The organism is Pediococcus sp. M21F004, assembly GCF_051122535.1.
Lineage (GTDB): Bacteria > Bacillota > Bacilli > Lactobacillales > Lactobacillaceae > Pediococcus > Pediococcus inopinatus.
Window position 1 is genome coordinate 1,149,773 of record NZ_CP177314.1, and the last position, 57,671, is coordinate 1,207,443.

Consider the following 57,671-nt stretch of genomic DNA (forward strand, 5'->3'; position numbering starts at 1 on the left):
CCTCTGTAAAACTAAATAAATCTTTCGTACTAGCAACTTTTAAGGTAAGAATATCATAAGGTGCAATCTTGCCTTCAAATTCTATTTCCTCGTCTAAGGAGTTCACCGCAACACTATTCAGTGGCGCTTTAAATTCTACAGATGATCCAGTAGGATTTGATAACCGTACAATAATTGCGCTATCGTCAAAATAATCAGGATAGCATGCACTAACAATCAAATTCTTAGGCGCATCTAATAAACTCAGTGTCATATCCAAGTTTCCATCTGGAGCCAGTCCGTCCTGTAATTTATTGTCCAAACGGTTCTTAAACAAATTTAAGCTTTGAACTTGATAGCTAATCGCTGGACTGGCTATTTCGTCAGACTGTTTAGCAACTGCAAGCTCGTTAAAACTATCATTCACACAAACATCAAATTTAAATTGAAATTTTTGAAACAACTCAGCATCAGGAGTTGCAATCAACGGATGTCCCACTTTTGTTGTATCTCCTGAGGCTCTGCCAGGGCGATTAACTAAATTAGGTTTTCCGAGTTGGCTTGTTGTGGCAAGTAGTGTAAATAACAATTTATCGTCATTTTGCCGATACTCTTTTACATCATTTGAAAAAACCGACATACTATATGATAAATGACTATAAACTGACACATTATCATCAAAAGTCCAATAATTTATTGGCCGTTCTGCAAACTTGTCCTCCCAATTCTTAATTTCTGTTGACTGTCGCGTTAGATATCCAAATGGCACTGAGGCTCGTGCAGGTTCCTCAATTCCTGTTTTAATTCCTAAGGTTAATTGATGATCAGCAACGTTATTATCAAAATCAATTTGAATCTTTATTCTATCGGTTGAGCTCAGTGTCACTTTAACCGTATAACTAAATTTAATGTTAAATTTTTTTGCTTTTCGATCTTCTAATGAGTATGGTAATTCAGTACTTCCGTCTAGAATAAGTTGTTGGATATCGCCAACCGTTTGCACAGAAGCAGAAGAAAATGCCAATTTTATTTTATGATCCTTTAAAAGCGGTGAAAAATCGTAAGTGTCACCAGCATTCCCTCTGTCTTCTAGGAATAGAAAGTCTTTGACGTTTGTTCCATTTGACAAAGCCAAGTTCAAACTTTGTCCGTCAAACGCAACTTCCATACTTTTGTTTCTAATGCTTGTTCCTAATTTATTCTTCAGGTTTAGCACATTTTTATTTTCTTTGTGGAAATTCAAGATTTTATACCCCAAAGCTGGCAACGTCACTTTTACAAGATAATCAGTAATGTAATACCCAGGTTCCGTAATATATTGCTCACCACCCGATACTTCTTCCAAAACATTTTCCCGCTTTTCTACAAATTCTTGATGCATTTGATAAACAGATTTCACATTCTCGAAAGTAATATTCTTATCTGCAGATATTACCTGAACTTTCTGAAATTCAGAGACTTGTGTTGGTAACGGATTAATCATCAAAATTTGGTGTTCTGATAAATCCAAATTTTTACTTATTAATCGTTGAATAGTATTAATAATACTATCTGCAATCTCTTCGCCTTCTTTGAGTCTCTGTAAGATATCGATAGCCACGGAATCAACCACACTTCCAGCAAGACTGTCATGCGCTTGGCTCTTCAAAAGCTTTTTCCAGGCTGCCACCAATACTCCATTACTAAGATTAATCCCACAATGTTTGCCAATGACCATTAAGGGCTCAACCTCATGGATCAGTTTTTTTTCTAAATGACTAGCAGCTAACTTGATATTCATTCGACTGGAACCACAGCTCCGATGAATCCGAGCAAACACTGGATCAATAAATTCACCAACATAATCAGGTCGTTCAATGGTTTTAATTTTATTAATAAAATCAGAATACGTACTTATTTGATAATTATATTTTCCCAGTTGATTTATCTGAGCGACCTTTTTCTCAAAGTCATGAATAATATCCATTTGATCATTTCCTGTTGGAATTAAAACATCAGGTGTTTCTGCCGGTGAATTTTTCTCAATAAATTCTACAGCGGGATCCAATCGATCATCCACATATTTATGAGATGACTCTAATAGCATGCCTGTTCCATAACCCTGTGGCATATCAATGGCAATCACAGATTTAGATTTACTTAGACTCTGCCAATTGAAATAAAAGCCACCAGTTTTTTGGGGGTTAATTCCTCGCCAAAAAACAAAGTTATCTAAGCCGAGATCGTTAAGAATTACAGGTAGTTGACTATTAAACCCAAAAGTATCTGGCAAGTAACCCACTTTCATCGTGGGACCAATCTTATTTGCTTCTAGACGACCAACTATGCCATTTCTTAATAAAGATTCACCCTTAACATGTAACGCATCTGGTTGCGTATACCATGGCCCTATTTTTAATTGACCAGTAGTAACCAGCTGCTTAACTCTTCCTGTCATTTCAGGTCGAATATTGAGATAATCCTCAAAAATCGATAGTTGTCCATCTAATGTAAATGACATTTTAGGATGCTTTTCTAACTCTTGGATAGCATTTGTAAATAACACATCACTGAGAACTAATGAATCTTGCCCTGAAAAATACCATTCTCTATCCCAATGAGTGTGATTAACAAGATAAACTGTTGTTTTTTTCTTAGAAGTCATAACTAATTCTCCCATTGGTCCTCTGAAAAGTATGCATCATCACTACTACTTTGTGTTTCTTCTACTTGTTCTGGTTCCTCTTTAATATCTTTACGGAATAACAAAGTTAAACCAGTAACAATCAGCGTCCCTACTACGATAGCAATAATATAAACCCACCATTTTTCAACAGCGAACCAACCATAAAATCCTGAGATTGGAGCACGGTTTACAGCGCCAAAACCAACTGCAATGGCACTTCCGACAGCGGATCCAATAACGTTTGCTGGAATAACCTTCAAAGGAGACTCAACGGCAAACGGAATTGCTCCTTCACTAACACCAATTAATCCCATTACTAATGACGCATTCCCAGCCTCTCGCAACTCACTATTAAATTTGCGTTTTCCAAGAACTGTTGCTAAACCTAATCCTAGAGGTGGAATAATAATAGCCACCTGAGCCGCAGTATTTGGATCGTAAACACCACTTGTTATAAGTGCCATTGCAGTAGTAACTGCGGCTTTATTAACTGGACCGCCTAAATCAAATCCAACCATTCCACCTACAATTGCTGCTAATAATACTCTGTTTGTTCCTGTCATACCTTTTAACCAGGCAGCCAAACCAGTATTAATGCTGGCAAACGGAATCCCAATTACATACTGAATTAGAAACAGCGTTACAAAAGCCCCAACTACCGGAACAATAAATACTGGCAAGACTGACTTAGCAGCCTCTGGAAGATGAATATGATCAATTAAGAACTTAACCGTATACCCAGCAATAAGTCCAGAAGCCAACGCACCTAAGAATCCAGCGTTCATATTAGCTACCAATAATCCACCAATAATACCAGGTGCAATACCACCTTTATCTGCAATAGAATATGCAATATAGGCAGAAATAATAGGGAACATTAGCCCCAATGCAATACCACCCCAGCCATCATCGACATTCAAAAACCTAATAATCATATTGGCACTTTTAGCCCATTTTGGATCCCAAATATCCGAAATTCCAAAAAATGACGCACCAACACGACTAATTGCCATTAACACAGCTCCAGAAATTACAACTGGAATCATATAAGATATACCAGTCATAATATGTTGTTCTAAAGTTTTACCAAATTTTTTCCAACTCATTCTAATCAGCTCCTTATTTTTGATCGGCTAATTTCAAAGCATCATTAATCACTTTTTCTGCATTCTTGATGGGATCGCTTACATTGATTTGCATAATTTTTTTGCCTTCAAATCGATCGGAATCTCTTACTTTAGTATCTGTTGCAAAAATTACAGCTTCGCCTATTTGAACATCTTTATCTGTTAACTTGTTTCCAATTCCCGTTGCTCCTTGAGTTTCAACCTTAATTAAGACTCCCATCTTTTTAGCTGTTTTAATTAATGCTTTTTCTGCCATATACGTATGTGCCACACCTGTTGCACAAGCTGTAACTGCTAATAATTTTCTTGCCATAATTAATTTCCTCTTTCCATAAATATTTTTTCTAAATCTTCTTTTGAACTTGCTGATTCTAACTTTTCGCGAACATCATCGTCCATCAGAGTACTTGCCAGTTCTGACAATAATTTTAAATGTTCATTATCACCATCATCGGGAATTGCAAGTAAAAATACATAGCTAACTGGTTTATCATCTAATGCATTCCACTCAACGGGATGCGCCAACTTTGCAATAGCAACAGCTGATTTTGTTACTGTTTCTGCCTTACCATGAGGAATTGCAATTCCTCCACCAATCCCAGTGGTCCCTTCGACTTCGCGTTCATTTACAGCTTCAATATACTTTTGTTTGTCTGAAATTACACCATTTTCTAAATATACATCTGCCAGTTGGTCAATAACCGCATCTCGGCTATTCGCCACCAAATTAAATTTAACTAATTTAGGTTGCACAATTTTTGAAACTGCCATTTTTTCATCTCTCCTTGTCATTCAATTTGTTGAGTAATTCATCATCTGAGGAACTATCAATTAACCGTTCCAACGAACGCTTATTGCTCACCAGCTCATAAAACTCATCAAATATATTATCAATCTGTTCCTGGCCCAAACTTTTGGTCATTGCAATAAAAAACACAATTGAAATTTTCTCTTTTCCCCAACTAACCGGCTTTTTTAATGTACAAACGGCTATTGCTGGTTTTTGTACTAAATCTGGATTTGCATGTGGAACTGCATAACTTCCAAAGCTTGTGTATGAAAGATCTTCTCGCTGAATTGCACTTTCAATAACACCTGAAGTTGCATACCCATTTGAAATTAAATGATTACCAATAAATCTAACAGCATCCTGCCAGTTCTCAAAAGACTTATTTGCAAAAACTAATTTCTGAGTAATCATTTTTTTAAATTCAGACTTTAAATTCTTTTGTGAGGCTTTAGATTTATTTACAATATTTTCAATCGATTTTAGTTCTCCATCTTCTAGTAACGGGGAAACCATAACAGTAGGTATATTCGCTATTTTTATTTGAATTGTGCTGATAATCAAATCAATATTATCCAAAGAATTATGTTGTAGATCTTGAACTGACCAAACACCATTTATTTTTAAGTTTGGAAATTCTTTCCGAACCTTTGCTGCTAACAATTGTGCAGAACCTAATCCTGTGCTGCAAACTATGGCTACTCTTAATCGATTGACATCTGTCCGTTGTCTTTCAAGAAACGCCTCTAAATAAATGGCTAAGTAAGCTACTTCATCATCATTCATTTTGATTTTTTCATGCTGCTCATAGCTCTTTGATATTTTTAAAGCTTCGTCAAACGCCTGAGTGTAGTTCTGTTTAATTGTTCCAGTATAAGGATTACTAATTGTCGCACCAACTTGTAGCCTCTTCAACGCTGATTCAAGATGAAGAGCTAGTCCAGTCAATAATTCTTCATCCATGCCAAAATCTCTTAACAAAATTTTTAATCTTTCTTTCACTGGAGATTTTGTACTACGTAATGCTAAATTTATCCCACCTGATGTTGCCGCAATCAAATGTAATTGAATATAACTAATTTCTTTGTCTGGCAAGGAAACTTTCAATCTTTCTTGGATTAACTTTGCTAATATAATTGCATTATTTCTTTGCAGATCACCTAATTTTTCAAAACCTTGTAGACTTTTTGAAATGGCATTTCCGTCTTGTACTCTTTGTACAGCAATGGCTAAGTGAATAACTAATGATTGAAAGGCGTAATCTGAAATTTTAATTTCCTGTTCTTCTGCAAATTTACTTACAATTTCAATTAATTGCCCTGCAAGCTTGCTTGATATAAGTGAACTATCTGTAATCTGTTGATAGCTCATTACTTGTCCTGACTTACCATGCTTGATAACCCACCGATCACCCCAAAACGAATTTAGGATCTGAAATAAAATTTTTCGTTTTTGTGTTTCACTAGCTATTAGGCGAATTCCTCTTTTAGGATGTCGATCTAATGTCACTCCGTAGTCTGCAACCTGTAACTCTAACTGGTGTAAATTACGCTCAATAGTTTTTGAACTAATAAATAATTCCTGTGCTAAATGCTCAACCGTAATATAATTATTCAATTTTAGTAATCGAGTCAGAATGTAAGTTACTCTGTCTTGATCGCTATCTGGCAAAGCATGTTCTTTTGAAATTTCGTTAATGACAGATTGAGGATCCTCTGATCTTCCTTTAACAGTTATTCCAATTCTTGGTTGTTTTTCAATAGTGACACCGTATCTTTGTAGTACTGATTTGATAACCTGCAAATCACTATATATTGTTTTTTCAGAGACACCTACCTTTTTTGCCAATTCTCCTGCTGTGGAACGACGAATATTCAACAAAAATTTAACAAGTTCAAATTGGCGAGCGTTTAAGTTATCCATGATTTCACCTCCTCATCCCTACAATATCAGTATATATTATTATTAAGCGCTTACAATGTCTGTGACTACCAGATTAATGTTGAAGTATTGATTACTACGAGTGTTTAAATAATTATGTGTAAATGATTCATTGAAAAAGGGAAGCCTCTCCCTTATGATAGTTAGCGTCTAAACAAACATCACAGGAGACTTCCCCATGAATCAGTTTACCAAAGAAATCGTCACAGCACTAGCGCAGCGTCAGGATCTAGATATTATTTTCAAAGATCAACTAGAAACGGCCGTTAATGAGCTATTACAAAATGAACTTTCTGCATTTTTAGGTTATGAGCCCTATGATAGGAATGGCTTCAATTCAGGAAATTCTCGTAATGGCCACTACACGAGAACCTTTAATACAAAATATGGCGAATTGAATCTTATGATTCCCCGTGATCGAAACGGAGAATTTGTTAACCACACATTACCAGCCTATCAACGACGAACAGACCAGTTAGAACAAACCATCATTCAGCTTTATCAAAAGGGAATTACCACTCATGAGATCGCCGATCTGATGGAAAAAATGTATGGTTCCTATTACACGCCACAGACAGTTTCCAATCTAACTAAGGTAGTTAACGAACAAGTTGAAGCTTTCAAGAATCGAACGTTATCAGAACGGTACGCTGTCGTTTATTTAGATGCCACATATCTTCCCTTGCGACGTGACACAGTTGCCAAAGAAGCAGTTCATATTGCAATTGGCATTCAACCTAATGGTCATAAGGAAGTGCTGTCTTACAAGATAGCTCCGACAGAATCTAGTTCTGTGTGGTCTGAAGTATTAGCTGATTTGAAGGATCGTGGCGTACAACAAACCTTACTTTTTGTGGCCGATGGATTGGTTGGCCTCGAAACTGCCGTTGGTAAATATTATCCCAACGCCGTTATTCAGCAATGCCTAGTTCATGTAAGTCGTAATATTTCGCATCATGTACGGGTTCATGACCGTAAAGCTGTGTTAAATGATTTTAAGTTAATTCATCAAGCAACCAATAAACGAATGGCTGAGCACAGCTTAGCCAACTTTGTTGACCATTGGCGCAAAAGATATCCCAAAGTTACGCAAGCTTTATTAAAGAACCAGAAATTACTGGTATTTTTTAATTTTCCACCGGCTATCCGGTCTAGTATTTATAGTACCAATCTTATCGAATCATTTAACAAAAAATTTAAGCGACAAACAAAGAAACGTGAACAATTTCACAACGAAGAATCTTTGGAAAGAACCTTAATGACTGTAATTCTTGATTACAATGACAAATTTGGGCGACGAACACATAAAGGGTTCAACCTAGTTCAAGACACTTTAGAATCAATGTTTTAGTTCAAAAGTGAGAGGCTTTTTCATTTACACATAAAATTTGACACTCTCATTACTACGGACATGTCCTTCAGAAGGTGCATTCAATTATCTCTATTAAAAAATGAGTATATAAAAAAGATATCTAATTTTCAGATATCTTCTTCATAGATTCTAAATCATAAGTTTTCAATTTGCTTACATAATAAGTTGTTACAATTTTCATATCACTACAGAAACTGTACTATAACAATTCGCTAAGTTGAATAATAAAATTATTATAACTTGAAGTATTAACGAGAGTTGAAACATTTTTAGCATCAACTGCAATTTGCGAAACATCATCAAATATATTTCGATAAGAACTTTTATTTGCTTCGCTAATGGCTAGCAAAAACACCAAATTTACTGTACTTCCGTTATTATCCCATTTAATTCCTTTAGGACTCAATAAAATATATCCTTGTGTCTTTAATGCGCTCATGTGTAACGAATGCGGAATGGCAACCTTTCCAAAGGCTGTGCTAGACATTTCTTCTCTTTCTTTCAATTGCTTCAGGAAATCTTTTTCTACAACATGCTTTTTTTCTAATTCACTACATACTTTTTTAAATATGCCATCTCTTGTTGCGTCATTTTTGATAATCTTAAAATTTTCCGGTGGAAAAAAGTTTCTTAAATTAGCTGCAAAGTTATTTTTCTCTTGTTCATGCTTTAATTCTTCTATAATTCCGCTAATTCTGCGATAATCAAGCTGTGTTAGAAATTGAGAAATGTTAGTATGTCTTATTGTCTGTAGCAAATAATCTGAATTTACTTGCACAACAAAGTCGACGGTTCGTACATATTTACTATCCTCCAATTGCTCAGGCGTATGAACAATTCCTCCTATCACTATATCTTGACTAAATAATCTTTCTAACCGATTTATAAAGTTACTGTCATCACTTTGATAGTCCGGAATCAACACTATTACATATAATTTATGAAGGTCATTTATATATTCTGAAACAGCATTTCCGATATGCATTGCTATATATGCAATCTCATCATCATCAATTGAAATCTTCTTAATCTCCTCTAATCGATTCGATATCAACACTGCACATTCATAAATTATAGGAGATGATTCTCGAATTCTTAATGGCATAGGATTTCGCTCTACATAACCATGTGAGGAACGTTCTAATAATCGTTGAATATGAATAGCAAATTGCTCTCTAAAATTGAGACTTCTCAGATCAATGTTTAACATTGAATTTACATATTTAATTAAATCATCAACTAAGACAGCAGTACTATGATTAACGTTATCCTCCAAGTCGCTGTGCTTTCTAGTAATGGAAAATTGAATAACTAACACCAAACTATGACGTTCTTCATTAGAGAAAACTATCCTTTCTGATTTTTCTATTTGTTCAATTAATTCACTACCAAATTCAAAATCTAGATCATTTTGTCGCCCTTCATTAGCACTTGGACGTTGAGTTTCATTCTGAGAATAATTTATCTGTGGCAGATAACCATTTTTCAATCTATGCGTCGCAATTACCACGTGAAGTAAAATATTATTGAAATCAAATACATTCAAATAAATATCCTTTAATCTGGCTAGTCTTTTTATAATATCGGCAAAATGCTTAACATTTATATCAGCAAAGTTATCTTGGATTGAATCGGAACCAATAAACGTTCTTCCAGATTCTTTGTATAAGATGTCACTAATCACTCTACGCTTATCTATTTCCTTCCCGTGCAAAACCCACTCGTCTCCCGAATGAGTTAATTTTAAATTAAAGGCTTTAACATAACTTTGTACTTCATGCATTAGCTTTAATAACGTTGATTCACTAAGGTAAAATTGTTCCGTAAGGTCATAAATATTTAATGATTTCTCTTGAGTAAGTTCATTGACAAGCACACGCTCAATACTGTCATAACTTAAACTTGCTGTCGAACCGTTTACCGTAGTAATTTGTTTTTCCTGATTAATCTTATATCCGTTATTACTGACAAAAATAGCCGAGGAATCGACTAAGTCTTTTGCGTAGCGCTTTATGCTACGTGTAGATACGCCAATTACCACGGCTAATTCATTAGAGGTATGCCAACCAGGATTATTTTGTAAATACTCCAATAATTCTGTTCTATGGTTTTTATGCAAATAGTTTGCCTCCTGTATACACTATATCTGTGCACCATTTGAAGAAATAACACTCTTATACCAATAATAACTATCTTTTGGTAGCCGTTTACCACTGCCTTTGCCTTCATCGTCTTTGTCGACATACACAAATCCGTAACGCTTAGACATTTGTTGAGATGAACAACTAACGATATCAATTGGCCCCCAAGCACAGTATGCGATCACTTCAGCACCATCATGAATCGCTCTTCCCACTTGTTCTATGTGTTCTGACAAGTATTCCGATCTATACTGATCATGAATCTTATTTTCTTCAACTTTATCATACATTCCAATACCATTTTCCGCGATTATAATTGGCTTTTGGTAGCGATCCCAATATTGGCTCAACGTATTATAAAGTCCTTGTGGATCCACAGCCCATCCCCATGGGCTCTCCTTTAAATAAGGGTTTTTACTAGTGTCCGAAGGTAAGTACTTATTCTTAGAGGCATCTACCATCTTCGAGTAATAATAGGAAATTGCTAAAAAGTCCATTGGATTATCCTTTAGAAGTTCTAAATCCTTACTCCTAACATCCAGTTTATCGCCTCTCTGAGCAAAATAATTTTTTGCATATTTTGGATAATATCCACGAAATTGAACATCAGTAAAAAAGTATTGGAGTCGATTTTGTCGCATTGCTAATATCACATCATCTGGCTTACAGCTTGCTGGATAGGCCGTGCCATCAGCAACCATTGTTCCAATATGAATATCAGAATTGTGTAAGGATTTAGCATACTGCTTAATCCATGCTGCTGATACCATTTGATTGTGAACAGCCTGATAAAATGCTTCCTCCTCGTTTGTATACTGGTCAGCACAAACACCTACAGAAAGAAAAGGTTCAATTTGCACCATGTTGATTTGATTAACAACAATCCAATATTTAACTTTCCCCCCAAACCAATCTAGCAGAACTTTACCAAATTTTTCAAACATTGGAATAACCTCTCGATTCGGCCACCCACCATACTTTAATGTAATATTAATTGGAGTTTCATAGTGATTCATGGTAATGATGGGTTCAATTCCTAATTCAAGCATGCAATCAAGCATTTTATCATAGTGTTCTAAAGCACTTCTATTAGGTACTTCATCATCTCCATTAGGAAAGATTCTGGACCAATCAAGCGAAGTCCTAAGCGTTTTGAAGCCCATACCTGCCAATAATTTAAGATCTTCCGGATAAGTATTATAAAAATCAATACCAAAACGTTTCGGAAAATATTTGCTGGTGTCCTTTGCATTACTCTTTACTTGGTCTAACTTCATTCCTTGTGTTTCTAACTCCTGAATCTCCGTATTCGATAATCCTTTTAGATATGGTTGAACATCAGATGAATTTAGCCCTTTACCATCTTCTTGATAGGCGCCGTCTGCCTGACTAGCAGCTTGTGCACCACCCCAAAGGAAATCTTTTGGAAAGAATGGATATTTATTTTGTTTCATAACTTACACCACCTTTATTTTTTCTGATCGCGTTTTTCAAAAACATTAATTAAGTGCTTAGTAAGATTATATTCAGTCATAATTGTCATTAACGTATCCTGTGCATGTGTAAATAATACTGAATACTCAATTGCCTTTCCTTCTGCTTCTTCCTGCATTTTTTTTGTTTGAAGACGATGTGCAATAACTAGCTTTGCGTCTGCCTTTTCAATATTTTTCTTTGCAGATTCATAGTCAAAATCTCCAACATTATCCAATGCATCTGCAATAAATGCACGTGCATCGCCGGCATTAATAATAATATCCATAGTATTTTTTACTGAACCGTCTTCAATATTCTCCGTCATAGTTATGCTCCTCTTTTTATTAAATATTTTTTATGCCTTAACAGTTTCTTCCTTCACTACTTGTTGATCATAAACTTTAAAGAATGGTAACCAAATAATCCAAGCTACTGCAAAAACAACAATTAATAATAATATTGCTCCAACAGAAGGACTTACCAACCATGTTGAAATTGGATATGGAATATACCACATCTGCATTAAAGCTTTGGGAATGGCTGCCAATCCTGCCTTTAGTCCAACCCAAGTAATAATCGGTAAAACAAGACCATTAATCCATAGCGGAATCATCAAATATGGATTCCACACTATAGTACCAAAAACTACTGGTTCATTAATATTGAAAAGTGAGGGCACAATGCAGGCTTTACCCATTGCTTTTAATCGATTTGATTTAGCCATAAATAGCATCATCAACACTAAAGGCATGGTACATCCAACCCCACCTATCCAAGCCCAACCACTGTATATAACCTCACTAGTAAACACATGGGTAGCAGGATTTCCTGCAGCAACTGCGGCAACGTTTGCGGCAATTCCACCTAGCATCAAAGGCTGTGTAATTGGCGCAAGTACCCAACCAGAAATTCCCATTGAATAGATAAAACAATCAAGAAATAGAATAAATATAAATCCATATATTGTATCCGCACCATTAGCTAGCGGTGCAAAAACAGATTCGATAATGTTGTAAACATTAAAATGAGCAACATCGACCAAAAGCCAACCAATCGAAACAATAATACCGATTGGCAACATAGAATCAAACCACGAAGTCACAAAATCTGGAATGACAGTATCTTCACTAAAGAAAGAAAATCGTCCGAAAGCTTCCATAATCAGACTAACCCCAATGGCCACAATAATTGCTACAAACATCCCCCCGGCACCAAACTCATTAAACTGAAACGATGCTAATGAACCGTCACTACTGAATTTCGGATTAGTTAACATTAAGAATAGAGCAATTGAGGTTAATCCGGCGATGATACGTTGTTTGTTCAATTTCTTGTATTCCATAAAATTGAACGGTACTAAAAATGCAACGAATATAGAAAGTAGTCCAAAAGAAAAATTACTTATTGGCGTAAAATCAGGCCACCAATTCCAAAAACTACCCGGAATGTTTAGTAAACTTATAACTGAGCCAACTAAAATAAATGGTAAAACCTCCAACACTGAGTTTTTTAAAGTTACAATCCACTCATTATTTCCAACAATTTGCGCTTTAGGAGCAAATTTATTATTCAAAAAATCCATAAATTTATTCAATATTTATACACCCCTTAACTACGATTTAGTAAATGCACTTTAATCATTAAGTTCTTGTTCTAAATGTTCTATTGCCCCTTTCCCATCTAAAAGTGAATAATAATCTGCTTTCATCAAAATCACTTTCACCGTATCAGGAACTCGTTCTTGAATGCCCTTAAATTCTGCTTTCAAATGAGGTCCAACCATTAAAGCATCAATATCGTTTGCATAATCACCTAATTCAGATTCACTACGCGCCTTAATTTTGTAATCCAGACCTAATTTTTTCACTGCCTTTCGCATGTTAGCAGCCATAAATCCAGATGAAGCACCAGAACCACAAATCAACAAAATATTTTTACTCATAAAATTACCTCCTAGTAATTTAAAATCAATTTGGAATTTAATAATTCCTATTTGTCTTTACACCTGTATACTACAAATTATTTGTATACGTTTACATTTCGTTTTGTCACCTAGGATGTGACATAGCGCAAATGTAAAAGATGGAATATCCCTAATTCCTTATAAATTTCAAGCAGAAATATGATCTAGTCTTATATAAAATAAAAAACGTCAAGACTTATAATTAGCCTTAGCGCTCTTAATAGCTCTTATTTGTTTTTTTAATATCTGTTTGTTTGATTTCCGTTACAACCAACTATCTATAGTATCCTTTGAAATGATCCTTTATAACAAAACCTCCATATAATTCCCAATAACCTTTGAAACACGCATTATCTCGGCATATTTCATAAGCTTCGTAATATTTTTACTACTTGTTCGCACATATTCGTTCATCGCCTGTGAAATGAGTTCAGCATCTTTGCGATTTTTTCCTCGGACTAAATCGCAAAGTATTTTTTTATTTATTTGCATTTTTATCCTCTTTTTAACAATTTTGTTTCATTCTACCATTTACGAAACATATTCGTTAAATAAGCGAATTTCCTACTAAAATTGTTCTTTCTATTTTTAAATTTCTATTCAGAAAGACAAAAAAAGTCGTACTCTCAAACAGTCCGACGTTTCAAATCAACTTTACACACGTTAGAAAAATAAATAATAAATCCCACTAAGCCCAATAAACCGGTAAACCCACTTTCTAAACGTTTGATCATCAAGTTTGTTCGCAATTCTGGCCGCAATGATGGTTCCAATCCCGGCAGCGACCATCCCCACTAATATGTATGGCACATCATGCGGGACCAAGATGCCATTGGCAACTCGCACGCTATTAATGTAGAAAGCATCAATCAGAAAGAATCCTTGGATGTTAGCCGTATATTCCGGAATCGATTTGGACAATGACAGGAAGTAAAGTGCCATCAGCGGGCCACCAATGCCAAGTAAGCCATTGAAAAATCCGGAAATAATCATAAAGCCAATTGCAACGTACCAAGGAAATTGACGTGAATCCGAATTTTTCACCAGCGTAAAGTACAAATATAGCGCTATCAATAAGCCGCCTAACATCATCCGCATTACATTCGTGTCCAACACACTACTAAGATGCACTGACCAGGTAGCCACTGCCGCGTAGATAATGAATGGCGGAATAACCCGTTTAAACTTAAATTCGTGCCGATATCTGTAAGTCAGCCCAACCATGCTTGCCAACATACTTAACCCAGCGATCCCAGCCGCTGGTGCAATTGGCAAAATAGCCGGAAAGAAAGTCATCATGACAATCACGGCCCCGAAACCCGTCAATCCTTGAACCACCCCAGCTAACAGAGCCGGGAAGAAAATTAATAACCAAGTTGCCATGATAAATCTCCTTTAAACGCGTTATTGCACTCAGTATGAATGAACAGTATGGCATGGTCAATAGTCGTTAGTTAAAGCGTATCAATTACCTTCCAGTCATCATATTCAGTCACGTTATGATGATTCATCTGCTGATTAGATAATTCAAACGTTTTACTAACCAAATTTTAATTTAAACTTGACATACACATCGTTACGTATAATAATATGCTGTATTACGTTAATAAATAAGCAAACAAATGGATGAGTAAATTATTATTTCTTCACAGAGAACTGCCATTTTGGTGCAAGGCAGTAAGAACTAATAATTGAAGGTGGTCTATTAATGTTTTTGTTTCCTGCCACTAAGCTAATCAGTTAGGTGACAGCGGACGCGCCCGATAGCACGCTAGAGTATTTAAAGTTATGTAGTACTCGAAAAGGAATAACTTGTGAAAGTTATTTAAAATAAGGTGGTAACGCGAAAAGCAGTCTCGTCCTTAATCTATTAAAAGATTAAGGACGAGACTGCTTTTTTATTTTTAAATTAGAGAAAAGAGGAAAAAATATGAGTAAATTAGCTATTATTACAGGCGCCGGTCAAGGTATCGGCGAGGGTATCGCTCATCGCTTAGCTAAAGCCGGTTATGCGATCGCTGTTGCTGATATCAATCAAAGTACCGCCACCAAAGTTGCCCAGGATTTACAAACCGATGGTTATTCTGCCAAACCATACTTAGTAGACGTCGCAAATCGTAAACAAGTTTTTCAATTAGTTACTGATGCAGTTGCGGACTTAGGCGAGCTGGCTGTATATGTTAACAACGCCGGCATTGCCTTTATTGATTCGTTTATCAACTCTGATCCAAATGACGTCGAACTTTTATTAGATGTTAATCTCAAAGGAACTTATTGGGGAATTCAAGCTGCTGCCACACAATTTAAAAAGCAGGGCCATGGTGGCCGCATTATCAATGCTGCATCCCTTGCTGGCTACGAAGCATCTGCATTACAAAGTGCTTATTCTGCTTCAAAATTTGGGATTCGTGGATTAACACAATCCGCCGCTAAGGAGCTGGCTGAAGATAAAATTACCGTGAATGCTTATAATCCTGGCATTGTACGGACTAAAATGCGCGACGCAATTGATAAAAAAACCGCCAGTCTCAAACATGAGACCGTTGCCCAACAACAGGCTAATTGTTTAAGCGAAATCGCGATTGGTCGTGAAGCGACACCTGCTGATATCGCTGAGGTTGTCGCCTGGTTTGCCTCTGACGCTGCTGGTTATGTGACGGGTCAGTCACTACAAGTCGATGGCGGTATGCGATTCCATTAAAATTAAGTTTCTGAACGGCAATAATTTAAATTTAGCGTTCCAAACCATAAATGCAAAACAAAAAAAGCGCTGTAACTTTAAATAGTCACAGCGCTTTTAGGTCGCATTACTTAATTTATTCCGGGACTGGTGGCCCATCTGGACTCTTGAAGCCAATTTTTTTATCTTCTTCAGTTGGTCCTTTGTCCAAGTAGGCACTGACCATCCAAATTAGTTTATCCATCTCGGCTTTAAAGCCATTCAGCATATCTTGGGTTGGTAAATCTTGTTCATCATCCGTGATCTCAATTCCCTGTTGGTATTGATCTCGCAAGTATCTAAAATCGTGATCCAAATGTTTCATGAGTTCTGGTAATGGGAACTCACCAAATTCAATCACTTTATCTGGTAACTTTGTGTGTTCAATAAACTCATGGGTTGTCGCAAACGGTTTGCCACCGAGGGCAATTAACCGTTCTGCAACTTCATCCAATTGTTCCGCAAACTCTTCATTAAAATCATCCATTTTTGGGTGCAACTTGAAGAATTCCGGTCCGCGCATATACCAGTGGACCTGTTGAACGTTAACTTGTAGCTGGCTTAAATCAGCAATTAATTGGTTCAAATGTGCTTGGGTCTTGGGAAATTGATGCTCACTCATAAAAGTGGCTCCTTTCAGTTTTCCAGGCTTAGTTGAAACATCGACTATACCTTTAGCTTAGAGAGTTTCTGCCCGCAACTCAAGGAATTTGACCACTCATTTTAACCTATTTAATTGCTGCCACAAACCGTTCTGCAATTTCCTTTGGCCGCGTAATTGCACCACCAACTACGACACTCATTGCACCAATCTTTAGAGCTTCTTTCGCCATCCCCGGTTCATGGATTCTACCTTCCGCAATCGTCGGAATGCCAGCCTGAACTAACTTTTTAATTAAAACAAAATCTGGTCCCGATAACTTCTGGCTCTCTTCCGTATAGCCACTTAACGTCGTCCCCACAAAATCCACTCCAGCCTTATAGGCAACTTTTCCTTCTTCAAATGTCGAAGTATCTGCCATGAAGAGTTGGTCGGGATACTTAGCTTTCATCTGATGAATAAACTCGGGTACCGTCAAACCATCATGACGAGGCCGATCTGTGCAATCAAACGCAATGACGGCCACCCCTGTCGCAACCAGTTCAGCTACCTCTTTTTCTGTCGCCGTAATGAACGGTTTCTCCGGAAGATAATCGCGTTTGATGATCCCAATAATTGGCAAATCCGTCACGGCTTGAATTTGTTTGATGTCACGCGCTGAATTAGCACGAATCCCTTTAGCTCCCGCTTGCTCGGCAGCCTTGGCGAACAAAGGCATCACGCCACCTTGTTCTGTATACATGGGCTCGGTTGTGAGCGCCTGGCAAGATACAATAAGATTTCCTTTGACTTGATTGATAAATTCTTGTTTATTCATAATTTTCCTCCAAAATATATTATTGTTGGATATTTACTCCACAAATAAAGAATACCACGTTACTTAGTTGTTGTAAACGGATACATTAAATTCGTTTATTTTTTTCGGTTTGGAGTGTAAAATGTTTAGTAAGAGAAACTGGAGGAAAATTCCACATGACATATGTAGAAACAATTAAATTACGCTGCGATGATTTAACTAAATCCGAGAAAAAAGTTGCCGACTATGTGCTCGGTTCTGGCGATAAACTGATCAACCAAACTTTAACTGACGTGAAAAAATCAACCGGTGTGGGCGACGCAACCATTGTTCGTTTCTGCCAAAAACTAAACTATCAGGGCTTTTCTGATTTAAAAATTGCCATTGCAAAAGTTGCTTACAAACAAGACTCCGCCAAAGAGTCTCCTGATTCCTACGTGGATCTGGTCAGCAACCGACTAATGGATGCCATCCGCTCCACTGCATCATTGGTCAATCCCAAAGATTTGAACTCTGGGATTGATCTCATTCATGCAGCTCAACGGATCTTTATTTTTGGTGTCGGCTCAAGTGGCGTCACAGCTGAAGATATGGCTTCTCGTTTTCTGCGCGAAGGTATTCAAGCAGAAGCTATCACCGATCCCCATTACCAAGCGCAAAACGCAGCTTTAATGAGTGACAAAGATCTCATCATTGCGTTCAGTTTGTCTGGAAATACCAAAGATATTTTCGATTCCTGCAAAATTGCCAAACAAAACGGCGCAAAATTAATTATCGTGACGAATCATTTGTTGTCAGCAATCGCTAAACAAGGCGACGTCGTTTTACAAACAGCGGTGGAAGAACTCTTGATGAACGGCGGCTCCCTATCTGGCAAGATTTCTCAGCTCTGCGTCTGTGATCTTTTGATTACAGGCTACACAATTACCTACCATATCAATTCATTGAAAATGCGTGAACGTGTTCTACGGTCAATTATTAATAAGTCGATTGATTGACTTAAGTTCAAACAGTACTTAAACTAGGCATTAAATACTAATAAGCGGGGCTATAAAATGGATAAAAAAGATAAAATTGTCCAAAAATCAAAATTAAGTCAAAAAAATCCAATACTTTCATATTCAACCACAGCCTTCAAAGATAATTTTTGGGATAAAATCGACGAACATGTTGCTAAGTATGGTAACATAAGTACACCAGAATTAGACTGGGGACCAGATGTCGGCACTGAAATAATTGATCACCAATAAAATTGAATATCAGACATTTCACTAATAAACATATAAAATCTAACCAAACATACCGGGTTAGGTTTTTTTGTCTTATTTTCGATCTTTTATTTTAATAAAGGGATTTTAAAATTGCGTAATTTATCTAAAGAACAAAGTATTAGGAAATCAATTTTAATGTATAGATACGATGCTTTGACAAAACACGTGTAACACGTATAACGTATTAACTGTCAGGAAGTTTAGATAATGCCGGTTTGAAATAGTTCACCGCTTTTACCATCCATTCAAGGAGGAATCTCTTATGTTAGTCAGCTACCCAGCACTTTTTTATTATGACAAGTCAGAAAAAGTCCCATTTTTCGTTACCTTTCCAGACTTCACTAACTCGGCTACTCAAGGCTTAAATATTTCCGATGCAATGGCGATGGCTTCCGATTGGCTTGGCATTACCGTTGCCGACTATATTGAAAACAATCGCGACTTACCAAAACCATCTGATATCCAAACACTCTCTTTAAAAAGAAACAATCCTTACCCCAACGAACTTAACTATGACCAGAACTTATCCTTTGTGTCGATGGTTATGGTTGATTTAGATGGCTACATTGGTTCCGATCAACCAATCAAGAAAACTTTAACGATTCCAAAATGGGCTGATAAACTAGGGAAAAAATTGAACTTGAATTTTTCCAAAACCCTAACCGAAGCAATTGCCAATAAAAAATTAAACCGATAACAAAAACCCCAACCAAATTAATGGTTGGGGTTTTAAAATAGCAATATTCAATTTTTTATTTCAACGTATCCTTAGCGATTTTAGCTGTCGTCGTCACGTTCGCACCTGTAACCCGTGCGACCTTTTTACCTTGTTGCCAGCTAATGCTATTCACTGGCTTTTGTTGGCTAGAACTATACACCACGACATTTCCCTTTGTGACATCTTGGGTCGTGACTTGGGTCGCCTTCAACGTTTTTTGAACCTTATTGGCTACCGCGGTTGCGGCCTTATTAGTGCTGCTTACCGAAGTGGTTGTTAGCTGATCGGTATCTGCCACGGCGGTCACATTCCAACCATTCTTCTGCCACTGAATATAAACATGTCCCATGACGCCTTGTCTGACTGCTTTAGTGCCATCCGAAAGGGTGATTTTAGGGCCATTCGTTTCTGTGACGTTTTGGTAATTGGCAAAACTGGTAGTGGCTTGACTACTATTTTGATATTTATTTTGTTTATAAGTAGCCGTCGTTGCGGTGCCTGATCCATTTGTGTAAACAACTTTGCCGCTGGTACTATTACCAGTTACAGACTTCACTTCAGTATTGGTCCCGTCAACCTTCTCAGGCGCTGTCAAACCGTTACTGGCAGGTGTTGTCACCGCATGAACGGTGGCCACGTTTTGTGAATTTGTGGCACCCCCAAGACTCAGAACAGCAATTCCAAACATTAAACTACAACTTGCTAAAAGTATTTTTTCATCAGATTTGCCTCTCCTAATTGACCGTGACCACATTTTTATTTACGTAACCGATCCAGGTATTTCCACTATATAAAGAATAGTAAGTACTGCCATTTGGATGATTATAATAGCATTTCACGGTGTACGTTTTGCCATAATAACTGTTCGTACTCCCGTATTTCTTTGTAAACGAGAGATTACTCCAAATTGTTTGGTTTTTCTTAGCAATTTTAACCGTCTTCTTGGTCCCAATGGCTTTCCACGTCGCCTTTGCATTGACATAGCCAAACCAAGTATTTCCCTTATACAAAGAATAGTACGCCTGTCCGTTACCACGATAATATTGATATTTAATGGTATACGCTTTGTTCAAATAATTTTTTGTATAATGTTTAACTTTAGCCCACAAGAAATTATTCCAAACCGAATAACCCGTTTTATAGATGATCGCCGTATGTTTATAAGCATGACCTGTCATCACGGTCATGGAATTAGCATTTACATAACCAACCCATTTACCATTTTTGTCATAAAGTGACAGATAGGTGCTCCCGTTACTGTGCTTATACTCATATTTCGCATAATAAGTTTTAGCAGCTTTTTGAGCAGTCTTACCAAGCTTCTTAGTAAGCGTTAAGTTCCCCCAAATCGTGTAACTAGATTTGGCCGTATTTTCGGACACATATTTCTTATAACTAATTGCTTTACCAGCTGTTGATGCAGTTGATAAGAACCAAGAAGTAGCTTTTCCAGAGGCACGCAAACTAGCATCCACATATTCGGCGATTGGTGAACTATACCAATCATCCGTGTATTGCCAGAGTACATGCGAAATTCCGGTTGGTTCAGCAGAAGTATAACTTGCTAGCCAAAAGCCATCATAACTTGTCATGGCCGTTGCCGCATAGGTTTGCGCAAAGCTACTGTATGAATAAAACAAAATTCGATTTGTAGTTAAGCTATTTAATTCCGTATACCAAGCTTTAGTCGCCGAGTTTGTGGTGCCACTCGTCACGGTTTGCTCTTCATAATCATTCACATAGAAGCTAGCGTTAGGCGCGCGCGTATATAAATCTTTAGCTTCTTGTTTGGCATCGGCGGTACTTATGTACTGACTGTATGAATAAACCCCGTATTTTAACCCGTACTCCTTACACAACGCGGCGTTTTGGGCAAAATACTTATCCTTATAATCGCTACCTTGCTGAACACGCAAGATAATAAACGGTTCAACCTTCGCAAGATTTTTCACCTGAGCAGCCGTAAGTTTCCCCTGCCATTCAGATAAATCCGGAATCTGACTATTTGTGGCCGCTTGCGCATATTGCGTGAAAAATCCCGTAAATATTAAGAGACTAACCGCAATTACTACAAGCCTTAAATAACGAAACCGATCTAATCCATGATGCATATGTAAATCCATTTTGTAACTTCCTTCCTAACAAGCTCATATGTAGCAAACGCTTTCGGGTTTACAAACTCAAAGCTCCCCAACAAGTATATTACTGGGAAGCCTTTTTGTAATTAAATTTAATTAAGTTTTGCAGTTCATAACATTCGAAAGCGTCCCTTAAACGTCATGATAGTAACCTGCCTTTAAATGAATGTTAAAATTGATGGATTCACGAATATTCTTATCACAAGATTAAATATATAACTAAATTTTTCTATCCTCCAAGGTGTAAAAATGGTATCATTTAGAGATCGCGTCTATTTATCAGGGGGAGCCATTATGAACAAAATCACCAAAATGATCATTACCATGTTAGCTTCAATCAGCATGGCAGAAATCGGCCTCGTTTCAACCATTGGCCCAAGCATAAACGTTCAAGCCAGTTCAACTTATAAACAAGTTGCCAGCCGGAAAATCAGCAAAACGGCCTACCATCGTAAAAGTGCAACCGGGACAGTGTGGAATGCCAGTCACAAAAAGGCCTTACACTATCTAAAAAACTATTCAAAAACAACTTGGTATGTAACCAAAAGGATCACCCTCAAACATAATGGTAAGAAAACCAACTATTACTACATTAAAGATTCCAAGAATTCTAAAATTAATGGTTATGTTTATACCGGTTATCTCACTAAGGGGTCGTACAAAGCGCCAGGCTACACCATTACATACAACCACAAATATGGAAAAATTCAGTACCATCGCGCTTCCAGCAAGTCAGTATCCGTTTGGAATACGGGCCACAAGAAGGCGATTCATAATCTCAAAAATTATCCCACAACAACTTGGTATGTAGACCAAACAATTACCTGGAAATCGCCGAAAGGCACGAAAGGTAACTATTATCATATCGTTGATAAAAATAACCGTAAAATTAGTGGCTATGTCTGGCATGGTTACGTAGCTAAAGGTGCCTACACAAAACCAAAAGCGGCGGTCTCAACTTATTCGGCAACTTCCAAGAAGACGATCACCTTACCTGCCAATTATTATCGGGATCTTAAAAAGGTTTATAAATCAGGGAAAGACTCCGCCAGCATTGATAAAAAATGGCAAACTGCTGCTGAACAGACCTACCAATCAAGTGCAGCCGATAAAAAAGTTATCATCGCCAATGTTGATACAATGTCTTCTAAAACCCAACTTGAATTATCAAAGTTTGCCGCTGGATTGGTTAATTCTGTCCGTAACCAGGTGGGCATGCATGCTGTGACAGTCACAAAAGGATCACTTGGTTTTGCTCAGGATGTAAAAAAACAATACACCGCCGATAATTGGTCGACCTATAGTCATGATGTGCATGCCATTAAAAAAGCTGCTGCCGACTATGGTTTGAATAGTGGCGACAATTATTATGAAAATGCTAGTTTTGGGTACATTGGCAACGGTAAGTCACTAACTATGGATGCCTTAAAAAATGCTATTTATAGCAGCTTTGTTGCGATGCTTTTCAGTGATGGCGGTTCTGCGTATGGACACGCCGCTTCAATCACTGGATACATGAATAACAATCAAAAAGCTGAATATTTCGGGCTCTCTATGAATAGCCACTTATCTCAGATTCATATTTTATTTGTAAACTCGCAACTTATTAAAAAGCCTTCCAAGTTTAGTACTAAGGCGATTTGATGTTTTAAAGCTAAAAAACAAGCTCCGTTACTGGATTCTAATCCAATAACGGAGCTTGCTTTGTATACATAGCTGTTATTCAATTCCTAATATCAAACGAACTTCTTCTTCAGTCAACGTTCCTTTGTTTTCGGTACCGCTAAGCACCTGATCCACAAAGTTGCGCTTTTTTTCTTGTAATTTATAGATTTGTTCCTCGATGGTTCCCTTGGTAATCAAACGGAAAACATCAACTTTTTTCGTTTGGCCAATTCGGTGAGCCCGCGCTGTTGCTTGATCCTCAACCGCTGGGTTCCACCACAGGTCCACTAAAATTACCATATCAGCACCAGTTAAGTTAAGCCCAGTCCCACCGGCTTTCAAAGAAATCAAGAAAATATTCTTTTCGCCAGCATTGAATTCATTTACCATGTCTAACCGATCTTTTGGTTTTGTATTGCCCTGCAAAACGAAGTGGTCCATCCGCTGCTTTGTGAGCTCTTTACCGATAATATCAAGCATGCTGGTAAACTGGGAAAAGATCAAAACATGACGATCATTCTCTTCGGCCTGCCGCAAGATCTCATACAACTGCTCAAGCTTACCGGAATCACCCTTGTAATCGTCCATATATAAGGACGGCGTGTCACAAATCTGTCGCAAGCGTGTGAGACCAGCCAGGATAGCTAGTTTATTTCTCACAAAACTCTTGCCGGTCATCCCTTGAACCTTGACCTGCATTTGTTTCAACTGTGCCAAATAGACTGTTTTTTGCTTCTTGGTCAACTCATTATAGAGATTCGATTCCACTTTAGCGGGAATATCCTTCAAAACAACGGATTTTTCACGCCGTAAAATAAATGGTTTAACCCGTACCGCTACTTCTTCTGGCGTTAATTTTTTGAATGCTTTTCGACTTGGTAACAGTCCTGGCATAATAATTTCAAAAATGGCCCATAATTCTTCCACCCGATTTTCGATCGGGGTTCCAGATAACGCAAATGTATTTTTAGGAGTCAGCTTGCGAATACTCTGATTGGTTTTAGTACTGGCGTTTTTAACGTACTGAGCCTCATCCAAAACCAAGTAATTGATTTTGCGAGCATTATATTCCTCTACATCTAAACGAGCGCTATTATAACTAGTAATCATGACATCTGCTTGCCCAGTCTCAATTAATTCTCGGCGATTTTCTTTGTTGCCATCAACCACTTGAGTCTTAATATCGGGGGCAAACTTGGCAAACTCTTCTTGCCAGTTGTAGATCAATGAAGCTGGTGAAACAATTAAATCAGGCTTAGTTTCATCCAAATGATTCATTAAAAAGGCAATCATCTGAATGGTTTTTCCAAGTCCCATTTCATCCGCTAAAATCCCGCCAAAATGATAAGAATCCAACATTTCTAACCATTTCACGCCGAGCGCCTGGTAAGGACGCAAAGTTCCATGGACGGGATTCGTCGTTTTAACTTCAAAGTTTTCTGGATGAGCTAAATTAGTCGCCAACTGCTGAAATTTTTCATCAAAATTCGCGGTATCTTTCAAGGCAGCTTGAACAGCTAATGCCTGTGAAGCATGAACTTGAAGTTCACCGTTCTTAAACTTGCCCTGTTTGCGAATTTTTTGAAGGGCTTGGCTGACCTTTCGGAACTCATCATCTAGCAGAATAATCGAGCCGTCAGCTTGAGAAACATATGGGCGTTCAACATCAAGCTGGGCCAACATACTATCCACATCATTTTCACTGACGCCGTCTACCGAAAACTTCACAGTTAACAAACCGTCTTTTTCAGAAACGTCTACCGCCGGCTTTAGGTCTTCAGAAGTCCGTAAAAGTCCTTGTAAGTCCTCAGAAACAGTCACAACCCCGTTGGTACGCAAATTGGGCAATTCCTGCATAAAGAAATTAAACAAGACGTCTTCTTGATCAAATTTCTTCACCCAAGCCCCATTTTGGAGGCTAAATTGCAAACTCTTTAAATAGGCTTGCGTTTGTTTTTCTTTATCTAAATTTCGGCTAGCCTTTGAATACTTCCCAATGTCTGTACTGGAAATAAGCTCGCCATCGTATTCGTAATCTAACTTCAATTGAAGTTCATTTTCGTTCTTACTTATGTCAAAATATGGCGTCATTTGGTTGGTAACAAACGTTTTAGGCACATCGATTACACCAACTTGTTTAAAATACTCAATAAAATCATTTAGTTCTGTTTCATGATCCCACGAAAAATGCATCGACGTGGCCACCGGCAAATTAGCTTGTTGCCGAATCTGCCGGCTCAATTCATTTCCCATAATTGAATTATAGGCGTTCAAGATTTGTTCAACGATCTGCATTTGCTGTGGAGTGGCTTGGTACAATTTATTTTGCACAATTAAAATTGAGCTTGGATAAACGTCCTGTTGCACATGACTATCGATCGTCAAATTATAACCATCTTCGTCTTGTTTCAACGTTCCTTCAATCAATGCATCCTCTGGCTGAAACTGTTTATAGAAAATTTCATCAAATTTAGTCTGATGTTCAGCCTGCTGGAATCGAAAAATTGGTAGATCAGCAAACAAGTTAATAAATTGGGGGACATTGGTGGTTGCTACTAAGAAATATTTATTTTGACTTAAACTGCTGTTATCTGAACTTTCGCTCTTGCCAGTTGTAACAATAAAATCTAGTAGTTTTTGGTCAGCTTCAGAAAAGGCTGATCTACTTAACAGAAAATTCCTTTTTCCTGCCGTACGAAAGCTATCCTCCGTTTGGTAATCTTCGAAGAAACGATCAAGATTGTTTACTACATAAAACTTGTGATCCGCTCGGGCCGCAATTCGAAGGCGAATGAAAAAGCGATTTTCAGTTGACCCATAACTCCAGCCATCATTAACCTGACCAATTAGTAAGGTCACTTCTAAATCTAAAGGTTCAGCGATCGCCTTGGGTAAGGCATGATAATACTGCTTTTCAGGAATATCTAGGTTCTGTAGAAAGAGTTCACCATATTCGTCCGCCTGGGGCTTTTTGTGATGAATCATTCTAATTTCCGGAAAATTAGTTACGGGTGAATAGCTGTTATCAAAATCAGCTTCCGCATCCTCACTATCTGGTTCGTCATCAAATAAGGTCTCAATCGGGGTATTTTGTGTTTTAAAGTATTCAATTACTGCTGCAATATGCTTACAATAGCCGTGTTCAGGAAAATAGGGGCACTCACAGGAATCTTCATCGGGATCAGCTTGATTGACCTCAACGGAATACGCGTACGTCCCGTCAACGGTAGCTGTTACCAACTGCGACTCGTTATCAATTTCTTCAATGTGAACCTTACCTGCTCTAGCAATTTTCTTACCGCGCTCCCAAATTCGAGAGGGCATTTTTCTTCGATACATTTAATCGCTCCAAATTTTCAATGTTTTTCAGCTCTACTGGTCTATTTTACACTACTCCGAATGGAAATGACTACCTTAGATCTGCCTAAATAGGTGTTCATTCCTAATCCATAAAAAAACAGGCCTCAATAGCTACACTACTAGCTCTTGGGGTCTGCGTTTTAATTTTAAATTATTTGAAATGTTTGCGTATTACCCGGCTTGATTCTTTGATCTTCGCCGCATTTTCGTCAAAGTTCATCGTAAGATAGGAATAGTAGAGAAGATCAACCACATACAACTGAGCCATTAGGGAAGTCGTGGCGGCCGTTCTTAATTGTTCGTTTTCTTCACTATCATCGTGTACCAAGACAATATCACTTTTTTTGGCCAACGAACTCTTCTGACTATGTGTAATTGTAATTACAGGAATCTGATGTTCATGAGCAACATCTGCCAGTTTTTGACTTTCAACCGTTTCCCCCGTATTTGAAATAAGCACTAGGACTGATTCCGGTTTTGCAATTCCCGTTGCAATTAAATGAGTATCCATTGTTTGTACAACTGGCTTGCCCACTCGAATAAATTTCTGCTGTAAATCTGCAGCTACAATGCTCGAAGCCCCAAGTCCATATGCATACACATTATCGGCCTGATCAATCAATTGTGCCGCTTTGCATACTTCATCATCGTTCAAAGTAAGGTTCGTTTGTTCAATCGTGTGACCAATTCTAAATTCCATTTTTTGCTTAACCACATCCAATGGATCTTTGGGGTCAACCTCGGTATATAAACTATCATCAACCTTTGTTTCTGCAGAAAGCTGAATCTTTACACCAGGAAAACCATCAGGACTCAGTAATTTGGCCAGCCTGACGACAGTCGCAGCACTAACTCCCACTTGTTCAGCTAAAATATCAGCATTCATGCTAATAACTTGTTGCGGATTGTCCAAAATAAACTGGGCGACTTTACGTTCTGACTTAGAAAATGATGTGATTTGTTTATGAATGGAAAATAGAATACTTTTCATACGATCTTCCTACCTATTCTAGCTGGCCGGAGTAGTATTCATCACAACTGTTGCTTTCTCAACTGTTGTTTCGTCAGAATTTTTATCAATTGTAAATTCCTGACTATTTGTAATGATGGCCAACGTAACTGTATCATACCCGGCTTTAGCTACCGCTGTCCAGTCCACTTTTCCAACAATTTGTCCACGTGTTACTACATCTCCCGGTTTGGCGGTTAAATCAAAGTACTGACCCTTTAGATTAACCGTATCAATTCCGATATGGACCAAAACCTCTTCACCAGCATCACTTGTATACCCAATCGCATGACTTGTATCTGCAACAAACATTACTTTACCATTTACTGGTGCGTAAATTGGTGAATCATCATTTGGTTTAACAGCAATGCTCTTTCCCATTGTTTCTTGTGCCATAATTGGATCACTAACTTCATTTACAGGAATTTGTTGTCCCTCAACTGGTGCAGTTACTGTATCAGATGTTCTTGCAGTTGTTTGTGCTACTGTTTGTGCTACTGTTTGTGTTTCGCTTGTGTCTGTATCAGCTTCTGATACTGTTGTGTCTCCTGCTACAGCTGCTGCCTCTGGATCAATCGCATCCTTTGGAATACCAAAGAAGAATGTGGCGATAAAACCACCCAAGTATGCAGCCAGCAGTCCTGCAACATAGCCTAACCATTTACCGTTATTAATTAATGGAATCAAGGCAACTCCTGAAGGGCCAATCGCAATTGCACCGATATTTCCTAATCCACCAATAACGGCACCACCAATACCACCACCAATACAAGCAGTGATAAATGGTTTACCAAGTGGTAACGTTACTCCATAAATTAACGGTTCTCCAATTCCAAGAATTCCAACTGGTAAAGCTCCTTTAATCATATTAGTGAGTTTGTGGTTACGATGACAACGAATCCAAAGTGCAATCGCAGCACCAACTTGACCACCACCAGCCATCGCTAGAATAGGAAGTAATGGTGTCATACCAGTTTTATTAATCATTTCAATATGAATTGGTGTCAAAATTTGGTGAAGTCCAAACATAACCATTGGTAAGAATAATGCACCAAGAACAAAACCAGAGAAAGCACCACCAACGTTTAATACCCATTCAATTGCGCCAACTAGTGAAGTTGAAATAACTCCTGCAACTGGCATAACTAAGAAAATGGTGAAGATTCCGACAATGAATAATGAGACAGTTGGTGTGATAATAATATCAATAGAATCTGGAACCCACTGATGCATTTTCTTTTCAACAAGCGACAAAATCCATACGGCAAAAATAACACCAATAATTCCGCCTTGCCCAGCTGAGAGAGCCGAGCCGTTGAAAATATTATGCAATGGTGCTTCTGGTGTTACACCGCTTAATAGGGTAACCGCACCGATAACACCACCTAGCCCTGGAGTTGCGCCAAATTCGTTTGCGCTATTAATTCCGACATAAATTGCTAGATAGGAGAAAACACCATTTTGAATGACCTTCATAATCATGATGAAGTCACTCCAACTCTTCCCAATATCACCCGCTACAAGCATATTAGAAAGAACGGCTGCAATTCCACCAATTAAACCAGCACCAACAAAGGCTGGAATCAAAGGAATGAAAATATTTGAAATTGATTTTAGCACTCTTTTAATTGGTGTTTGTTTTTGTTTCGCTTTTTGCTCCGCTTTAACTCTAGCTGCCTTAGCCTCAACCATTTCTTTATCAGTCAAATGATCATTTTTACCAGCATCATCAGGGAAAGGTTCCCCCAATTTAACACCAACTTGATCAACCATCACTTGAGCAACTTTGTTTACTGTTCCTGGTCCAACAACTACTTGGAGCGTGTCGTCATCAACCACACCCAAAACACCATCGATCTTTTTAAGGTCTTCCATATCAACCTTATCTTTGTCAATGATGGTCATTCGAACTCGTGTCATACAATGGATTAATTTATCAACGTTACCAGGGCCACCAACATTTTCGTATATTTCTCGAGCAATTCGGTCAATTTTTTCCTCAGCCATTAGTCCTTACCTCCCTTAATTGTGCCACGAACAAACCCATTTGCATTTTTCAAACGTGCCTCTGCTTCATCTTTATCTAAATTCGTTAAAATCATGACAATTGCTAATTTTACATTTTGGTCTGCATCTACAAAGGCTTTCTCCGCGATCTCATAATCACATTCAGTTGCTTGCATAATAATACGTTTAGAACGTTCAACCAGTTTTTTATTTGTCGGTTTTACGTCCACCATCAAATTTTTATAGACTTTACCGATCCCTACCATTGAAACTGTAGAAAGCATATTTAAAACCATTTTCTGTGCCGTTCCCGACTTCAAACGTGTCGACCCTGTTAAAACCTCTGGACCTACCGGAACCTCAATGGCAACCTCGGCATGTCTGCTAATTTCAGCATGATCATTACAAGCTAGACTAATCACTGATGCCCCAATTTTCTTAGCGTAGTCTAAACCACCAATCACATATGGCGTCCTTCCACTAGCTGCAATTCCCACTACAGTATCCTTATCAGATAAATGATGAGTTTTTAAATCATTTTCGCCTAATTCTACCGAATCTTCGGCACCTTCGACAGCTAACGTCATCGCCTGTTCACCACCAGCAATTAATCCTTGTACCATTTCTGGATCAGTTCCAAATGTCGGCACACATTCGGCAGCATCTAAGACTCCCAGCCGTCCACTAGTACCAGCGCCTGTGTAAAACAATCGGCCACCTGCTTGAAAACTAGCCACAATTTTTTCAACTGCTTGAGTAATTTCGGGTAATGCTTTTTTTATGCTTACTGGTACCGTTTGATCTTCAGCATTCATAAGTTCTAAAACTTTATTGGTTGATAATTCATCTAGATTCATAGTTTTGTCGTTCCGTGTTTCAGTAGTTAACTTGCTTAAATCAATCATTTTACTTCCTCCATTGGCATAAATTTAATTGCTGTCTTTTCTCCAATTAACGGTAAAAAAACAACATCGGACTGTGACACTTGCCCAATAACATTTACTTTTGAATCAAGTGGTAATTCCTTTTTACAAATCTGAATTTCGCCTTGATACCGGCCATAATCCTCATTATCTATCGTAATAGTTCCCAATTTTCTTAGTGTTGTCTGGTGTGGTTGCACACTCACACTCATTTTTTGATTTTGTTGCCGTGATTCTACCAATCTCACAACATCTCGTGCTACTTCGGGACGATTATGCCAAATTTGTTTCATAAGTTCAGAATGGCTGGTTTGAACATGAAGCTGAATTTCATTACGCGTAAAGAATGCTTCAAACTGCGCCATCAACTTATTTGATATTAGTGGATCACCTATGAATATTTTTTCAACCTCAAAATTTTTCTTCAATTCATTTGCAGCCACCAGCGAATTCTTATGTCGATGAGCTTCCAAAGTTGGTAGTCCTTGGTAAAGTGGACCTCTAAAATTAATATCTCCTGGGACAAATGCCATGACTGTAAAGTGTTGTTGCTTCAACCACATGTTCTTCTCAGCGAACCAATCAGTATCTAAGCCAGTTTCTGGACGAGGATAATAGTTATGCCAAGCCTCCATGTGATCAAAATTAGCATGCTGAACATTCAATACTTGCACATCAGTTTCACTTATAGTGCTTGCATTCAAGGCTATGGCTAATTGATGACTTAAAATGGCAATTTCTGAATTTGTAAATCCGTCATCCAAACGTAAAGCTGAAATTCCGCATTGTGTTAGCTTTTTCACATCAGTCACAGAACAGCCCAAACTTTTCAATCCTTGGTAATCAATATCAACGGTCAACTCTAGATGCTGTTCCATACAAATTTTTCCAAGTTTCTTTAGACGTTCAACGTACTTTGAAGCATCATCCTCTGGAATATGAACTGATGTAAATACACCGGTAAACCCATGTTGACTCATGGTTCTGATATAACTTTCAGTCTGACTATTAATTTCAGTATCCAAATAAATCGAAAAACCTAGCATAGTATCACTCCCAAATATTCTGTTACCGCTTTCATTGACAAACACAGTATACAATTTGTGAATTTAAATTTCAAGTTTTATTTTGATTTTTCTTTATTTCATGAAATTAAATTTCTTAAACGACAATAAAAAAAGATCAAATTACACGATCGTATAATTTAATCTTATTAATCTATCCCTTTGTCACTTGATCCACCCGAAACGCCACAATCTCGCAAATGAGTTTTGCCGGTAATGGTTGATCATAGGCGAGTTGAATAGTTCCTTTGGAAGTTTTATATTCCTTTAGTTGATCGGCAAATGCCACAATTGGATCAGCTGTCGGATAAAAACCAAGGTGATCTTTTCCAGCGTCAAAATAAACCACTACTTTACCGTTTTGTTCAATAGCTGGCATATTATAAGAGATTTTTTCACGTGCTTTTGGAGCTGCGTCTGCCAGCAAGTCACGCATAATTTGTGCAACAGTCTTTTGCATCTCTGGTAAATTCGTCATATATTCGGCTATGCTTGCATATTTTTTCATAAACAACCTTACCCTTCAATTGCTGTTTTAAGAGACTTTGCTAGTACCATTTACGTAGTTAAGTTTAACACCCTTTTGGATATTGAAGATGTAAACATTGTAATGAATCTTATTTGAGCCGATTGACTGTGCGCGCATTTCAACACCATTTGCCAACAAATCCGAACTCTTATAAATTGGCTTTACTTCATAACGCACATAACGCCGGGAACTACCCCTCAAATATTTTGCTGTCTCATTTTCATACTTTGTCATTTGCGGGTCATTCAACGAACGTGTTCCTGTAATTAAATTCTTCCAATTATTATTCTGACCAGTCAATTGATACCCAATTAAATGACACCGATTGTATAACCAACCTGACTTAACCCTCTTATTGTGCCAACCAGTTGGGTCCACATATAAAGCCTGCCGTTTACCTTTAGGCATTAGTCGTTTATTCAGCATGGCATTCGCATCAGTCGCTCGGTTCTCGCCATCTAAATTACTATATTTTTGCCAAGCACCCTTTTTGGTAGATAAAGTTGCTTTTGAAAAGCTCGGACGATCTTTATTCACAATCACCGTTTGGGTTCCGTGATACCTAAGTGTGCTGAGTTTGGATGTACTAGCAGCCTTAGCTTTTTTAGCAGGAACCCTTTTTATAACTTTATGAACGACTTTCTTCTTTTTAGCAACAGCTTTTTTCTTATGAACCACTTTTCTTCTAACAACTCGCTTTTTAGCTTTTTTCTTCGGTGCTTTTTCTGTAGCCGATAAGGTCAATCCTCGTCGTTTGGCGGTTGTTAAACTCACCCTATAAACTTTTTTGGCCCGGTTTAAACCTCTATCATGCCGTTTGTAGAAATAATGCTTACCCGTTCTTGTCACATACACATATGTTGCAGCTTGCGCCGTTGCCTGTGTATTACCGGGTAATTGCTGGACATTAAACGCTAGCGTAAATGTCGCAATCACTAAAATAACTAACCTTGAAACTTTCTTCATGTTACTCCCCAACTTTCTACCACCGCGAATGGTAAATAAAAAAATATTTGATTACTTTTTGCGTACAGTAACCCTTTTTATGGTACCGCTATTTTTTGATTAATAAAATAGCGCTGAAAAATCAATGTATTGACTCATTAGTCATTGACTTGCCAGTCACTATAGAATATACTCTGCGTATCAATTAATTAAAGTTGCTTATCTTGTTAATTACCTAAAAATAAGGAGGTCAGCATTATGGCTGATACAGTACTTTCAATTAATCACTTACAAAAAAATTTCGGTAAATTTGCAGCATTAAAAGACATTATGTTTGATGTCCATCCCGGTGAAGTCTTTGGCTTTATTGGCCCCAACGGCGCTGGTAAATCAACGACCATTCGGACACTGTTAGGTATTCTTCGCGCATCTGGTGGCTCAGCAACAATCTTTGGAAAAGACGTTTGGAAAGATTCCGTCAGTATTCACGAACGCTTGGCTTATGTGCCGGGCGATGTGTATTTGTGGCCTAATCTGACTGGTGGCGAAATCATTGACTTATTTCTGAAACTCAACCATCAAACCCACACGGCACATACTGATGAGCTAATTAAACAATTTGAATTTGATCCAACAAAAAAAGCGCGGACTTATTCAAAAGGAAATCGGCAAAAGGTCGCTTTAATTGCGGCATTCTCAACGGATGCTGACTTATACATTTTTGATGAACCTACCTCTGGACTTGATCCACTGAATGAAGAAATTTTTCAAAAAAACGTGGTCGCGCTTAAGGAAAACGGCAAAAGCATCCTGCTATCAAGCCACATTTTATCCGAAGTTGAGCGCATGTGTGATCGCATCGGTATCATTCGCGAAGGTCGCATCATTGAAACCGGAACCCTCACGGAAATGCGCCATCTTACCCGCACCATGATCACCGTTCAAACCCGGCAACTTTTACCTGACCTATCAATAACGCCTGGGGTTCATGGATTCAAAACCTTTGAAAACGCTAAAAATAAAGCCAGTTTTACCGTTGATTCAGACAAGCTGGATCAACTCATGCAGACCCTCGCCAAACTTGAAATTGTAAGCCTGCAAAGCACACCACCCACTCTTGAAGATCTCTTTTTGCGTTACTACCAAAAAGATGAGGAAGGTGAACATGATGACCAAAAATGAAACCCAACAAACCGGCTTTCTTACGCGTTTCAACCTCCGTCGAGATTGGTTTTTAATTTGGATCTGGGTACTAATTTTAGGAATGCTCATGACTGCGGTGGCTTTCAAGTTTAACGACTTGTATGGCACACCACAATCGATTGCCACAATCGTGAGCACGTTAAAAACGCCAGCCATGGTTTCACTGTTTGGGGCCTTTGTTGCCAAAGCCCCCTACACAACCGCTGATATCTTTGCGAGTGAAATGCTGGTATTTATGGCTCTCTTTATGGTCGTCATGAACATCTTTTTCGCGGTTCGCAATACTCGCGGTGAAGAAAGTAACGGCATGCTAGAACTGATTCGCTCTCATGCAGTTGGCAAACAGAGCCCTTTATTAGCAGCCACCCTTGAGTTATTTTTGATTAATCTTCTGGTCGGCTTAATTTATTTTGGTGGCCTACAAGTTTCCGGAATGCGTGGGATGAACACCATGGGAAACCTCCTAACTGGTGTTGGCTTGGCAGCCGTTGGGTTCATGTTTGGCAGTGTCGCACTGCTGATGTCTCAAGTAAGCGACAACCCACGTGGTGCCACGATGTTAAGCTACTTAGTTTTAGGTATTGCCTACATTGGACGAATGATCACGGATGTCGAAAACCCCGATTTAACTTGGTGGTCCCCGTTCGGCTGGATTGAAAAACTCTCAATTTATGATAAAAATAATTGGTTGCCTGTTATTTTAATGGTCGTATCAACGCTCATTCTTCTATCAGCCACCTTCTATGCCAGCCGTCATCGCGATGTTGGCTCCGGTTTAATTGCAACTCATGGTGGTCGTAAACGAGCCTCTATCTTTTTAGCCGGCCCATTCAGCCTGGTAATGCGTTTAGATCGTTTAAACTTAATCGTCTGGACTATTGGCACGGTGGTCCTCGGGATCTCTTACGGCTCCATTTTTGGGACCGTGGGTGACGTTTTGAAATCCAACCCCCTAATGGGTAACCTGTTAGGTAAAGATGCCTTAGACGCCGCCGGTCAAACCATTGTGTTGAAGTTTGCGGCATTACGAATGCTCGTGTTTGCCGTCTTGGCTACTGTTCCGAGTGTTCAAACGTTGCTTCGGATTAATGGTGATGAACGTAAGGGCTGGCTCGAACAATTACATGCCAAACGTGTTTCTCGGGCCCGAATTTTTGGTAGCTACGTAGCCGTTTCAGTAATCATCGGCACCTTGGCTTTATTTGCGGCTACCTTGGGAATGTGGCTAGCCAGTGTTACCGTCATGACCAACCCCATTTCATTTGCCAGAATGTTCCGGGGCTTTATTGGCTACTTGCCTGCCCTTTATGTCGTGTTAGGCATTAGCACACTAATTATCGGCTGGGCGCCGCGGCTCCAAACCATCATTTGGGCCATCCCCGTTTACGGATTAATTAGCTTATATTTTGGAAAACTAGTCAACATCCCTGACTGGGCGCAAAAAATCACGCCTTACGGTTGGGTTAACCGAGTTCCAATTAGCACAGTGGATTGGCCCCGATTTTATCTTTATATTGCCTTAGCCATTGGGTTACTATTCATCGGCTTTCTTGGTTATAAACGTCGCGATTTAATTGAAAACTAATTTTGAAAGGAGTCCTTACTTCATGCCAGATAAAAATTTCCAAGTGCCAATGGATCCTGAAAAAGTGACTCGCATTATGCAGACTTCTTTATCAATCTTTGCCAACCGTGGATATCGGGGGGCGAAAACAGATATCATCGCCGAAGAGGCAAAGGTTTCGAAGGGCATTATTTTCCGCTACTATGGTGATAAAGCTCATTTATACATTGCCACTCTGAAGTTTGCGTCCGCCAACCTCACTCAGGTCGTGGATTACAGCGTTTGGCAAGATGCCCAAGACTTAGACGAAATGATCATCAATGCAACTAAATATAAAATTAAATTACAGTTGCAATTTCCCGATGAATTTAAGCTCCTTTTAGACGCCTATGCGGAACTTGGTGACGCCCCCGCAAAACTAAAACACAAGATTGCCGAGTTTTACGCCGGGCAGACAAATGATAATATGGGAAATCTAATTGACCCCATTCTTGAACGCTTACCAATTCGAACGGATATCACCAAAGAGGCCATTCAGCGCCTCATGCTTGGCATCTTTGATCAGGTAGCTTCGGAAACAAAAGCGTTTATGCAGGCTAATCCTGATGCTGACCTAACTGATTTTGATGAGATCATTAATCACGTCCGTCTATACATTGACATTTTGGAAAACGGATTTTTGAAGAAATAAAAATAACAATCAATTTGTGAGCTTGCCTGATGCACAGGCTCACTTTTGATTGTTATTTTTAGTTTTATTAGCCTTCAGTTAACCCCGTTAAGAGTACAATCTAAATGCTTTATTTCTACCAAAAAAATAGTATAATACGAATTGATAAAGTAAAAAAGTGTTACTTTATGATAGTTTTATTTTAAATTTAATTCTCACCATTAACTTTTCAAGCGTAAAGTCTGTAACTATTGATATCTCTGCATCAATTATTGTAATGAATAATGTTACAAAAATATGAATTATTAAAATTAGGTACGTCATTCACCCTTTTTTGTGGTATTATTTTAAGTGCGTCTTAGTTGATGGTAAATGGTATATATTTTGAAGAAAAAATAGTAATTTGGAGGAAACAAACTATGTTTTACTATGATTATGATCAGTTAAATTTTTCACGACAAAAGTTAGATGAAAAAAAAGCTAACTACTTGCTCCGTTTTTCTTTTTTAGAATACAGTTTAATTTTTAATTTCGAAAAACGGGAACCATCTCGTGCCAAACGAGAACTGGCAGCTTTCTTTGAACAACACAGTGACCTGGTTAAAAATGCCAGCCACGAAGACTTGCACCGGAGTTTAGTCAATGTCGTTAGTGATTTCACAATGACTGGTTTGGCTAATCACTTTAACGCAACCAACTTTGTTCAATTACGGGAAGCCTACTTTGATTGGCTGACACCGGAAAAGCCTGAAGACCCCGAAAACTTTCAAAAAGCTCTGGAATTGATTTGTAAAGACTTCTTCGAATTGCAGACTCCCGAAGATGAAATCACAGCTACGGACACTGTTCCTAAGCAAGTTTATCAAATCACCTACTATGTGAATATGCACTTGTATGACAAGATGCAGCCAATTCGCATCGCAGATTATTTGAATCTTTCTTATCAATACGTTTCTCGTTTGTTCACCCACACAATGGGAATGTCGATTCAAAGTTACATTGATAAACAACGAGTTGACGAATCAAAGAAATTGCTTTTGCACACTGACTTGCCATTGAGTGAGATTGCTCGGGTCTTAAATTACTACGATTCAAGTAACTACATTAAACATTTCAAAAAGTTCTCAGAAACAACGCCTAAACAGTATCGTTTGCAGAACCAGCGCGAACGTTTCCGTTTGAAACAAGAAGCAATAGATAAGGCAAACCAACAATATTAAAAAGTGTAAAAGAAGCCACCAAACAAATTTTGTTTGGTGGCTTCTTTACGCTTAAATTGCGATATTTATCTAGTCTTGTTCATGTTTCTTTCGTTTAATTCCAAACAACCCGAAGAATGTCGCCATCAGGCTCATCCCAATAATCGCCAAAGGATTAACTTGGCTGTCCCCAGTTTGTGGTAAGCGTTTTGCCTGAGTCTTGGTTTGGGCAAGTGCTGCTCTGGTTTGTGGTTGAGCAGTTGCGTTAGTACTAAAGCTGGTTTTTTCAACTGAACCATTAGATTTATGTCCAGAAACAGTATTGGTACTCCCGTTATCTCCCGAGTTATCAGGTGTCTTTCCCGGCGTTGTTCCGGTACCATCTCCGCCATTGCCACCACCATTAGGTAGTGAAGTCTTAGACTTGTAGATTAGTGTAACGGTTGCATTTCCAGTAATTGTTCCTGAAAGTAAGCCATCTGCGTTTAAGAAGGTATAACCTGAAATTGTAGGTGCTGTCATATCATAAGCATTTCCTACGTAACCATTCAGTACTTGGTCAGATTTGATCGTGTTTCCATTCTCGTCAACAAACTTGAAGGTTACCTTTGCAGGTGTTTCTGTGGCCACTGTCCCACTCTTATAAACAAGTGTAATTGTTTCATCACCGGTAATCTTACCGTCTAATGGTTCATCTGATGATTCAAACGCATAGCCGTCAATATTAGGTGCTGTTAGGTCGTATGCATTTCCTACAAAACCATTCAGTACTTGGTCAGATTTGATCGTGTTTCCATTCTCATCAACAAACTTAAAGGTTACTTTTGCAGGTGTTTCTTCTGCCACTTCACCATGCTTATAGACTAACGTAATTGTGTTGTCACCAGTAATTTTGCCGTTTAATGGTTCGTCTGATGAGGCAAACACATAACCCGCAATTGTTGGCGCAGTTAGGTCATAGGCATTTCCTACGTAACCGTTCAGCACTTGATCTGATTTGATTGTGTTTCCATTTTCATCGACAAACTTAAAGGTTACTTTTGCGGGTGTTTCTGTTGCCACTGTCCCATTCTTATAAACCAACGTGATTGTTTCATCGCCGGTAATCTTACCGTTTAGTGGTTCATCTGATGAGGCAAATGCATAGCCGTCAATATTTGGTGCCGTTAGGTCGTATGCATTTCCTACGTAACCATTCAGCACTTGGTCAGATTTGATCGTGTTTCCATTCTCATCGACAAACTTGAAGGTTACTTTTGCGGGTGTTTCTGTTGCCACAGTTCCGTTCTTATAAACAAGTGTAATTGTTTCATCACCGGTAATCTTACCGTTTAACGGTTCGTCTGATGAGGCAAATGCATAGCCATCAATATTAGGTGCCGTTAGATCGTATGCATTTCCTACGTAACCGTTCAGCACTTGATCTGATTTGATTGTGTTTCCATTTTCATCGACAAACTTAAAGGTTACTTTGGCAGGTGTTTCTGTTGCCACAGTTCCGTTCTTATAAACGAGCGTAATTGTTTCATCACCGGTAATCTTGCCATTTAATGGTTCGTCTGATGATGCAAACGCATAGCCGTCAATATCAGGCGCAGTTAGGTCATAAGCATTTCCTACGTAACCATTCAGCACTTGATCAGATTTAATTGTATTTCCGTTCTCGTCAACAAACTTGAAGGTTACTTTGGCAGGTGTTTCTTCTGCCACAGTCCCGTTTTTATAAACGAGCGTGATTGTTTCATTACCGGTAATCGTCCCACTTAATGGTTCATCTGATGATTCAAACGCATAGCCTGGGATATTTGGTGCAGTTAAACTGTACGCATCCCCCACGTTGCCATCCACAATTTGATCGGCCTTAATTTTATTACCTTGTCCATCAATAAATTTAAAGGTTACTTTTGCAGCTACTGGTGTAATTGTAATTGTCCCGGTTGCATCAGCATTTACCGTGTAGTTGTCTCCGGCGGCGGCTTGGACTTTGGCCAAACCTGTTGCAGACAAGCTGTAAGTATAATCACCACTTGCAGTTCCATCTTTGGTAACCATAACAATATCTGAACTGGTTAAATCTACCTTTTGTCCATTAACTGTTGCTGTTAAATTGTTTGCTTCACTGGCTTTAGTTGTTCCATCAAATGAAAAACCACCGGGATTCAACACAACAGAAGTATCAGCTGCTTTAATCGTTAAATTACCATTAACAACTGAAACTATATAATTAGGATTGTCTGCATCCGTCGCAGTCACAGTAATTGGATAAGTACCTTGATTTACATCTCCACTAATATCTGTTAATGAATATTGTAAATCAACGCCTGCTGCAGGTTTATCGCTGATAGTTGCTGAAGTATCACCAGCATATGGTTTGCCATCATAATCCTTTAAAAGTGTTGGTGCCGTAATCGTAACCTTAGCTTTATCAATGGTAATTGTCCCGGTCACACCATCTGAATTAAGAATATAGTTACTACCAACTGCAGATTGAACCTTCTGTAAACCGGTTGCACTCAAACTATACTTATATCCATTCGCATTAGTACCATCATTTGCCACCGTAATATCTTCACTTGTTAAGTCCACAACTTTTCCATCAACCGTTGCTGTAAGACCAGAAGCTTGACTAGCTTTTGTTGTGCCATCATACGTAAAGCTTGTATCATTCAGAGTCACTTTAGCTTTAATTGCTGTAATAGTAATAGTGCCTGTCGCATTTGTTACTGTATAGTTACTACCAACCGCAGCTTGTACTGCCGCTAAACCGGCATCATTAAGCGTATATGTGTAATCGCCAGGCGCCGTATCATCATCAGTTGCCGTAATATCTCCACTAGTTAAATCTACAACTTTAGAATCACCATCGGCAGTGACCACTGTAGCTGTAGCTGTTAAACCAGTAGCATCACTTGCTTTTGTTGTGCCATCATAGTTAATCGAAACGTCATTTAGATCTACTATTGATGTGGCAGGTGTAATCGTAATTTTGGCCGTTGCGTCAGGATTGGTAATGGTTTCTGTTCCGACAATTGCTTGCAGTCGAGCTAATCCATCTGCGCTGAGTTTATACGTATATTCACCTACATTTGCGCTGTCATCAGTTACCGTAATATCTCCACTTGTAAGTTTTAAAGTTTGACGACTTCCATCTGGCATTACTAACACCACACTTAAATCATCTGCACCACTAGCGCTGGTACCATTGTACACAAAGCTATCCTGTCCCAAACTCACGGCCGGTGGTGATGCAATTGTGATCGTTCCGGTCACATCAGTCGCATTAACCACATAATTGTCTCCTACAGCGGTTTGAACCTTTGCCAAACCTGTATCACTCAAAGTATACGAATATTCGCCACCTTTAGTGCTGTCGTTAGCCACTACGATGTCATCGCTTGTTAAACTGACCTCTTTAGTAGTACCATCCTTCAAAGCAACTGTAGCAATTAAGCCTTTATCTTCGCTAGCTTTTGTTACACCATCAAATGCAAAACCATCATTATTCAAGCTCGCCTTAACTTCAGCGGCCGTAATTATGATTGTTCCAGTAGTGTCTGGATTACTTAAAGTATCGGTGCCGGCTACTTCATTAACCTTTGCCAAACCTGTAGCTGATAATTTATACGTATATGAACCAGCATCAGTACCATCCGGTACCGTAAGAACAATATCTGAGTTGTCTAGGCTTACAGTTGTGCTAGTTCCATCTGATAAGGTAACCTTGGCAGTTAATCCACTGGCCTCACTTGCTTTAGTATTCCCGTCATATGGGAAGCTTACTTTACTAAGTTCAACCGTTGATGGGGCAATAATTGTAATTTGCGCTGCGGTCCCGGCTCCAGACACAACTGGCATATATCCATCAGAATAAAGGGCTGTTTCTAGATAACCGGTTTTGTTGGCTTGATCTGCAAAGTTTTCTGTAGTTCCAACAATTGCGATTCGTCCTGTAGTCTGATTGCTGGCAATTGAGTCAAATTCGATAATAATCGATCGCACTGTCGACCAATCCAAAATTTGGTCTGCCGTAACGTAGCCAGATGTACTTGGTTGTCCACTAGTCGGCGGTGTCTGTTGTGATGTTGAATACAAAACTGTTCCACCAGCTGGTACAGTAATTGCGCCTGTCATATCAAAAGTATATTGAGAACCCTGTGAATCCCCAACTGTAGGTAAATTAATTAGTGAAATAACATTGGTTGCTTCTTTTTTACTTGTATTCTGAATAGCATCGTTAAAAATTAAGGTCGAATCTTCGGTGGTAAGTGAAGTTCCATCTTTAACCGCCGTTGTATCTTGATTCCCTTGTGCTGTTGAAGCTTCGTAAACTGATGATACAGAGATAATCTTCCAAGTATCAGTATAGAACGACAGCGCATTGACATCACCATCGGTAAACGACGTATCTGTAACTGGGGTTTTATTTTGTAGAGGGGTCGTTGGTGAAGTAACATACATCGCAAACGAATACTCTCCGGGCATTGCATCCCCGTTATTGGTTAATTCAATAGAAAGTAAATATGTTTCTTGAGTTGTAACCGAAACACCACTCCCTGTGTAGTCAATTTTTACAACTTCCTGGCCATTATCAGCTAGGAATTCGGAAATAACTCCACCTGCTGGTACATTTGTAATGTTTGAAACAGTTGTACCTGATGGAATCACAAAATAATAAATTGGCTCATAAACAGCATTTGCCGTTTGATTAGTATCCCCTGACATAGACAACGAAATAGTTCCAGCAACTTTTCCAGGAACCTGGCTTGTTTGATGCTTATAGCCGGATACTTTAGCTACACCAGTTGTAACTACCGTTTGTGTCACTGTACCAGTTGCATTAGTGAACTCAATTCCTCCAGTTTCAGTTGTCGAACCAAACGCAATTTCGATTGTCGATGTCAAAGTGTCGCCTGCTAAAACAGCGGTCCCATCGTCATAGGTAGCAGATAATTTTCCATAAACCACAATTTTTTGACTACCCTTTTCAAGTATATTTCCACTATTTGCACCAGCTGCTAAAAAGTTCGGTGTTAACACAAGTTTCCGAATTGACGAATTATCCGTTGGTGTAAGGGTAGCACCAGCTGCAATAGTACCTGTTTCAACTGTTCCATCCGCCAATGTCACCGTATATCCGTAAGAAGTTGTCCCGGGCAAGTAGGACGAAGTTGTTGCACCAGCTGCTGGCAATTTGACACTCGTAGCATCAAAACCATCAGGGATTGTAATTATAATTGTTGCGTCTGTTAGGTCAGACGCACTTATAGTTGAAAAAGTAAAACTGTTCAGCGAAGTAGGATCATCAGATGCATCACTATTCAACAATAATTGATTAGGAGTTGTACTACTGTTACCAACCGCTGAAACCTTGGCACTTGTATTTCCATCTTTACCATCATCACCGCTGGCACGAATAGTTTCTGTCCAAGTACCATCGGCCGTTGCTGTTAATTTATCTCCAGCGGCATTAATAATTTGCGTTAGAGTTGCTGGGCCCGAAGCAGTTAACTTTTGGTTACTACTCGTTTGAGTCACATCATAAAAGCCCGCAATTTTGTAGCCTACTCCACCTTGGTAATTTTGATTACCTGATCCCGCAGGAACTGTAATTATAATGTCACCACTTTCACCATTGGGTTGTGTAATGGTTGTTCCGTCGGTAAAAGCATTTAACTGATTAGTCAAAGATGCATTCAGGACAAAACCCGTTGGTACTGGGAGTGTCACCGTGGTTCCTCCATAATTATCTGCTGAATTCACTTGTTTAGAAGGGAAACCATCATCATGAACCCCATTCGCTTCATTAATGGCAAAAGCATAAACATAGTTTGTATCAGGAATTACTGAAGTGACTGTCGTATCGGGATTGGTTCTAGTTGGTGCTGTTGGGTTAGCACTAGGCTTAATTATTTGTGTGAATGTAACCGGCGTTTGAGCAACACCATTAATTGTATAAGTAATCTTTTTAGATGTTGTGCCAATTTCGGTCATCGGTGCAGCAACTGGTCCCCACTCATTGGTATAAGCATTCAAAGTAAACTCAGCGATATGTGCAGCATTGTCACTTACAGTATATGTGATCGTAGTTGAACCATCTGCGTTTTTTTTGATGCTTGTGGTACCCTGACTAGTCGGTAATTCTTCTATATTAGTATCTAGAGAATAAGCCGGTGAATTAGCCGGAATTGTAATAGTGAAGACATCCCCAGCATTACCAGCAAAATTAAAGTCGATCTTAAAATTACCAGTACTGCCATACCCTACTGAATCAGCAGACAGATCTACTGAAGCTGCAGCAGTTGTGACATCCACTGCTTCGGATAGGACTGAAGTATTAGTTAAGTCTGCAGCTGTTGGCGCAATTCTACTAGCACTAGTAGCCGAACTAGCTACACTGCTTTTGGAACTAGCACCGCTACCTTCTGAAGCTGATGCCAAGCTTGTATCATCTGCTGTTTCAGATGAGCCACTAGCACTAGATACCGCAGAACTTGGCGTATCAGACGCCGCACTGCTACTCGAACTTGAACTTGATGTTGAACTGCTCAAAGTCGCTGAAGACGCATTTGAAGAAGTATCGGAGACAGCACTCGACGAGCTTGCGGATTCGGCAGTGGTGGATTTCGCACTTGCTGCTGATGAGGAACTAGCACTACTTGCCACAACTGTGCTCTCACTTTCTGCACTTGAAACATCGGTATCTGCTTGAACTGTATATGATCCAAATGTCACACTTGCTCCAAAAGTGAGTAATGCAATTCCTGCAAAAAGCCATCCTTTGGTAGTCTTATACATTTTGTAATGTTGCTTAATTTACCCTGTATCATGGATCAATTTTGCACGATGCTTTTTGTTTTGAATTTGCATAGTTAATCATCCTTTCTTCCGTCTATGGTTCGCACCATGAACTATTAATTTATATGTACACAGTTATTATATCACCTTTATAGTAAAACGAGCGCTATCTTTTTCATTCACATGTTCCTAAACTACCATTTTGTAAAAAACCGTTATCTCTCCAAATTCCACATCTAAAAACAAAAAAACGAGGCCAGAATTTCTCTGACCTCGCTTCATTATTGTTTCAAAATTATTTCAAAATTCGATCTAAAATTCCTTGAACCAAATCCTCTCGCAATTGCTCGTAATCCCCATCTAGTAACTCATCTTGATGATTATCAACAACAACTAAGGCCTCAAATAATTGATGCACACGACTCTCGGATAGCCCTGATTTAAGGCGATCATCTTTTTGCCATTGCTTAACTAATTGGGAAACTGTGTGGCACATAAAATCATCTTGCAGATTCGGATTATTTTTAATAAGTCGTTTTAACTTTGGATTCGTGTACCAGTCCTGCAAAATCAAACTATTTTTGACGTCTGCCAATAATTGCGTCATTATTTTAGGAAAAAGTGTGCGAGGATCTTCAGTAAGATCATTGGTTGTCACTATTTCCTGTTTTACGCGCTCATTTTCTGCTGCATAAACCTGAAAGAAAACTTCTTCTTTTGATTCATAAAATCGATAAAAGGTCCCCACTGCAACTCCTGCATGTTGTGTAATTTCAGCAATGTTGGTTCCTTTAAACCCGGACTCTTGAAAATCTTTTTGAGCCGCATCAAAAATTTTCTGTTGCTTTTCCTTCATATCAAAGATCCCCTCTCAACTACTCGCCAGCTGCCAACGCATCCAGCATATCAATATGTTTAAGTTTATAATGGGTCAAAATTCCGATAAACAGACTGAAACATCCCGTAATGACCGCTGACCAGATGTAGCCTGGGTAATGAATCGTCATTGGAAACAAAATACTACCCGTTTGGGCTTTGACCATAATGAATTGATGTAAGAACAAACCAATTCCCCAACCAAGTACAATTCCAGCGATGGTAAAGACCACATTTTCTCGTGCCACATAGGCCGTAACTTCACGATCGTAAAAACCAAGCACTTTAATCGTGGCTAATTCCCGAAGCCGTTCGGAAATATTGATGTTCGTTAAGTTATATAGCACCACCAAAGCTAAAGCTCCCGACATGACGATCATAATTAAGACGACTGATCCCAATCCACCTGTACTCAGTGAACTAGCCGCATACCTTGGAAAACTGACGTTTAAAACACCGGTCTCTTTTAATAATTGGCGACTTAGTTTTTCTCGTTGGGCCTTTTTCGTATGACTAGTTTTAATTAAACGTGTTGTAGCCTTAGTCGAATTACCGGTTAACTTTTTATAATAGGATTGCGTGGTGTAGAGCCAGTGCCCCGCATAATTGGTGTTAACCCCCGTAACCTTTGCAGTTACTTTTTTACCCCCAATTTGGAGATTGACCGAACTGCCTGCCTTAGCATTCATATCAGTCGCCAGTTTCTCGGATAGAATAACGCCCCTATCAGTCAAATGAAGTTTTTTATTGGTGGCGACTGATTTCAAAGTCACATACTTATCAAAATTAGACGTAGTTTTCGGCACCATTAAAGTGACCGTATCGTTGGCCGTTCCGTGTGTGGGTCGGGCCGTAATTGATTTTACCATCACAGATTTTTGTGCCGAGATATTAGCCGCATGCACTTTCTGGGTGGCTTTTTCTACCGTCACTAATGCTTGAAAATGCTGGACGTCTTCATATTGGGTCGGGACTAAATCGTTCACAGAATCTTGAATTCCAAATCCTGTCAAAATTAAACCAGTACACCCAGCAATCCCGACAATTGTCATGATCATTCTTCCTTTGTAACGGAAGAGATTTCGATAACTGACCTTTTGATTAAAGCTAAGTCGCGACCAGAGTGGTTTAATTCGTTCTAACAGAATTCGTTTACCAGCTTTAGGCGCCCGTTCTCGCATCAAATTCGTCGGAGCTTCTCGTAAATTGATGGTTAAGACGATCAACGCACTGCCTAAGGTGGCGATTAATCCCGCCGCCATCGTTTGTGCAAGGTAGGACCATGGAATTACACCCACAAACTCAGTTAGATTATTATTGCTGAGCAAACTGAAAACAAATTGTGGCAAAGTCAGCATCCCAAGCACCCCGCCAAGTCCGGCACCAAGAATTCCAGCTAACAATGTATAGACGATATATTTCATCGCGATTTCACGTTTGGTATAACCAAGCGCCCGCATAAGGCCAACTTCACGCCGGTTTTTCTCCACCATCCGTGAAATTGTGGAAAAGGTAATTAAAATCGCAATGAACAGGAAGAACCCTGGGAAAATAATTGCGATTGCGGCAATACTATGAGATTCGTCAAAGTAATCTTGATAGCCCGGATTCATTGTTCGATCGTTATATAAATAAGTTGGCTTGGCAATTTGCTTAATCTGAACTTCAGACGCCGTAATCTTTTTCTTGCCAGCAGCAAGTTCTTGTTTTGCTGCCTTTGTTTTGGCCGTTTGATAACCACTTGGCACTTTCGCCAACTCTTTTTCTTGTTTTTCAATTTTAGTAGTTTGTTGATCTAATTTTTTCTGTGCCTTATTTTGCAGTTGTTTTTGGCGTGCACGTGGCCGACCACTTAAATCTGATTTTAAATCCGCTTTTTGACGATCAACCTGGTTATTATAGGCATCTGTCCCGGCCGCATAGTGGTTAGCGTTTTTAAACTGTACTGCAATCGAGGCATATTCCTTTTGGCTAAATGCCGTGTTAGGTACGTACGCAAAATAATCAACCGTACCGCTACCTAAATTTGTGGTCCCGCGGTCCGTGCTGCTGACAAATTGAGGCGAGTTTACAAAACCGACAATTTTAAAACTACGCCGGTTGAGATTCGTATTTTTCGGTAACCGATAAGTGTCTCCAAGCTGGTAGCCATTTTCTTTAGCCTTATTGTCCAAAACAATTTGGTTATTTTTGACTGGCAGTTTGCCACTTACCAGCTTTAATTTATCAAGTTTTGTCTGTTTTTGATAATTGTATACACTGACAACCTGATTACGACTCTTTTGCAGCGTGACCATATGGCTGGCCACTGCATGCTTAACGTTTTTGTTTTGCTTAATTGAAGTTAAATCGCTGTTCGTTAAACCCATTGTTGAGCTAACTTTGACGTCACTCAACTTTTGTTGTTGAAAATAATGATTGGCAGATTGATTCAAATCAGGGCCAACCCCGCGAATGCCCACATAGAGCAATGATCCTAACAAAATAATCAGTACGATTGAAATGAATTTTCCCATCGATTGGGTAATCTCACGCACAGTGGCTTTAAAATAAGTTCGATTCATTATTTCCGCCACCTACCATTCAATGTTTTCAACAGGGGTAGGAGGCTCATTACGTTCAATCCCTTTGACCTGGGCATCCTTTAAATGAATGACCTTATCAGCCATAGGAGCGATCATTGAATTATGCGTCACAATCAAAACGGTCCGATGCGTTTTACGCGCGGTATCCTGTAGCAATTTCAAAATTTGTTTTCCCGTGTGGTAATCTAAGGCCCCAGTCGGTTCATCGCATAGCAATAATTTGGGATTCTTGGCTAGTGCTCGGGCAATCGCCACCCGCTGCTGTTCACCACCAGATAATTGAGCTGGAAAGTTAGCCATCCGTTTATCCAAGCCAACGTGTTTTAGTGTCTCATCCACATCTAATGCATCAGAAGTCACCTGACTAGCCAACTCAACATTTTCACGCGCAGTTAAATTGGGAATCAAGTTGTAAAACTGGAAAACAAACCCCACCATGGTGCGCCGATACTCAGTTAATTGACGTTCAGTATAAGTAGCAATGTCTTGGCCATCAATTAAGATGCTGCCTTCCGTTGGATGATCCATCCCGCCCAACATATTTAAGACCGTCGATTTTCCAGCTCCAGATTCGCCTAAAATAATGACCAACTCGCCCTCATCGATGTCAAAACTGACTTTATCATTTGCCACAATTGTATTACTTTCCATAGTGTATCGTTTCGTTTCATCTTTTAATGTAATAAACGCCATTTCCAAAAACGTCCTCTCTAGTCTGATTTTGCTGTTAATTGAATTATAGCATTTAAAATCTTACTATAATTAATCTTAAGGAAAATAAAAAGCCCGATTTGGCAGCAAACCGTGTCTCGGCTTCTCCAAATCGGGTTTTAAATTAATTTACTGAATTAAATTGTTGTTGTTTCTGTAGTGGATACTCTGTAGGTTCACTGGCATTCAAAACTTCAGGGGTGAGTGCCACTCGCGTAATCGTTTGGTCATCATAAGGTTGCATGTAATAGGCGCCTTCATCCAAACTCATATACCCACGATATTGCGAATAATCACAACCGCCCTCATTATCAGCCTTAACCCCTTTAGGAATCTCTACACTATTTAAAATATGCGATAGCGCATTAATCGAGCCACCTGTCGTGTCAGCCTTATCCGTATTTTCGCGAATAAACGCCGCTCGCACAAACCGGGAAACAGATGTGTAATCTCCAGGCAAACCTAACGCACCACTGCCCAATCCATAGGCATCTGATTTAAATTCACCGTATGCTTTGGCACTGTGTGACGTGGGCTTTAATTGCACATAATTATTCAAATTCTTTAAATGCCATTGAAAATCAGGACTGTTGGTCATCACTTTAGCGGGATCATCCATGACATGCATCCCTTCCTTATCCTGTTCCAACACGACACAAGCACCAGACTTATCACCCACAATCCAGTGCAAAGGAACAACAATTTTAAACAAGTCGTTGGCGATGGCCACAATGTTTACATCGTTAATTTTTTCTTTTAAGTCAGCTACACTTGTTATATTTCCAAGAATCCAGTTAATAACTTCATGAGGAGCTAAATCAGTTTTTCCGTGTTCGCGTTGATCCGCAAATTTTGCCAATCCGTCAAAGTAAAGGGTAGCAGCCCCAACTCCGGCCTCGTTTACCCCATCAACTAGGATATAGCCGTTTAAGTTACGTCCAGCAACGCCAAAGCCCAGTTTTGTATCAAAGCCCGCTTCGTTAGCATCACTTTGGAAATGAAAGTTGCGGGGAATTACAACTGGACGACCATCTAATTCAAATGAGAAGTCCATTGTTCGTGCTAAAAACCAATTTCCTTTGGCATTTTGATACATTACACTTGTACACATCAGCGCGTCACATCCTATTAGTAGATTATTTAAACTTAGGATTAGTATATTCTGATTAAAAATCCAATTCAATATGAAATTTTTTTAGAAATGTTTCTTGTATGTAGAAATTAACACGTGAAGTGGCGACGTTGATGAGCGCGTGTGGCGATTTGTCATAAGCGACCCACACGGCCCCACATCAGCGCCGGAACGAAACTAAAAGCAAATAAAAAGTTGAATAAAATCTAATTAGCGGAACTACCGACTAAAACTTGCCCCATGCAAAGCGTTTTTTTGATTTTCAAAATCCTCTAACTTGTGTTAAACTAGCCCATAAGGTGCCAAATCTTATCAGACAATTGTCTGATGCGTGCTAAAACACGCCGCACTATTTAATATAGTGCTTACCAGCAACCATCCCGACTACTATGATGGTTGCTTTTTTGTACCTCTATTTATTGTCCAATCCAAATATAGGCTAAAATTCATCACTCAGCCTATCCTTAATTACCTAATTCACTTAAATGTCTTTGTTCTTCTTATCTTTTTTGGTATAATTAATCAGTCTTTCTTTGTATCCGTTAACATATAACGGGGTTCAGAGTTATATTTTCCATTTTATTGCAATCGTCCAGATTATTTTAGTTAAGAGATGAATTTATTTGACCCAACATGAATGGCTACTTTCCCCGTTATTCACTGGGATTTTTGTCACCCTTGGCATTATCTTATTTTTTCAATTACTTGCTCGCTCAATGGTCAACCATTCAACGGAACAAGAAAAACCTATCAATTATTTAGTCGGACGCTTATCAGTTTTAAGCGTGGTTTATTTTTCTATCCTAGGTGTGTATTTTGAATATGCCGCAGCCCATACAAATCAAGATGTGGCATTTGTTGATTTTCGATTGTTGCTGCTATTCTACGTCATTATCTTCTTAGGTCAACGGACTAGCTTAATCGTGATTGTATCAAGCTTTCTTGCGCGAGCCTTCTTTTGGGGATTCACAATTGGCACCATTGATTTTATCCTCGCGACTGCCGTAATTTACTTGTTTGTTAACATCATCGTGTATGCGGTTCGTCGTTTCCAGCTGCACCAGTTAATTTTGATTGGCCTGCTTGATATTGTGGTGGGAGGGTTTTGGGTAATTTTTCACTTTATCCGCGTCCGCTACTTCAATGACGTTACCGTCACTACATCTTGGTATTACTGGATTACCTTTGTCGTTATGAATTTTTTCCTATACTACGGTCTGACCCGATTAAATAGCGAAAACGACTATCTGACAAGTTTAACCCAGCAAGCGACAACCGACCCACTAACTAAATTGAAAAATTATTCGATATTTCAAAAAGATTTTACAGAGGCATTTATCAATTTTTAAGGACTCAGACCAGCCGTTCACCATGATTGCTTTCGATATCGATCATTTTAAACGTGTCAACGACCAACACGGCCATTTAGCTGGCAATGCCGTTTTGAAAGCCGTTAGTAAGATCACGGCTGATAAAGTAAAAACCGTCCCCCAGGCTGAGGCTTACCGCGTGGGTGGCGAAGAATTTAATATTCTCTTACCTGATGTTACGTTAGCCGAGGCAGCAACATTCAGTTATCAGCTGCAGTCCGAGATTCGCAAGACAGCCTTTAAAATTAATGACAATGAAAATCTTCATATCACCATTTCTGTAGGAGTTTCTGCACTTCAAAAATCCGATATTACCCAAAATCTGTTATATGAACGCACTGATCAAATGTTATACCATTCCAAAGGTAAAGGGCGGGACAGTGTCTCTGTTTCAGATCCTGAAACAATCACCGATCCACGGACACCTAACACAGCAATCAAGCATGATTAAAATTATTAATATCTATTGAATTTTTTTGTTTCTCTTACTTTCCGTGGTACACTGAATAAGTTAGATATTACAAACTAAATAAAAAAGCTCAGTCAATGTTTCTACATTGCACACGACCCATACTTGAGAAAGTCAAGTACGGGTCTTTTTTATTTTTAAATTTGGAAGGAGACTTTATATTGCTAAGATTCTGGGGACAACCTAAGTTTTCACGTGATCCACTAGAACCTGTGGGTTACGAACTTTTCTTGCGTGAGGGTTCCATGACCGAGTGGGAAGTACCAAGTGATTTTAGCAAGTTTACCGCTAGCCAAATCGCTAATCTACTCATCCAAACAGCGCCCGCACTGCCACATAACATGAAAAGTCTTTCTGTTAATCTTGATATTGATCAGTTTATCGATCCACAATTTTGTCAAACATTCGTTTCAATTCAAAACGAAATTTCGTGTCGTCACTTATCGATTGAATTGACTGAGCACCCAAGCGACACCCCCATCCCAGACCAAATCCTGCTTGCCGCCACCAAACGCTATACTGACGCAAATTTTGCCGTTATTTTAGATGATGTGGGCTCTGGTGACAATCAACTCAAGCGCGTCAAACTTTTAAATAATTATGTTAACGAATATAAATTTGCCGTTCAAAATTTTCGGCCCGGAGAATCACTCGAAGCTATTGTGCCTAAACTATCCTTTTGGTGTGATTTAGCACGAACAAACAATAAAGTATTCACTATTGAAGGAGTGGAATCTAAAAAAGACTTGTTGACCCTTTCTGACTACCAAGCTGATATGCTTCAGGGCTATACTTTAGGTCGCCCGGTCCTTCTGCCAATTAAAGGCGACTCGGAAAAAAGTCTCGTTCACTGTTAAAAGTTTGCCGCTATTTAAAAACTGCCCTCAATTTTTACGTATCTATTAAAGGAGAGCTTACTAAGTTTAGATTTTTGTTATTTTCTGTTCACGTTACATAAAAATGCTTATTGCCCCATAAAATGATGATTAAGCATCTTTTATAGTCCCGATTGCTAATAAGGATCCGATTTTCTATTGTACTTTTAAACCATTGTGCTAAAATTATGTCGATATAGATCTATGTTTTTACACTATTTAACTTGTACAAAATGAACACTTGCTTTAAAAAAAATATCAGATCTAAATTGGAGGAGCTACCATGATTCGCTTTTGGGGACAACCAAAATTTCTGCTACATCCATTACAACCAATTGGCTACGAGCTTTTTCTACGCGAAAAAACCGCTGACGGATGGACTTTTCCGAATGATTTCAATCGGTTTCCAGCTCAACAGATTGCTCAACTTCTCGTTCAAACGGCCCCATTAATGGCAAGTGAATTTAAAAACATTTCTATTAATTTGGATCCCGAACAATTTGTAGATCTTAATTTTTGTGAAGCTTTACAAGCAATCAGAAATCAACTTTTACCCGTCACTCTGACTGTCGAATTGACAGAGCATTCCAGTCCCACGCTGGTGACTGAAGACCAAATCTACAAAGCTGCTAAATGTTTTTACGATAATGGTATCGGCTTGATCATCGATGACGTGGGTTTTGGAAACAATCAACTTAAACGTATTGAGGCCCTTGATCCGTTTGTTCAAGAATACAAATTTGCCATTCAAAACTTTCGGGCAAACAAAATGATGGATCAACTCATCCCCCAACTAACTTTTTGGAATGCCCAAGCACAAAAAAAACACAAGTTGCTTACAGTTGAAGGGATTGAGTCAAAAGATGATCTCCTTTTATTAAAAGATTTTCAAGTTGATATGTTACAAGGTTTTGCATTAGGTCATCCAGTTTATTTACCAGCAGCAAGCGACCCAGCTGCTAATACCGTTCTTCCTTTCAATAAAAACTAATTAAAAAACGACATCTGACAATCAAGTCAGATGCCGTTTTTAATTAGATACTACTTGGTAAATTTCTTTCGTTCCGGGCTTTTCCAAGTTCCGGATCCGCGACCAAAAATTGTTTTCATTGCGGGAATAAACGTCATGACAACCGTAATTGGGTTGATCATCCAGTAAAATAACATGTACCATGGCGCAAAAAGAAGATATTTTAATTTGGCACCATGATGATCCAAAATCAAGGCCGCTAAAAGCTGCATAAAGCCCGCCAGCATCTCGAAATTCACAAAAATAAATGACATTTCAATGCTATGCAGTAATCGTTCCCAGTTTCCGGTCATAAAAAAATAAATAATGGTGATTAAAAAAATTGCAGTGGTAATTAGGAAGAAAAAGGACCAGATAATGGAAAGTGTTGAATCAATAAACATTGAAAGCTGATAGCGTCGTTTAATGGGATGAAAAATAAATTTCTTAATATTCGTTAACCAAACTTCCGTCCCACCCCGGGCCCAGCGTTTCCGTTGCCGATATAAGTCAGGAATTGTTTCTGGCACATTCATATGAAAAACGATATTGGGTGCAAAACGAGGTACCGCGCCAATTGCCTGATGATCCCAGGCAATACTGATATCTTCGGTCGCCCGATCCTGTCGAAAGCCCCCTACATCAATCAAAAAGTTTTTACGATACATAGTATTTGCACCACTATAAGCATACATTGAATCATTAATTGCTGCCTGGCTTCGTTTAATAACGCCTACAATACTTGAAAATTCCACCGTTTGGGATTTCGCTAGCAGTTTGGTGCGGATTCTGCACATCCATATTGGCAGTCACCGCAGATGTGTTTAGATCACGATCATGAATAAAATAATTCATATACTTCATCAGCGCGTCTGGCTCCGGAATAGTATCCGCATCATTGCTTAAAATGTAGTCACCCTTGGCAAAATACATCCCAATATTAAAGGCATGCGCTTTGCCCTTATTTTTCACAATATGAATCATCCGCAGTCGAGGGTAGATTTCTTCCAATTCGGTTACAATCTCGGCTGTTTTATCCGTCGACCCATCATCCATTAACAGCACTTCAAAATTTTGATAATTTAACTCTTTAAATAAATAATTAATCGTGTCAGCAATCATAATTTCTTCATTATGCGCTGGGATCATAATGGTGACCATCGGTTGTTTTTCAGGTGGTAATACTTTCCAATTGCTGTCCGCTTTTTCTGACCGTAACCAGCGATAGCTTAGAGATCCACAGAACCAGAAAAAAGACCCCATAACTGGATATAGACATAGGATCAGTAAAAAGATATTTAAAATTGTTGCCCCAGTTGTTGCATCAAAAACATGATCAATCATAAATCAGCCGTCACTTTCTAAAGATCATCAATATCGTGCGCATCAAATAACTTTTTTATTTCGTGCGTTTCTAAATTCTGTTCTGGTTCAACGCGATAGTTACGCGCATTTTGGCGAGCCTCTTCCGGACCAAACCGCTTGTCCATAAATTTATCTAACTCAGTGGTGCGTCATTTTTGGTTAATCGGATTAAATGTTGGCCATTGTTCTACCAACCGATCACGTTTACGATTTTGAATCAACGACATGGAAACACTGAACACAAGCGCCATGACAAATAAAAACAGCAACAGTATTCCGATAAATTTGATTTCAAAAATTCCCTCACGATACGTCCAGATAGGCTTAAATAGGTGGTATTCAACACCTAAATAAGAAAGAACCGTTACAATGATGGGAATAAACACACAGATCCAGCCAAATAAGACTAATAAAGTTTGCCAAATTTTGCGTAGCCAATGCCCTTTTGAAAAATAATCATCTTGATAGGCTTTTATTTGTTTCTCTTCAGTTTCTTTATCTTCACTTTTTTGGTTGTTTTTGGTTGTCATTTTTTGCCTCTTCATTTACGTGGGGATCGATCGGATGACCAAATAGGTACCCCTGACGAATATCAATCTGGAGTTGCTGCGCTAAGGCTTCGTCCTGTTTGTCTTCAATCCCCGTTAATACTAGTTTAATATGGCGTTCTTGTGATAAGTGATTCCAAAACTGTAAATTTAAGTCCAGCCACTCATCAGGATCCGTTTTGCGAAAACTACGCATGGAACATTTTAAAGTATCGGTGACGGGAAGCATCCACTCAATATCATTCAAGTTGGATAGTTCGGAGCCGACGTTGTCAATCGAAAAATGCATCCCATAATCACGCGCTGCTTGAATCTTCGTTTATTCAAAAGCTCACTATTGCGCCCGGCCGTATATTCCACGTTTAAGTGCATCGGCTCGATATTACTAATTGCCCACCGCACAAAATAATCAAATTCATCACTAACAATTTGCTCATATTCGAGGTTGATTGACAGAGTAATGGGATCCTTGGAAAGTGATTTGAAAGTATCCTGTAATAGAAAAATCACCCTTTGTAAGGGCAGGGTTTCCAGCTCTCGGGGTAACCGCCATTCACCATCTGCATCATGTTCTCGTAATAAACACTCATAGCCAATCAGCCGGCCATGATAATCCACCTGATTTTGAATGAAATAACGTAATTCAAGTTGCTGCTTGCCAAGATAATTATTTGATCTTTTTCGGGAACGATAATAGTAAATTACAATTATAATTAAAAAAACACTAATTGTAACCAGACTAATCCATAATAATAAATGTTCAAGTTGCGTTAACGTTTCCATATTTGTGCGCCCATTTAATTTCTTTTTCTTATAGTCAGTAATTTCCCGGCATGTATCACAATACAGTATACCTTATTAACCTGGTCCAGGGAATACTATTACGGGTCTAACAAAGCATTATTCAGCAATTTTTTTTAAAAAATAGGTATAATAGCTATAAGGAGGTCCGGACATGTCAATTTATGATTATACCGTTACATTAGAGAATGGTGATACTTATTCACTAGAAAAATATCGTGACCACCCGTTAGTTATTGTGAACACTGCTACTAAATGTGGATTTGCGCCTCAGTTTAAGCAGTTAGAACAACTTTATAAGGAATATAAGGATCAGGGGCTGGTTGTATTGGGATTTCCATCCAATCAATTCAAGCAAGAAGTATCCACTAGTGAAGAAGCGGCTGCTGCCTGTCGGACCACCTATGGCGTGAGCTTTCCCATGCACACGATTGCAGATGTAAACGGCAAAGACGCACTACCTTTGTTTAAATATTTAACTGAAGCCGCACCCGGTACATTGGGTTCTGCTATCAAATGGAATTTCACAAAATTTCTCGTTGATCGTGAAGGAAATGTCGTAAAACGGTATGCCCCGAAGACTAACCCTTTAAAAATGACTGACGAAATTGAAAAATCACTAAAAAGCACCACAAAATAGAGATAAAAAAGCATCCAAACTCAATTGAGTTTGGATGCTTTTATTTATCTATGAATTCTTCAACAAATTGCCTAATTTTAGGGCGGTATTGCGGTTTCTGATTGTAATATCTTTGTAGAAGGACTCTTTCATAAGTTTGGAATAAAATGATTTACTATAATCTTTTTTAAATGGTGCTGTCCAAAAAATCATATTAGCAGTATAAGCAACCTGATCATAGTCACCCACCTGGCTTTGAATTCTTGCAAACGATTGGCGGTCAAAACTGGGTAACAAAAATAACGCATTATGCCGCAGCTCGCGATCGGACCCCCACCATTGTGGAACTGTCAAAAAGTCTTGTTGATAGTCCTGAGCCGATAGTATCAGTGAGGTTACTGGAAAAATATAATTCTGCGCCAACAGCTGTTGAACCATCTGTGTCACATCAGTTTGCGAGTGCGAGCTGTCAAAGATCAAGTTGCCACTGTTGATATAAGAACTGACATTGGTAAAGCCAACCGCCGCTAAATTTTCCCGCAACTCTTTCATAACAACTCGATTATGCCCACCAACATTGATCCCCCGCAACAACATTAAGTATCTCATATCTTTAAACTCCCAATAAATAGTAAGGCGGTTTTAGACCACCCGATGGCCTTTTTTATAAATTGCTTTGTCTGC

45 protein-coding genes, 3 pseudogenes and 1 other annotated feature (2 of these 49 running past the window's edge) are annotated in these 57,671 nt (G+C 38.8%); of the genes and pseudogenes, 15 read left to right on the top strand and 33 right to left on the bottom strand.

Going from position 1 to position 57,671, the window contains the following annotated elements:
• The 5 genes in view from ACLHK8_RS06020 to ACLHK8_RS06040 are tightly spaced (at most 13 nt apart) and all read right to left on the bottom strand, a layout consistent with a single transcriptional unit that may run on beyond the window.
• Positions 1–2,623, bottom strand: partial view of a glycoside hydrolase family 38 C-terminal domain-containing protein gene (locus ACLHK8_RS06020; RefSeq protein ID WP_320531972.1) — the 5' portion only. Its footprint begins 5 nt before the window's first position; the window shows 2,623 of its 2,628 coding nt (coding positions 1–2,623); it begins with the start codon at positions 2,621–2,623; its stop codon lies beyond the left edge, outside the window.
• Positions 2,624–2,625: 2 nt separating this feature from the next.
• A complete protein-coding gene (locus ACLHK8_RS06025; protein ID WP_063697285.1) occupies positions 2,626–3,750 on the bottom strand; it encodes a PTS fructose transporter subunit IIC in 1,125 nt (374 codons plus the stop codon).
• Positions 3,751–3,763: 13 nt separating this feature from the next.
• Positions 3,764–4,084: a PTS fructose transporter subunit IIB gene (locus tag ACLHK8_RS06030; protein WP_063697288.1), complete on the bottom strand. Its 321-nt coding sequence runs from the start codon at positions 4,082–4,084 to the stop codon at positions 3,764–3,766.
• 2 nt (positions 4,085–4,086) lie between these two features.
• The gene (locus ACLHK8_RS06035; protein ID WP_063697290.1) at positions 4,087–4,542 is read right to left on the bottom strand and encodes a PTS sugar transporter subunit IIA; all 456 of its coding nucleotides are present in this window, start codon (positions 4,540–4,542) and stop codon (positions 4,087–4,089) included.
• A 4-nt stretch (positions 4,543–4,546) separates the two neighbouring features.
• Positions 4,547–6,481 carry a BglG family transcription antiterminator gene (locus ACLHK8_RS06040; RefSeq protein ID WP_063697292.1) on the bottom strand — a complete coding sequence of 645 codons (1,935 nt, stop codon included), beginning with the start codon at positions 6,479–6,481 and terminating at the stop codon, positions 4,547–4,549.
• A 196-nt stretch (positions 6,482–6,677) separates the two neighbouring features.
• Here ACLHK8_RS06040 and ACLHK8_RS06045 point away from each other — a divergent pair, with 196 nt between their 5' ends.
• On the top strand, positions 6,678–7,850 hold the full coding sequence (locus ACLHK8_RS06045; protein ID WP_434520228.1) for an IS256 family transposase: 1,173 nt from the start codon (positions 6,678–6,680) through the stop codon (positions 7,848–7,850).
• Positions 7,851–8,070: 220 nt separating this feature from the next.
• On the opposite strand, the gene ACLHK8_RS06050 is transcribed toward ACLHK8_RS06045, so the two are convergent.
• From ACLHK8_RS06050 to ACLHK8_RS06080, 7 genes are all read right to left on the bottom strand, one after another.
• Entirely contained in the window at positions 8,071–9,990 is a 1,920-nt protein-coding gene (locus ACLHK8_RS06050) for a BglG family transcription antiterminator (RefSeq protein ID WP_063697297.1), read from the bottom strand.
• A gap of 21 nt (positions 9,991–10,011) precedes the next feature.
• Positions 10,012–11,466 (bottom strand): glycoside hydrolase family 1 protein, encoded by a 1,455-nt coding sequence (locus tag ACLHK8_RS06055; RefSeq protein WP_063697300.1) that lies wholly within the window; start codon positions 11,464–11,466, stop codon positions 10,012–10,014.
• Positions 11,467–11,480: 14 nt separating this feature from the next.
• Positions 11,481–11,813: a PTS lactose/cellobiose transporter subunit IIA gene (locus ACLHK8_RS06060; RefSeq protein ID WP_082854835.1), complete on the bottom strand. Its 333-nt coding sequence runs from the start codon at positions 11,811–11,813 to the stop codon at positions 11,481–11,483.
• Positions 11,814–11,843: 30 nt separating this feature from the next.
• Entirely contained in the window at positions 11,844–13,082 is a 1,239-nt protein-coding gene (locus tag ACLHK8_RS06065; protein ID WP_063697303.1) for a PTS sugar transporter subunit IIC, read from the bottom strand.
• Between the two features lie 39 nt (positions 13,083–13,121).
• Positions 13,122–13,430: a PTS sugar transporter subunit IIB gene (locus tag ACLHK8_RS06070; protein WP_063697305.1), complete on the bottom strand. Its 309-nt coding sequence runs from the start codon at positions 13,428–13,430 to the stop codon at positions 13,122–13,124.
• A gap of 324 nt (positions 13,431–13,754) precedes the next feature.
• Positions 13,755–13,943: a hypothetical protein gene (locus tag ACLHK8_RS06075; protein ID WP_063697307.1), complete on the bottom strand. Its 189-nt coding sequence runs from the start codon at positions 13,941–13,943 to the stop codon at positions 13,755–13,757.
• Positions 13,944–14,114: 171 nt separating this feature from the next.
• A complete protein-coding gene (locus tag ACLHK8_RS06080; protein ID WP_063697309.1) occupies positions 14,115–14,834 on the bottom strand; it encodes a sulfite exporter TauE/SafE family protein in 720 nt (239 codons plus the stop codon).
• Between the two features lie 232 nt (positions 14,835–15,066).
• Positions 15,067–15,318 (top strand) — a binding site (T-box leader).
• A 63-nt stretch (positions 15,319–15,381) separates the two neighbouring features.
• Between ACLHK8_RS06080 and ACLHK8_RS06085 the strand changes: the two genes are divergently transcribed.
• Positions 15,382–16,152, top strand: coding sequence for an acetoin reductase (locus ACLHK8_RS06085; RefSeq protein WP_063697311.1), 771 nt, complete (start codon positions 15,382–15,384; stop codon positions 16,150–16,152).
• Between the two features lie 115 nt (positions 16,153–16,267).
• Here the strand turns inward: ACLHK8_RS06085 and ACLHK8_RS06090 are convergent, their stop codons facing one another.
• Both ACLHK8_RS06090 and ACLHK8_RS06095 read right to left on the bottom strand, forming a co-directional pair.
• On the bottom strand, positions 16,268–16,792 hold the full coding sequence (locus tag ACLHK8_RS06090) for a Dps family protein (RefSeq protein ID WP_057773155.1): 525 nt from the start codon (positions 16,790–16,792) through the stop codon (positions 16,268–16,270).
• Between the two features lie 106 nt (positions 16,793–16,898).
• Positions 16,899–17,588 carry an N-acetylmannosamine-6-phosphate 2-epimerase gene (locus ACLHK8_RS06095; protein WP_063697313.1) on the bottom strand — a complete coding sequence of 230 codons (690 nt, stop codon included), beginning with the start codon at positions 17,586–17,588 and terminating at the stop codon, positions 16,899–16,901.
• A 155-nt stretch (positions 17,589–17,743) separates the two neighbouring features.
• Between ACLHK8_RS06095 and ACLHK8_RS06100 the strand changes: the two genes are divergently transcribed.
• The 3 genes from ACLHK8_RS06100 (at position 17,744) to ACLHK8_RS06110 (ending at position 19,535) form a co-directional block, all read left to right on the top strand.
• Positions 17,744–18,565, top strand: coding sequence for a MurR/RpiR family transcriptional regulator (locus ACLHK8_RS06100; RefSeq protein ID WP_063697315.1), 822 nt, complete (start codon positions 17,744–17,746; stop codon positions 18,563–18,565).
• A 57-nt stretch (positions 18,566–18,622) separates the two neighbouring features.
• Positions 18,623–18,817: a hypothetical protein gene (locus tag ACLHK8_RS06105; RefSeq protein ID WP_063697318.1), complete on the top strand. Its 195-nt coding sequence runs from the start codon at positions 18,623–18,625 to the stop codon at positions 18,815–18,817.
• Positions 18,818–19,100: 283 nt separating this feature from the next.
• Positions 19,101–19,535, top strand: a complete 435-nt coding sequence (locus ACLHK8_RS06110) for a type II toxin-antitoxin system HicB family antitoxin (RefSeq protein ID WP_063697320.1) — start codon at positions 19,101–19,103, stop codon at positions 19,533–19,535.
• 55 nt (positions 19,536–19,590) lie between these two features.
• On the opposite strand, the gene ACLHK8_RS06115 is transcribed toward ACLHK8_RS06110, so the two are convergent.
• On the bottom strand, positions 19,591–20,244 hold the full coding sequence (locus ACLHK8_RS06115) for a hypothetical protein (protein ID WP_063697322.1): 654 nt from the start codon (positions 20,242–20,244) through the stop codon (positions 19,591–19,593).
• A gap of 46 nt (positions 20,245–20,290) precedes the next feature.
• Positions 20,291–21,679: a GH25 family lysozyme gene (locus tag ACLHK8_RS06120; protein ID WP_063697324.1), complete on the bottom strand. Its 1,389-nt coding sequence runs from the start codon at positions 21,677–21,679 to the stop codon at positions 20,291–20,293.
• Positions 21,680–21,988: 309 nt separating this feature from the next.
• On the opposite strand from ACLHK8_RS06120, the gene ACLHK8_RS06125 reads away from it, so the two are divergent.
• Positions 21,989–23,338 carry an SEC10/PgrA surface exclusion domain-containing protein gene (locus tag ACLHK8_RS06125; RefSeq protein WP_063697326.1) on the top strand — a complete coding sequence of 450 codons (1,350 nt, stop codon included), beginning with the start codon at positions 21,989–21,991 and terminating at the stop codon, positions 23,336–23,338.
• A 75-nt stretch (positions 23,339–23,413) separates the two neighbouring features.
• Here ACLHK8_RS06125 and ACLHK8_RS06130 read toward each other — a convergent pair whose 3' ends face one another.
• The 7 genes from ACLHK8_RS06130 to ACLHK8_RS06160 form a co-directional block, all read right to left on the bottom strand.
• Positions 23,414–26,698 carry an SNF2-related protein gene (locus ACLHK8_RS06130; RefSeq protein WP_063697329.1) on the bottom strand — a complete coding sequence of 1,095 codons (3,285 nt, stop codon included), beginning with the start codon at positions 26,696–26,698 and terminating at the stop codon, positions 23,414–23,416.
• A gap of 172 nt (positions 26,699–26,870) precedes the next feature.
• Entirely contained in the window at positions 26,871–27,710 is an 840-nt protein-coding gene (locus ACLHK8_RS06135) for a MurR/RpiR family transcriptional regulator (RefSeq protein WP_057773138.1), read from the bottom strand.
• A gap of 18 nt (positions 27,711–27,728) precedes the next feature.
• On the bottom strand, positions 27,729–29,735 hold the full coding sequence (locus ACLHK8_RS06140) for a glucose PTS transporter subunit IIA (RefSeq protein ID WP_434520229.1): 2,007 nt from the start codon (positions 29,733–29,735) through the stop codon (positions 27,729–27,731).
• Positions 29,735–30,640 (bottom strand): N-acetylmuramic acid 6-phosphate etherase, encoded by a 906-nt coding sequence (murQ, locus tag ACLHK8_RS06145; protein ID WP_057773136.1) that lies wholly within the window; start codon positions 30,638–30,640, stop codon positions 29,735–29,737. The genes ACLHK8_RS06140 and murQ overlap by 1 nt, the downstream gene beginning before the upstream one ends.
• Complete coding sequence (locus tag ACLHK8_RS06150) at positions 30,637–31,704, bottom strand: DUF871 domain-containing protein (protein WP_057773133.1); 1,068 nt, start codon at positions 31,702–31,704, stop codon at positions 30,637–30,639. The genes murQ and ACLHK8_RS06150 overlap by 4 nt, the downstream gene beginning before the upstream one ends.
• 172 nt (positions 31,705–31,876) lie before the next feature.
• Positions 31,877–32,230 (bottom strand): iron chaperone, encoded by a 354-nt coding sequence (locus ACLHK8_RS06155; RefSeq protein WP_323714699.1) that lies wholly within the window; start codon positions 32,228–32,230, stop codon positions 31,877–31,879.
• 27 nt (positions 32,231–32,257) lie between these two features.
• A complete protein-coding gene (locus ACLHK8_RS06160; RefSeq protein ID WP_057773129.1) occupies positions 32,258–33,217 on the bottom strand; it encodes a DNA/RNA non-specific endonuclease in 960 nt (319 codons plus the stop codon).
• 237 nt (positions 33,218–33,454) lie between these two features.
• Between ACLHK8_RS06160 and ACLHK8_RS06165 the strand changes: the two genes are divergently transcribed.
• The 4 genes from ACLHK8_RS06165 to ACLHK8_RS06180 all read left to right on the top strand — a co-directional run bounded on the left by ACLHK8_RS06165 (position 33,455) and on the right by ACLHK8_RS06180 (position 37,853).
• The gene (locus ACLHK8_RS06165) at positions 33,455–34,378 is read left to right on the top strand and encodes an ABC transporter ATP-binding protein (RefSeq protein ID WP_323714700.1); all 924 of its coding nucleotides are present in this window, start codon (positions 33,455–33,457) and stop codon (positions 34,376–34,378) included.
• Positions 34,362–35,984 (top strand): ABC transporter permease, encoded by a 1,623-nt coding sequence (locus ACLHK8_RS06170; protein ID WP_434520230.1) that lies wholly within the window; start codon positions 34,362–34,364, stop codon positions 35,982–35,984. The genes ACLHK8_RS06165 and ACLHK8_RS06170 overlap by 17 nt, the downstream gene beginning before the upstream one ends.
• Before the next feature lie 22 nt (positions 35,985–36,006).
• Positions 36,007–36,654, top strand: coding sequence for a TetR/AcrR family transcriptional regulator (locus tag ACLHK8_RS06175; RefSeq protein ID WP_057773126.1), 648 nt, complete (start codon positions 36,007–36,009; stop codon positions 36,652–36,654).
• Positions 36,655–37,052: 398 nt separating this feature from the next.
• Positions 37,053–37,853: a helix-turn-helix transcriptional regulator gene (locus tag ACLHK8_RS06180; RefSeq protein WP_063697333.1), complete on the top strand. Its 801-nt coding sequence runs from the start codon at positions 37,053–37,055 to the stop codon at positions 37,851–37,853.
• A 69-nt stretch (positions 37,854–37,922) separates the two neighbouring features.
• Here the strand turns inward: ACLHK8_RS06180 and ACLHK8_RS06185 are convergent, their stop codons facing one another.
• From ACLHK8_RS06185 to ACLHK8_RS06205, 5 genes are all read right to left on the bottom strand, one after another.
• Positions 37,923–44,645, bottom strand: coding sequence for a MucBP domain-containing protein (locus ACLHK8_RS06185; protein ID WP_269451345.1), 6,723 nt, complete (start codon positions 44,643–44,645; stop codon positions 37,923–37,925).
• Between the two features lie 277 nt (positions 44,646–44,922).
• Positions 44,923–45,483 (bottom strand): TetR/AcrR family transcriptional regulator, encoded by a 561-nt coding sequence (locus ACLHK8_RS06190; RefSeq protein ID WP_057773118.1) that lies wholly within the window; start codon positions 45,481–45,483, stop codon positions 44,923–44,925.
• Between the two features lie 19 nt (positions 45,484–45,502).
• Positions 45,503–48,067 (bottom strand): ABC transporter permease, encoded by a 2,565-nt coding sequence (locus tag ACLHK8_RS06195; RefSeq protein ID WP_082854840.1) that lies wholly within the window; start codon positions 48,065–48,067, stop codon positions 45,503–45,505.
• Between the two features lie 12 nt (positions 48,068–48,079).
• Complete coding sequence (locus ACLHK8_RS06200) at positions 48,080–48,781, bottom strand: ABC transporter ATP-binding protein (protein WP_063697356.1); 702 nt, start codon at positions 48,779–48,781, stop codon at positions 48,080–48,082.
• A 142-nt stretch (positions 48,782–48,923) separates the two neighbouring features.
• A complete protein-coding gene (locus ACLHK8_RS06205; protein WP_057773114.1) occupies positions 48,924–49,910 on the bottom strand; it encodes a choloylglycine hydrolase family protein in 987 nt (328 codons plus the stop codon).
• A 644-nt stretch (positions 49,911–50,554) separates the two neighbouring features.
• Here ACLHK8_RS06205 and ACLHK8_RS06210 point away from each other — a divergent pair.
• From ACLHK8_RS06210 to ACLHK8_RS06225, 4 genes are all read left to right on the top strand, one after another.
• Complete coding sequence (locus ACLHK8_RS06210) at positions 50,555–51,280, top strand: hypothetical protein (RefSeq protein ID WP_063697337.1); 726 nt, start codon at positions 50,555–50,557, stop codon at positions 51,278–51,280.
• On the top strand, positions 51,273–51,752 hold the full coding sequence (locus tag ACLHK8_RS06215) for a GGDEF domain-containing protein (RefSeq protein ID WP_231908592.1): 480 nt from the start codon (positions 51,273–51,275) through the stop codon (positions 51,750–51,752). The genes ACLHK8_RS06210 and ACLHK8_RS06215 overlap by 8 nt, the downstream gene beginning before the upstream one ends.
• 179 nt (positions 51,753–51,931) lie before the next feature.
• Positions 51,932–52,627: an EAL domain-containing protein gene (locus ACLHK8_RS06220; protein ID WP_057773110.1), complete on the top strand. Its 696-nt coding sequence runs from the start codon at positions 51,932–51,934 to the stop codon at positions 52,625–52,627.
• A 301-nt stretch (positions 52,628–52,928) separates the two neighbouring features.
• The gene (locus ACLHK8_RS06225; protein ID WP_063697342.1) at positions 52,929–53,636 is read left to right on the top strand and encodes an EAL domain-containing protein; all 708 of its coding nucleotides are present in this window, start codon (positions 52,929–52,931) and stop codon (positions 53,634–53,636) included.
• Between the two features lie 50 nt (positions 53,637–53,686).
• Here the strand turns inward: ACLHK8_RS06225 and ACLHK8_RS06230 are convergent.
• The 3 pseudogenes from ACLHK8_RS06230 to ACLHK8_RS06240 form a co-directional block, all read right to left on the bottom strand.
• Positions 53,687–54,998: pseudogene (locus ACLHK8_RS06230) on the bottom strand (glycosyltransferase family 2 protein).
• Between the two features lie 17 nt (positions 54,999–55,015).
• A pseudogene (locus ACLHK8_RS06235) lies at positions 55,016–55,564 on the bottom strand (hypothetical protein).
• Positions 55,521–56,350, bottom strand: a pseudogene (locus tag ACLHK8_RS06240) (EAL domain-containing protein). Before ACLHK8_RS06240 ends, ACLHK8_RS06235 begins: the two co-directional pseudogenes overlap by 44 nt.
• 172 nt (positions 56,351–56,522) lie before the next feature.
• On the opposite strand from ACLHK8_RS06240, the gene ACLHK8_RS06245 reads away from it, so the two are divergent.
• Positions 56,523–57,008, top strand: coding sequence for a glutathione peroxidase (locus tag ACLHK8_RS06245; protein ID WP_063697348.1), 486 nt, complete (start codon positions 56,523–56,525; stop codon positions 57,006–57,008).
• Between the two features lie 48 nt (positions 57,009–57,056).
• On the opposite strand, the gene ACLHK8_RS06250 is transcribed toward ACLHK8_RS06245, so the two are convergent.
• Both ACLHK8_RS06250 and ACLHK8_RS06255 read right to left on the bottom strand, forming a co-directional pair.
• Positions 57,057–57,596, bottom strand: a complete 540-nt coding sequence (locus tag ACLHK8_RS06250) for a DUF1697 domain-containing protein (protein ID WP_063696542.1) — start codon at positions 57,594–57,596, stop codon at positions 57,057–57,059.
• 33 nt (positions 57,597–57,629) lie between these two features.
• Positions 57,630–57,671: the end of a metal-dependent hydrolase family protein gene (locus ACLHK8_RS06255; RefSeq protein WP_057775161.1), read on the bottom strand. 1,164 nt of this gene lie beyond the right edge of the window; only the last 42 of its 1,206 coding nucleotides appear in the window; the start codon falls outside the window, past its right edge; its stop codon occupies positions 57,630–57,632.

Excerpts from the sequence above, each read along its gene's own strand:
- ACLHK8_RS06080 (WP_063697309.1), bottom strand. The coding sequence starts at position 14,834 with ATGGCAACTTGGTTATTAATTTTCTTCCCGGCTCTGTTAGCTGGGGTG.
- ACLHK8_RS06105 (WP_063697318.1), top strand. The coding sequence starts at position 18,623 with ATGGATAAAAAAGATAAAATTGTCCAAAAATCAAAATTAAGTCAAAAA.
- ACLHK8_RS06135 (WP_057773138.1), bottom strand. The coding sequence starts at position 27,710 with ATGAAAAGTATTCTATTTTCCATTCATAAACAAATCACATCATTTTCT.
- ACLHK8_RS06085 (WP_063697311.1), top strand. The coding sequence starts at position 15,382 with ATGAGTAAATTAGCTATTATTACAGGCGCCGGTCAAGGTATCGGCGAG.
- ACLHK8_RS06045 (WP_434520228.1), top strand. The coding sequence starts at position 6,678 with ATGAATCAGTTTACCAAAGAAATCGTCACAGCACTAGCGCAGCGTCAG.
- ACLHK8_RS06180 (WP_063697333.1), top strand. The coding sequence starts at position 37,053 with ATGTTTTACTATGATTATGATCAGTTAAATTTTTCACGACAAAAGTTA.
- ACLHK8_RS06100 (WP_063697315.1), top strand. The coding sequence starts at position 17,744 with ATGACATATGTAGAAACAATTAAATTACGCTGCGATGATTTAACTAAA.
- ACLHK8_RS06070 (WP_063697305.1), bottom strand. The coding sequence starts at position 13,430 with ATGAGTAAAAATATTTTGTTGATTTGTGGTTCTGGTGCTTCATCTGGA.
- ACLHK8_RS06160 (WP_057773129.1), bottom strand. The coding sequence starts at position 33,217 with ATGAAGAAAGTTTCAAGGTTAGTTATTTTAGTGATTGCGACATTTACG.
- ACLHK8_RS06130 (WP_063697329.1), bottom strand. The coding sequence starts at position 26,698 with ATGTATCGAAGAAAAATGCCCTCTCGAATTTGGGAGCGCGGTAAGAAA.
- ACLHK8_RS06200 (WP_063697356.1), bottom strand. The coding sequence starts at position 48,781 with ATGGCGTTTATTACATTAAAAGATGAAACGAAACGATACACTATGGAA.
- ACLHK8_RS06060 (WP_082854835.1), bottom strand. The coding sequence starts at position 11,813 with ATGACGGAGAATATTGAAGACGGTTCAGTAAAAAATACTATGGATATT.
- ACLHK8_RS06115 (WP_063697322.1), bottom strand. The coding sequence starts at position 20,244 with ATGTTTGGAATTGCTGTTCTGAGTCTTGGGGGTGCCACAAATTCACAA.
- ACLHK8_RS06190 (WP_057773118.1), bottom strand. The coding sequence starts at position 45,483 with ATGAAGGAAAAGCAACAGAAAATTTTTGATGCGGCTCAAAAAGATTTT.
- ACLHK8_RS06095 (WP_063697313.1), bottom strand. The coding sequence starts at position 17,588 with ATGAATAAACAAGAATTTATCAATCAAGTCAAAGGAAATCTTATTGTA.
- ACLHK8_RS06205 (WP_057773114.1), bottom strand. The coding sequence starts at position 49,910 with ATGTGTACAAGTGTAATGTATCAAAATGCCAAAGGAAATTGGTTTTTA.
- murQ (WP_057773136.1), bottom strand. The coding sequence starts at position 30,640 with ATGATTGATTTAAGCAAGTTAACTACTGAAACACGGAACGACAAAACT.
- ACLHK8_RS06035 (WP_063697290.1), bottom strand. The coding sequence starts at position 4,542 with ATGGCAGTTTCAAAAATTGTGCAACCTAAATTAGTTAAATTTAATTTG.
- ACLHK8_RS06055 (WP_063697300.1), bottom strand. The coding sequence starts at position 11,466 with ATGAAACAAAATAAATATCCATTCTTTCCAAAAGATTTCCTTTGGGGT.
- ACLHK8_RS06165 (WP_323714700.1), top strand. The coding sequence starts at position 33,455 with ATGGCTGATACAGTACTTTCAATTAATCACTTACAAAAAAATTTCGGT.
- ACLHK8_RS06090 (WP_057773155.1), bottom strand. The coding sequence starts at position 16,792 with ATGAGTGAGCATCAATTTCCCAAGACCCAAGCACATTTGAACCAATTA.
- ACLHK8_RS06245 (WP_063697348.1), top strand. The coding sequence starts at position 56,523 with ATGTCAATTTATGATTATACCGTTACATTAGAGAATGGTGATACTTAT.
- ACLHK8_RS06150 (WP_057773133.1), bottom strand. The coding sequence starts at position 31,704 with ATGCTAGGTTTTTCGATTTATTTGGATACTGAAATTAATAGTCAGACT.
- ACLHK8_RS06120 (WP_063697324.1), bottom strand. The coding sequence starts at position 21,679 with ATGGATTTACATATGCATCATGGATTAGATCGGTTTCGTTATTTAAGG.
- ACLHK8_RS06025 (WP_063697285.1), bottom strand. The coding sequence starts at position 3,750 with ATGAGTTGGAAAAAATTTGGTAAAACTTTAGAACAACATATTATGACT.
- ACLHK8_RS06140 (WP_434520229.1), bottom strand. The coding sequence starts at position 29,735 with ATGGCTGAGGAAAAAATTGACCGAATTGCTCGAGAAATATACGAAAAT.
- ACLHK8_RS06040 (WP_063697292.1), bottom strand. The coding sequence starts at position 6,481 with ATGGATAACTTAAACGCTCGCCAATTTGAACTTGTTAAATTTTTGTTG.
- ACLHK8_RS06250 (WP_063696542.1), bottom strand. The coding sequence starts at position 57,596 with ATGAGATACTTAATGTTGTTGCGGGGGATCAATGTTGGTGGGCATAAT.
- ACLHK8_RS06110 (WP_063697320.1), top strand. The coding sequence starts at position 19,101 with ATGTTAGTCAGCTACCCAGCACTTTTTTATTATGACAAGTCAGAAAAA.
- ACLHK8_RS06175 (WP_057773126.1), top strand. The coding sequence starts at position 36,007 with ATGCCAGATAAAAATTTCCAAGTGCCAATGGATCCTGAAAAAGTGACT.
- ACLHK8_RS06075 (WP_063697307.1), bottom strand. The coding sequence starts at position 13,943 with ATGCAAATAAATAAAAAAATACTTTGCGATTTAGTCCGAGGAAAAAAT.
- ACLHK8_RS06125 (WP_063697326.1), top strand. The coding sequence starts at position 21,989 with ATGAACAAAATCACCAAAATGATCATTACCATGTTAGCTTCAATCAGC.
- ACLHK8_RS06170 (WP_434520230.1), top strand. The coding sequence starts at position 34,362 with ATGATGACCAAAAATGAAACCCAACAAACCGGCTTTCTTACGCGTTTC.
- ACLHK8_RS06225 (WP_063697342.1), top strand. The coding sequence starts at position 52,929 with ATGATTCGCTTTTGGGGACAACCAAAATTTCTGCTACATCCATTACAA.
- ACLHK8_RS06030 (WP_063697288.1), bottom strand. The coding sequence starts at position 4,084 with ATGGCAAGAAAATTATTAGCAGTTACAGCTTGTGCAACAGGTGTGGCA.
- ACLHK8_RS06155 (WP_323714699.1), bottom strand. The coding sequence starts at position 32,230 with ATGAAAAAATATGCAAGCATAGCCGAATATATGACGAATTTACCAGAG.
- ACLHK8_RS06195 (WP_082854840.1), bottom strand. The coding sequence starts at position 48,067 with ATGAATCGAACTTATTTTAAAGCCACTGTGCGTGAGATTACCCAATCG.